Source organism: Marinibium conchae (assembly GCF_015595035.1).
GTDB lineage: Bacteria > Pseudomonadota > Gammaproteobacteria > Enterobacterales > Alteromonadaceae > Glaciecola.
On the sequence record NZ_JADNRN010000001.1, the window covers coordinates 1441789 to 1499459 of the forward strand.

Here is a 57671-nt window from a genome sequence, read left to right on the forward strand (position 1 = left end):
GTTACGGCACCTACGACATTCAACCCTATCAACATTTCAAAATCTAAGAAAACTTGATGAATACTATGCGCAAACTCAATAATTTAGCTCTTTTCATTGTTACAAGCTTAATGTTAACGGCATGTTCTAAGCATCAAACTTTACCTTCTAGCCTCAACAACTATCACGAGCGAGTTTACTCGGTGATGGACTTACCCTACGAGTCATTGTCTGTAGACGTCGATTTACAAGCGCCGACAAAAAGTGAATTACGCAGATCAATTGCCGATCTTAATATAAATATGCGGGAATTTTACGCCATTGAAGGCTGTAATCTAAAAACCATTATTGCTGAACGAAATACTGCACTGGGCAAAACACAGCTGCCCTCGAGTCGCTTGCTCTATGAGTGGCAAATAATCGAAGCCTTAAAGGCGTGTGAATTAAACGCGAATCAAGCACTACCGCAATATTTGCAACTAAAAGTTACTGAATGGCGAGCATTAAAAGAAAGTAGCTTCGGTGCTAATTGGGCAAATATGCTCACTCAAAGTGATGAAAGTTATCTAGCATTTACACGCTCAGGGGGGTTTATAGACGGAAATAACGATGATAACTTCACGCAAGCAAAGATAGATCTGAACACCTTAGTTTACGCAGAAAGCGACCCCAAAAAATACCTCTCAAATCTAGAGAACACTCTTAAGAGCGCAGAACAACATCGATTTTTTGCTCGTCATTGGCGCTCTCAAATATTGATAACTCAATACATGGAAAAAATGACGGAAGACATAAGTACGTGGAATGATTCATTTATATGCAAAAGTAGAAAGGACAAAAAGAAATTAGAGATCATTAAGAATGTCTTTACTCTTTTCTTCGTGCAAGAGATACAACCCATTGCCTCTCAAATTAACCACTACCAATATCAATTAGATGACTTATTCGCTACTCTAATCAAAAATGACCAACTTCCTGATGTTTTTCAAGAATGGCTGCACAAAAAATCGTCAATAATATTTAGCGATTACAAAAAGGCAACTAGAGAGCATGTTGAGTTGTGGCAAGCCCTTCTTTCGAAATGCAAATAAAAAGTTAAATTTTTTGAGTAAATTACAATCATGTTGTGCTAACGTCATAGAATGAACGGTAGAGATACATCGTTGATGACAACACAGTATTGAAAATGCCTTATCGACAAGGCCTCATTCATGGCACAGCTTGTGTAAAAAAGAGTGGTGCGTCTACCCAGACTCGAACTGGGGACCTCTACCATGTCAAGGTAGCGCTCTAACCAACTGAGCTATAGGCGCATATATCGTACTAGGGTTGAAATTGCGTTGTACAAAACCTTAGCGGGTTTGTTGTCGAGTAGTTAATCGAATATTAATCGAGTGCTTACAACGATAACGCTAGTCGTGTGTCGATTTATGATCAATTAATTATCGCGACATAGTCTGTACAAATCGGCGCGTATGATAACGATGAGCTAAACATAGCGCAAGTGATTTTTAAATTTATGTGAGAAGTAGAACTTGACCACTGCAATTGTCAAACAAGTAAATAAAACTAAGCGGCTCGTAGTTGTTGTATCTACGGTTATTCTATTAGTCTTAGTTGGTTTAGTATTCACCAAAATCGCGTTAGAAAGAATTCAGCAAGGAGTTAGAGCTGAATACGGTGAATCTCTTAATGCCGTTATGGGGACCACCGAAGCGGCCTTGATTTTTTGGACGGAACAGCGAAAATCAGAAGTTCTACGAATCGCTGAAAATGAAGTGGTAAGTTCATTAACCTATGACCTGAACTACAATTATGAATTAAAGGATGCTGGCAGCCTTGCGGCGGTGCGCGAAACTTCACTCTTATACATTAGTACTATTGATAACCTTCAAAGTCATGATGGCTTTCAAATTTTATCTGTAAATGGCAATGTACTCCTATCGTCAAATGGTAGTAACGAACTCAGAGCAAGTGATATTCATAAGAGTTATCCTAAAGCGATAAACAAAGCACTTAACGGGCAAACATTTTTTCTTCCCCCTATTCAAACCTCACTTGACGGCGAGACCACGCGAGCAACGGCATTTTTTCTAGCGCCCATTTACTATGAGAATCGGGTAGTTGGTATCATCGCTTCTGCCCACTACCCCGAAAATGAGCTCTCTCGAATTATGTCTTTAGGGCGCATGGGAAAATCAGGCGAGTCTTATCTGTTGGATAGAAACGCTAATTTAGTGTCGCGTTCTCGATTTTTAGACACCTTAGTCGACATTGGAATAGTTGAGCGAGGAGAGTCAGAAATATTAAAAGTGTCGCTTAGAGTACCTCTTTCGCAAGACGAAAATAATGGTCTTACGCAAATGGCAAGAAGCCTAACTGAATTTGAATCTGCTCAGAACCTCGATGGATATTTCGACTATCGAGGAGTCAGTGTAATTGGTACTTGGAAATGGTTGCCCGAACTCAGTTTGGGTATTGCCACTGAGATCGACCTTGCCGAAGCAAGCCTTCCCTATAATCGAAGCCGTGACACGATAATACTACTGGTTATTTCGAATATTGTTGTCGCAATATTATTGCTTTCTTTACTCCTCTTTATCAGCAATAAAGCACAGTTGAGACTTCGCAAAGCGGCAGCGGATTTAGAAAACAAGGTGAAAGAAAGAACTCAAGAGCTTGAAGCTTCTTCAAAAGTGATAAATAGTGAAAGAAGAATGCTACAAAGCATTTTGGACAATATCCCTGATCCCATATTTTGCAAAGAAAGTGATGGCACCTATATTCGCGTAAATAAATCTTTCGTTGAGCTTACTGGTCGCAGTGCTGTAGAGATAATTGGTAAGAACGACAAAGAGCTTTATGATCAAGAGGATGCCGAATTTTTCATAAAAGACGACGAAAAACTACTACTCACGGGCACAACACATGTTGTGGAGCGACCGACAACAGATGCGTTTGGCAACACCGTACTTTTCGAAACCAGGAAAACTCTTATTGCTTATAAAGACGGGGAACACCCGGGTATTTTGGGAATTAGCCGAGATATTACTGATCGAAAGCGCTTTGAAGAGGCGATGCTCAATGCAACACGCTCGGCACAAGAAGCCAGCAGTGCGAAAAGTGAGTTTTTAGCGCGGATGTCGCATGAAATTCGGACGCCGATGAACGGTGTGTTAGGAATGATTGACCTAGTTTTAGATTCGCACTTAAATTCTGAGCAAAAACACAAACTTAAAGTAGCCAAAAATAGTGCCGCTAGCCTATTAACCATTATTAACGACATCCTTGATTTTTCTAGAGTAGAAGCAGGAAAGTTAGCGCTAGAGAGTATCGATTTTAATTTAGGCAATCAAATAGAAACCATCGCGCAGTCGATGGCTTTGCGTTGCGACTCAAAGGGTGTCGAGCTCATTGTCGATATTACTGCAGTTGAACAAAGCATGGTCGTTGGTGACCCTGTGCGCTTGCGCCAAATACTCACAAATCTCATCAACAATGCAATAAAGTTCACCGACAAAGGGCAAATAGTGGTTAGGGCCAAGGCAGTTAATGACAATGGCGAAACCAAAGTTGAGTGTAGTATAGAGGACACTGGTATTGGAATTCCACAGGAAAAGCTTCACTCTCTGTTCGACTCATTTACACAAGTAGACAGCTCAACAACTCGCTTATATGGCGGTTCAGGTCTGGGGCTTGCTATTTGCGAGCGACTCGTCGATTTGATGGGAGGAGAAATACAAGTTGAATCTAGGGAAGGAAATGGAAGTAAATTTACCTTCACGCTTACCTTCGTTACCAGCTCCCTTGAAGAAAAACCCATGCCGCAATCGAATATCTCTGATTGGAAAGTGCTCGTCGTAGACGATAATGAAACCAACCTTGAGATTTTAGAGAACCAATTGAGAAGTTGGAAGCTTACTCCTATCATAGCCAACAGCGCTTCGACCGCTCTAGAAATACTCTTTAACGAGATGCCGGAACTCGACCTTGTTATCACCGACATGAATATGCCTCACAAAGATGGCCTAACTCTTGTAAGTGACATCAAGCTGTTAGACAAATACAAAGACACTAAAATAATGATGTTGAGTTCAATGTCATTTCAAATGAGTAGTGACGAGTTCAAATCGTTGGGGCTCGACGCTTGCCTGATGAAACCGGTTGGCACCTCTGAATTATTTAATTCACTGTCGCTCCTATCACGCGATGAAGAATTCATATCTGAGAGCACGCTCCTGTCGTACACAAATAATGAATCTTTAACTCCTGTCGTCTGGCCTAAGTATCACAAAGTGCTAATTGTTGAGGATAATCCCGTTAATCAGCTCGTTGCCGAAGGATTAATGAATAAATTCGGCTTGCAATATGGGGTTGCAGTGGATGGAAAAGTAGCTATTTCGACGCTCTCTGAAAGTGAAGCAGATCAACCTTTCACACTGATTTTAATGGACTGTCAAATGCCTATTATGGATGGATATCGAGCGTCTGAGATTATTCGTTCAGGTGGAGCAGGAGAACGCTACATTGATATTCCGATTATTGCAATGACAGCAAACGCAATGAAAGGCGATCGTGAGAAATGCCTTAAGCATGGTATGAATGATCACGTTGCCAAACCTATCGATACCCTATTGCTACAAAAGGCCTTACTTGATGGCTTTGCATTAACTCCTGATAAGCTAACAGGCTTCGAGCTGCGATCAAACGAAGATATAAGCAATAGTAATGCAAGCAAACTATCAGGCCAGTTAATCATTCCTGAAGGTTTATCGACTATGGATTGGTCTATTATTTCGCCTTCTCTTGTTAATCAACCGACGATCTATATCAAAAGTTTAAAACTTTTCATAAAGCACTACACCGACATGCAATTTGCCTTTCCAAATAACAGGGAGAGTATGGATAAGCTGAAACATCAACTTCATTCAATCAAAGGCAGTTCAGGTAATATTGGGCTCACTAGCCTCTACAAAAAAGCGCTTGAGCTAGAAGAACGCATCACTTCGAACCAGCTCGTATCTAACGACGTTTTGCGCTTCAATGAGGTCTTGACAAGTTCCTTAGCGGAACTGTCTGAGCTCATCAGAGTAAATAGTAAAACAACAGAGAATAATAATTCGACGCGCAGTATTCTAGAAGTACTTCAAGAAATCAGTCCCTTAGTAAATAAAAGTGAGTTAGTACCTTTTGAGCTTGTGGAGGAATTAGCACGCTTGAGCGAAGAACACCTTGATGATAAAGACCTTCATGCTATAGTTGAAGCGTTAGAAGATTTTGATTACGACAAATCAAAGCGGTTGATCGAAGGGAAGTTATGATTAATAAGAGCGCAAATTACAGCATACTCGCAGTGGATGATGACCCCACGAACATCAATGTAATCGTTAGTCATTTAAAACCACTCAATGCTAAAATGCTTGTTGCCACATCGGGTGCAGCGGCTCTAGAGATCATATCGTCCGCCCCACCCGATTTGATTGTGCTCGACATCAACATGCCAAATATGTCTGGCTTAGAAGTTTGTAGACAGATAAAAGCCAACCCCGCTAATAAACATATTCCCATCCTATTTTTAACTGGTAGTGAGAAAGACATCAGCGAAGCCTTTGCTGTTGGTGGTGTCGACTATATTATTAAGCCGGTCAGGTCCGAGGAACTCATTGCACGGGTCAATACCCATCTTACCTTAAGTACGCTTGTTGATTCGCTCGATAAAGCCAATGTAATGCTCGAAAGTGTAAATGAGAGTCTTGAAATAAAAGTCGCTGAACGAACAAAAGACCTTGTCGCTGCAAATGTAAACTTGAGAAGAGAGATAGACGAGCGCCGAAGACTTCAAGATAAACTCACTTACTTGTCAAATCACGATTTCGTGACTCGCATGTACAACCGAAATTCGATGGAGATTGAAGTACGGCAAGTAATGGAAGCGGCAGAGAGCAACGATGCCAATTACTACTTCTTATTCATCGACCTCGACCAATTTAAAGTAGTAAATGATACTTGTGGACATATCGCCGGCGACGAACTTTTGCGTCAAGTTGCTGACCTACTTCGTAACTTATTTTCCAATGATGATATTATCGGCAGAATGGGCGGAGATGAATTTGCCGTGCTGTTCAAACTCGATTCTCTTGAGCATGCTATCCGCAGAACATCAGCAGTTAAAGACGCTATAGAGGGTTATCGCTTCGAGTGGGGAGATGAGGCTTTCAAACATTCCTTAAGCGCTGCATTGGTTGAATTAGATGAAAGTATTGACTCAGTATCACATTTAATGAGTATTGCCGAAAGAACCTGTTTTGAGAGCAAACGAAAAGGCGGAGGTGAAGTATCTGTCTATAACTATACTCGCCAGCACATCGATAAAACGCATCAACAAATGCGTATAATTCCTCTCATTCACAATGCAATTGAAAACGACCAGTTCACGCTTTACTTTCAAAAAATCACACCTATCGTGCCAGAAGAACGCATTAAGATTGAAGTATTGATTCGCTTAATTGGAAACGATGGAAAAATTAAACCTCCTGGCCAATTTATTCCAATTGCGGAACGTTTTCATATCATCACAGAAATAGATAAGTGGGTGCTCAAAAAAGCCTTTGCAGCACTTGCTGATATGCCTTCAAATGTGCAGTTTTCAATTAACCTGTCGGGGGATTTTATTGCAAAATCGACAGCAGCAGTGACCATCAGAGAGTTGGCTAAGGAACACAATGTGACTCCAAGCCAAGTATGCTTTGAGATAACTGAAACATCAGCTATTTCCAACATTCAAAGTACTCATGAATTACTTGCAACGCTGCAACCTGACGGTTTCAAGTTTGCGCTTGACGACTTTGGAACTGGTACATCTTCGTATGAATATCTTAAAGAACTTTCTGTTGATTACGTAAAAATTGACGGTATGTTTGTTCGCGATATAGACAAGGATGAAATCAGCCAAAAAATGGTAGAGTCAATTGCGGGGATCGCTAAAGCCAAAGGCATTAAAGTCGTTGCTGAATGTATAGAAACTGCAGAATCACTTGATATCCTTCGCCAACTCAATATTGATTATTATCAAGGTTACTATGAGCATGTACCCGAGAGCCTGGTTAATTTTCGCCCTCGATAAGCTTTGTTGAATATTAACGTCTTTGACGAGACTGTTTTCATGCCTGTTGGTTTTGAAGAGCAATGATTGCACTTTGAATTTTCATTCTAGCCATGAAAGTGTGCTTATCAATGGGTTTTGTTATGAACTCAGTTGCACCAACTGCAAAACAATCTATTTCAGTTTGCTTATTTGTGTCTCCGGTCATCACGATAAACAATGGCTCGTCAATAGGAGATGCTGACCTATTGTATTTATCGCATATATCAACACCACTGCCATCTGGCAAATTCAAATCCAACAGCACGATTTGTATTTGTTCTGTATCGAGTATCTCACATGCTCTTGTTTTAGTTCTTGCAATAGATATTTGATAATGCTCTCGCAACAAGCCAGACAAGAGACTGATATTAACAGCGTCGTCCTCTACAATTAATAAACGTTGCTTCATATTGCTCACTACTCCTTCGCTTCTATGTCTACTTTCTATCAAGTATCAACGGACTTATCTGCTCAAGGCCTTGCTCACCAGACACTAACGCTAAGAAAGCCTCGGCGAGTCTATCCGACTCGGATATCACCTTTCTCCAATAGGAAATGCGTTGTTCAGCCGGCATTGTTTCAAAGTCTTTTCTGTCTGGAATTTTCCCATAAGGTAGCTTACTGACAAATTCTGCTGATGGCGAAAGCATGACAACGTTGTCGTAGCTGCTATTGTGGCATCTTCTTTTCTTGAGGTTTTTATCAAACCACCCTGGTATCGGTTTGTTATAAAAGTGAGGATACATCACCAGTTTGTTAGTCGATATTTGTAGATCAAAATGGTAATCGATAATACCACCATCTCTATACATCCCTGACTTGGCGCCGGGAATATCTTTTATTCCTTCTAACACGACGGGAATAGAGCCTGAGGCCATCAGAGCAGGAACATAATTTTGATGAGTCAATTCATAAAAGTCGGTTGGAAAGTCTTCAGGATCGCTAAATAGCTGTGTGTTCGGCCTGACTGAAAAAACGGCACGGGTAAAGTGCTTTGCAATTCCTCTGCGATTTAATGCGTTTTTGGCTGCTGCTACAGATAGGCCTGCCATTTGCGCGAGTTTATTTTCAGAAGCCACCAAACCGTGGCAATGTTGCACAAAGAAGTGGGTATTTTTATATTGCTGTGACAAGCTTTCTTCGATGCCCCGCGGCCCCAACATTTTTCCCAATAGTTCGTAACCCTTAGCGGTAATTTCCTGAGCTCCTGGCTTTTCAGAATAAACCGTTGTTGAATAATGAGTCGCGAGACGTTCTATCGCAGCCGCACTGTCTGTTTGAGAAAAACAAGCAGCTCTGAATGCACCAGCTGAACTGCCCATAACATCAATTGGGCTTGACCGCTTATCGAGAAACTCACTAAACATAACCTTATCGAGGCCAGCTAACACGAACCATTTAGGGCCGCCGGAGGCGCCAAGAAAGGCCCCGAATAAATCAGAGGACCAACCTTCTTTTTTGATAGTATCAAGCGCCTTTTTACCAGCTGATATTTGAAGTACCGACATGCTTCCCTTCGACTCTATTGCAAACTCTCAACAAATTGACGACTTGCTATTTTACTAAAAGCTCATCTGCCAACACTTTGGGGTATATTGTGCGTTATTTTGGAAGAAAAAGACACGAAATGTTAGTTATTTATAAGCCGATATACTCCCAATGGACGCTTTATAATCAATAGTTATTTACTATTAAAAACATAGTGTTATAGACTTAATAGACTCTCGCTCACATAGTTATCCACAAAAAGCGTGGATAAAATAGGATTTCCCTTGGCTAAACAAACACTGTCAGTTCTTGATGATACTTTTGCAATTCATTCGCTGAGCGAAGATCAAGCAATCCCAGCACCTGTGCTCAGCAGCGATATTTACTTTATTGGAAAAACTCACGACGAGTTATCATTAGTAGTGAAACAATCACTGCCTATAGAGGCTATCGAATCAGACTATGACTGGCGAGTGTTAGAAGTCCTTGGCCCATTAAACCTTTCAATGGTTGGGATCATGGCCGACATTGGAGCCGTTCTTGCTTCAGCAAAAGTGAGTATATTTGTTGTATCGACATTTGAAACAGACTATTTTCTGGTGAAGAACGACACACTTGCGACCGCTATAAGCGCTCTAGAAAAAGCAAAGTACGAAGTAATACAAGACTAGTAAAGGATAAATGATGACAATAATGTTCGGTATTCCAAACTGCGATACCATAAAGAAAGCAAAAATGTGGTTAGAAAGTCACAATGTAGAGTACCAGTTTCATAACTACCGTAAAGATGGCTTAGAAACACAGTGGCTCGCAGAAGCTGAGAGCGCAATAGGCTGGGAGAAGTTGCTCAACAAACGAGGAACGACCTTCAGAGCCCTGTCTCAAGAGCAAAAAGACAACTTAAATCGTGAATCAGCCCTAGCGCTTTTAGAAGCCTTTCCGGCGATGATAAAAAGACCGATTATTTTTACCAACGACCAATACTATGTCGGCTTTTCTGCCGAAGAATACGCAAGGATATTTGCTTAAATGCGCGATGTTATACAGACAACTATCGACTTGGTTACTAAGCCATCAGTCACTCCAGAAGACGAAGGTTGCCAGCAATATATGGGTGACATACTATCCGCATTGGGTTTTGACAACGAGAGCATGATATTTGAAGACACGACCAATATGTGGTCGAGAAAAGGCTCTCAATCGCCCGTGTTTTGCTTTGCTGGGCATACCGACGTAGTGCCAACGGGCCCAGAAGAAAAATGGTTATTCCCGCCCTTCCAACCAACGATAAAAGACGGTTTTTTGTATGGAAGAGGCAGCGCAGACATGAAGGGTAGCCTAGCGGCAATGCTTTGCGCCACTGAACGCTTTGTTCAAGACTACCCCGAGCACAAGGGTTCTATTGCCTATCTCATTACCAGCGATGAAGAAGGCCCTTTTATCAACGGCACAACCCGCGTTATCGACACGTTGGAAGCGCGCAATGAAAAAATAGACTTTTGTATCGTGGGTGAGCCTTCAAGTACAAGCCAAACTGGTGATGTGATTAAAAATGGTAGACGTGGCTCATTAACTGGTGATTTGACGGTTAAGGGGATACAAGGCCATGTCGCCTACCCTCACCTTGTAAAGAACCCAATTCATGCAGTGGCACCGGCCTTGGCTGAGCTCGCGAGTACAACATGGGATCAAGGAAACAGCTATTTTCCACCAACGAGTTTTCAGGTATCGAATATTCATGCAGGCACCGGCGCTGGCAACGTAGTACCCGGCACAATTAATATTTGCTTCAACTTTCGTTTTTCCACAGAAAGCACTGATCAAGAGTTAATTACTAAAGTAAATAACATTCTGGAAAAGCATGATGTAGATTATGACATAAACTGGACCTTTAATGGTCAGCCCTTTTTGACAGAAGCTGGGACACTTGTAGATGCCGCAGTTAAAAGTATAAAAGAAGTTACGGGGCTTGATACCGAACTATCCACTGCTGGGGGTACTTCCGACGGTCGCTTTATTGCCCCTACAGGTGCGCAAGTTGTTGAGCTCGGTCCGGAAAATGCCACAATCCATCAAATAAATGAAAGAGTAAATATTGACAATCTAAAGAGTCTTGAGCACATTTATTATCATACGCTGGTCCATTGCCTCACATGATAACCGCTGAGCAATATCTAGGTTTAGACTCAAGTCATCTGGTAAGTATTGACGAAAAACATGCCCTTATTTCAGAGGTGAAAACTGTGTTTTGTAGTATGCAAGATGCAGCAAGCGCTGAGGGTATCGACTTGCAATTGGTCAGCAGTTATCGGAGCTTTTCCAAACAATGCCAGATTTGGAATAAAAAATGGCAAGGTTTACTGCCTCTGAATACCCTAGATGGTAACGTTTTGGACACCTCTTCATTAGACGAAATAACGAAGCTTCACGCGATATTACTTTGGTCAGCTCTTCCAGGCGCCTCTCGTCATCACTGGGGAACCGACATAGACGTTTATGATCGCAATAGCGTTGAAACATGGCAAAAGTCGACAGGTCAAAAGTTCAATTTGCTTCCTTCAGAATATGAGCAAGGTGGTCCGTGTGCAAGGCTCTCTGACTGGCTTCAGTCACATATGGCAGAATATGGCTTCTTTCGTCCTTATCATGTGTACCGTGGAGGGGTAGCCTCTGAGCCATGGCATTTATCTTATCAACCACTAGCAGATGAGATCATAGAGGGCTATGACCTCAGTCAACTAGAATCCGCGCTCGCAAAGCATCGTATTGATGGCATTGACGTTATATTTGATCACCTACAAGACATTTTCACTCGTTACACCTTGAATGCAGGTCGTTAATTGCGCGCAGACAAGGAGCAAGATGACAAGCCATTATTAATAAAAAAGTGCAGCTCTAACCTGCAGAATTATGGCTTGTTTTTCGTCGTCATTATAGGGCCTCATTGCTTGCTTACCCCACACTGGTGAAGGCCAAGCAACATCGTGCTCGTATCTGCAAATATGATGAAGATGCAGCTGAGCGACGACATTGCCGATAGCTGCTATGTTCAGCTTGTGCGGCTGATAAAGATCTTGCAATACTTTGCTTAGCTTCGCTGATTCTTGTAGCAAGTCAATTTGCTCAACTTCCGTCAAGTCTATGATTTCACGAAGTCCATTTTTACGAGGGACTAAAATAAACCATTTAAACTGGCTATCATTAATAATGCGAAGCTGGCTCAAGGCTAAGTCGCATACCCAAGTACTATCATTTTCGAGACGTGGATCTAAGACAAAACCCTGACTATTCAACATTACAAGGCACCACAGTCAATATAGCTCGTTGTCCGATTTCGACTTTAGCGTTTGGAAAAACGATGGCTTCGCCATGTTGTGTGGCTTTGTAGTTGATATCTCCATCTGACGCGATAAGCTCACCCTCTTCAAAAGCGCTAAAGTTAGGTAAGTCATCAGCAAAATTGAGCGCAAAAGCATGCGTTTTTTTGTTAATCACCTGTTTCACTTCAAAAACTTCTATTGGGCAGTCGGACCACGAGGGTAAATCCATAGTGTTATGTTCAACTAAGGCCCGCAATGCCCTATCAGCAGCACTAAACTTAGACATTTGGTTTTCTCCAAAAGGCATAACTTTGCCTAATTCAACCGTAAAACTATGGGCGTTGTAGTAACGAGATGTGTAATAGCTAAATGTGGTCGTTGGCGATTGTGAAAGTAGAATAGTGTTGACGTCACACAATGATAGAAAGCGTAATTGCTCCGTGTTTATCGCTTCGCCATGTAAAAACGGATAAACCGCAAACTTTTCATTCTTAGATTCTCTGATTGCAGTGTGTAAATCATAGTGAAAACGCTGGGAATTATCATGATTTGTTGGTTTATTTTCGTCCACAGCAAAAAACTCATCGACACAACGCTTAATGGCTTGAGCTCGATGTTGTTCTATATTCTCGCATTCATCAGCTGTCTTTATCCCAGCATCAAAAAGCCTATTTAGATTTTCTTCAACAAATCGTTCAGCAATATCCATGGCTTCAAGATTACCAAATATCACCATGAGTCGATGTGAGGTTTGAATTTTTGCATTGATTAAATCATCAACGAGTGCGTCGCATATCTCAATAGGTGCAGTCTCGTTACCATGCAGGCCACAGGATAGGAGTATAGATTTGACCTTTTTGTTAGCATCAAGTCCGAGAGGCTCAAAACTGATGATGCCTCTGCACCAAATTTTGACTCGAGTGTGACTGTTGATAGTAAATTCAGTCTCATTCGAAAATTGTCCTGCTCTATCACGGGAAAGAGAAAGAAAATTGTCTTTCTTAAAATTCATAGTAGAGTACGTCGTTAATTAAACACGCGCGTAGTCTATCATTAACTTGCCTGATCTGCCGAATCGCCAGCATCTATTATTCTATGACTAAAGTCTCCTACTCGACACTGTTTGATAAACTCATCGAAAGACACTGCGGGAGAAAATAAAAAGCCTTGTCCACACGGAATACCGATTTTCTGAAGTATTGCCATTTGATTTAAGTTTTCAACACCCTCTGCAATTACCTTACAATTTTTTGCGTCACAGATCAGTTTAGTCGCCTGTACAATAGCAATGTTTACGGGGCTTTCTTCTAAATCAAGTACAAAGGTTTTGTCTATCTTAATGGCGTTGAGGTTTAAATCCCGAATGAATGATAGGTTAGAATACCCTTTGCCAAAATCATCCATTGATATTTGTACCCCTTTTGAACGAATATCATCCAACTGCCGCTTTACCATTAAGGAATTTGACAGTGCAACATCTTCAGTCAATTCTAACTCTATCATTGACGCTTGCACGTCGTGGCTTGTGATCAACTCGCTTAAAATATTCACAAGATTGGTATCGTAAAGTTGACTTGGTGAAAGATTAATGGATATAGGTAGATTTATGCCTTGCTGATTTAGCTTTTGTAACATAGAGATAGCACGTGCCATCGTCCACTCGCCTAACACATTCATCATATTGTATGACTCAGCAGCTTCAATCAAGGTACCGGGGAATAGCATGCCATCTAAAGGATGATTCCATCGCAATAGACATTCAGCACCAACAATCTTCAAGCTTGTAAAGTCAACTTTCGGTTGAAAGTATAATTCTAATTCGTGATTTTCCATCGCTCTTGTTAGGTCTGCCTTGAGAGCCAAGCCGCGCCCAGATACTGAATTTTGATTGTCACTGACAAAACTAAAGTTTTGATGCTGATTATTTTTCGCTTGTTTCAGTGCTGCTTCGGCAAGCGATACCAGTCTAGTGACCGATACGGTATAGTCTCGATGACTAGCAACACCCACATTAAAATCAGCAATAAATGCAGTATCATTGGTATACAAGGGTGTTTTGAAATGTTCGATTAAATGTTGATAGCGGCTATACATTTGTGCTTCGTTGTAACGACCAACAAAAATCAAACCAAATATATCGCCACTTACTCTGCCGACGAGTAGCTTCTCATCAAATATACTTAATACTCTATTGGCAATCTGAAGCAGTATTTCATCACCTGCTCGATAATCAAAAGCAGAAGACACATCGGAGAAACGCATCACATCGATAAGCATTAGAGAGAAGTGTCTACTGTCTTTCGATAATTTTTCAATAATATCTATGAAAGCATACCTATTGGGCAGTGTTGATAAACTTTGGTGCTTTTTGATCATAAGGAGGCGGACACCGGAAAATGAGAATGGCTAAAAAACAAAGCCGAGGAATATAGTAAGTATCGTCCGAATATGCGATAACTTTAGAAAAAAGGCCAGCAAATTGCTGGCCTTAAAATGTAAATAAATGTGTGAACGCTTGGAGTGCTCTTACGCCCTACTTTGTTAAGAAACTTTGCAAGGCGTCAGTTTCCAAATTCTCTCAACATAGTCAGCAATCGAACGATCTGAGGTGAATTTCCCCATTCTCGCAGTATTCATTATCGCCATTTTAGCCCAACGCGATTTATCTCTGTAAGCAAGATCAAGGGCTTTATTTGCGTCGCTATATGACTCAAAATCAGCAAGCACCATATAAGGGTCACCACCGCTTAACATCGAGTTCTTAAGTGAAGATAAGGCACCGGGTTGCCCAGGCGTGAAATAGTCACCATCAAGCCAATCTAATACTGACTTAAGCTCTTTGTTTTGATAGTAAATATCAAAAGGATTGTAACCCTTCTCACCTAATGCGGTGACCTCTTTCACATCCATACCGAATATAAATATGTTGTCATCACCAACTTCTTCGGCAATCTCAATATTAGCGCCATCCAAAGTACCAATGGTGATCGCGCCATTTAATGCCAATTTCATATTGCCAGTGCCCGACGCTTCTTTACCCGCCGTTGAAATCTGTTGTGACACGTCGGCTGCAGGTATCATTTTTTCAGCAGAAGACACACGATAATTAGGTAGAAAAACAACTTTTATCTTTTGATTTGCCCTTGGATCATTATTGATTTTCTCGGCAACCTTGTTAATCGCAAAAATAATATCTTTGGCTAGCGCGTATCCAGGGGCTGCTTTTGCGCCAAAAATGAATACTCGCGGATGCATGTCGTAGTTTGGATCTTCAAGCACACGTCGATAAAGAGCCATGATATGAATCAAGTTGAGGTGCTGACGCTTATATTCATGTAGACGTTTGATTTGAATATCAAATATTGCTTTAGTATCGACACTAATACCGGTTTGAAGCTTAATTTCAGCAGCCAAGGCTTCTTTATTTTTTTGCTTTACCTTCATGAATTGGTTCTGGAAGGTTTTATTGTCAGCAAAGTCAGCAAGTTTATTAAGGCGATTTAGGTCTGATGGCCAGTCATTCCCTATCTTTTTGCCAATTAAGTCAGAAAGTAGAGGATTACAGGCTTTCAACCATCGTCTTGGTGTAATGCCATTGGTTACGTTAGTCAGTTTCCCTGGCCACAAGGCTTCAAACTCAGGAAACAAGTTCTCTTTAACCAATTGCGAATGTATTTCAGCAACGCCATTCACAGCAAATGAACCAATAACCGATAAGTTGCCCATACGCACCATCTTTTCATTACTTTCTTCAATAATTGACAGTTTGGACTTAATTGCATTGTTGCCCGGCCACTTCTTCTCAACCAATGACAAGAAGCGATGATTGATTTCATAAATAATTTCAATGTGACGTGGGAGGATTTTTTCTATCATCCGCACAGGCCACTTTTCCAACGCTTCTGGCAGCAAAGTATGATTTGTGTAGGCGAAAGTCTTTGTACAAATTCCCCAGGCTGTGTCCCAATCTAACTCAGCTCTATCGACCAAAATTCGCATTAATTCAGGGATCGCAATTGCGGGGTGAGTATCGTTTAACTGAATAACAACTTGGTCAGAAAAACGCGACCAATCATCACCATGAGCGCGCTTGTAACGACGAATAATATCTTTTAGAGAACATGCACAGAAAAAATACTGCTGAATAAGCCTAAGCTCTTTACCCGCTTCGGTTTCATCATTAGGGTACAATACTTTTGAAATGGTCTCTGCTTGAACGTTTTCTCTTTGAGCATCTACGTATCCGCCTGCATTAAACACGTCCCAGTTAAAGTAATCTGACGACTCGCTTTGCCATAGACGCAATACATTCACAGTCTTAGCACCGTAACCGACTACCGGCACGTCCCAAGGCACACCTTTTACGATAGATCCGGGGTGCCACTCTTTCTGCACGCGGCCATCATCGCCATATTTGGTTTCAACATAGCCGTATAAAGATACTTCTTGAATAGACTCAGGACGACATATTTCCCACGGGTTGCCGTAATCGCGCCAACTGTCAGGGCGTTCTATTTGCGCCCCATTTTTAATTTCTTGCCTAAAAAGACCGTGTTCATAATGAATACCATATCCAATAGCAGGAAGCTCCATGGTTGCCAATGAATCAATAAAACAGGCAGCCAAGCGCCCTAAGCCACCGTTTCCAAGGGCCATATCTGGCTCTTCTTCCAAAACATCGCTTAAGTTTACACCAAGTTCTTTAAGTGCTGCGTCGGTGCTTTCGAACAAGTTGAAGTTGTGCATATTGTTTGAAAGTAAACGTCCCATTAAAAACTCAGCTGAGAAATAATGAACGGCCCGCGTATCGTGAATGTAATGTGTCTTTTGAGTTGTTCGCAGTCGTTCAAGGACAAGCTCTTGCATGGCGGCGCTTGTCGCTTTCCACCACGCATGATTATTTGCTTTGTTTTCGTCGGTACCCAAGGTGCTATGTAAATGCTTAATGATGGATTGCTTTATCTCACTCTTTGACAATGGGGATATAGCGTTTGAAGAAGCAAGTGTTTTACTTTTAGCGCGCGAGGAAGATTTAGCGCCTTTTGCTTTCACTGTTGTCATTTTAATGATTCTCTTGTTAGTAAACTGCTTGTAATATTATTACAGGCAGTTTAATAAAACTACGCCAAGACTTGAATAAAGCATTGAAAACGTATGCAAGATGTTAAATATATGTAAATTAAACAGGAGGCATTACGAAAAAACCAACAATACCGTTATTAATTTACATATTTAAAACCAAATATTAACACATTATTAACAATCACCGTTTAAAACAGAATTGACTAGCTCCTTTGCTTCCAAAACGAGAGCACTTAAATGTTCTTGCCCTAAAAAACTTTCTGCATAAATTTTATATACGTTTTCAGTACCTGATGGTCTAGCAGCGAACCAACCATTCTTGGTCGATACTTTTACACCACCTATTGCGGCATTGTTGCCAGATGCATGGGTTTGTATTGTCAGTATCTCCTCGCCCGCAAGCTCCGTTGCTGTCACCGTCGATTTATCCATACTAGCAAGCTGAGTTTTTTGCGCTAAACTCGCAGCAACATCTATTCTCGTATAATGCGGTACGCCAAATTCATTCTCTAATTCAGCATAGAGTTCAGAAGGCGACTTTCCGATCACAGCTGTCATCTCAGCAGCAAGTAAACACATGATAAAGCCATCCTTGTCCGTCGCCCATGGGCTGCCATCTTTACGCAAAAAGATACCGCCCGCCGATTCTTCTCCTGCGAAGCCTATTTGCTTGGCATTGAGACCTTCAACAAACCATTTAAAGCCAACAGGCATTTCTTTTAGATTGCGGTTTAGTTTTTTGCAAACTCGGTCAATCATGGAACTCGACACTAGTGTTTTGCCCACCGACATATCTGCATGCCATAAAGGACGATGCTGATAAAGGTAGTTGATCGCAACTGCAAGGTAATGATTAGGATTCATTAGCCCTGCGGTAGGCGTTACTATGCCATGGCGGTCAAAGTCAGGATCGTTCCCAAATGCTAAATCATATTTATCTTTCAGTTTTATGAGCCCAGCCATCGCACTCGCTGAGGAACAATCCATTCGAATTTTGCCATCCTTGTCGCAATGCATAAATCCAAATTGTTGATCGATACTGTCGTTTACCACATCGATATTTAGCTTGTATCGCTTTGCTATTTTATTCCAATAATGGATCCCTGAGCCGCCTAAGGGGTCTGTGCCAAGCTTTAAGCCTGCTCTTGCGATCGCATCCATATCAATCACGTTGTTTAAGTCGTTAATGTAGTCTTCGGCAAAATCGAGTTCTTTGAAGAGTTGGCTTTTTTTCGCTTCATCGATAGTCACCCTTCTCACGTCGACATTCTTGTTAGCAATTAGCTCGTTTGCTCGATTTTGAATAATAGTTGTGACATCAGAGCCTGCCGGGCCGCCATGAGGAGGATTATATTTGAAGCCACCGTCGCTAGGAGGATTATGTGAAGGTGTAATAACAATGCCATCAGCTAAATCCACCTCAATATCTTTATTATAGCTAAGTATTTTGTGAGAAATTACTGGGGTGGGTGTAAATCCCCCATCTTCTTGAATGACAACTTCGACATTATTAGCTATAAGTACTTCAATCGTTGTCGTAATTGCCGCTTCAGAAAGTGCATGAGTATCCATTCCAATAAAGATGGGACCAGTGATATGATTGTCAATTCGATATTCAGCCAAGGCTTGCGATATAGCGGCTATATGCATATCGTTGAAACTTGTTAAACTTGAGCACCCTCGATGACCAGATGTTCCAAATGTCACTCGCTGCTCTGCAATATCGGCTGATGGTACTTTCGCATAGTAGTCTGAAATGAGACGGGCAACGTTCACGAGCTGATCGTTGCTGGCTGGCAATCCTGCCATAGGGTGTAAACTCATGTTTATCCTTGGGTATTTAAAGTATTCTTAGCGAGATAATAGCGCTTATTTTGAAAAAATTATACATACCTAGGTATTAAAAGCGTTGCGGTAGTTTTTCGCGTCTTAAATTACACTTGAGCTAACAATAGGAGAAATTCTAATAATGCAGGAAAAAATCCAACAGTGTATTCATGCTATAGGGCAGCAAATAAAGGGCAAAGACGCACAAATCGAGCTCGCTTTGATATGTCTATTATCTAAAGGCCACTTGCTATTAGAAGATTTACCTGGAATGGGTAAAACCACCCTCAGTCAGTGTCTTTCTGCTGTTTTAAACATGCAATACGCAAGAATGCAGTTCACGTCAGATCTGCTTCCGGCCGACATGTTAGGTGTTAACATATACGAGCCTGACACTCACAAGTTTAATTTTCATGCTGGCCCGATATTCAACCAAGTATTACTTGCCGACGAAATAAATAGGGCGAGCCCTAAAACCCAAAGCGCTCTGTTAGAGGCTATGGCTGAAAGCCGAGTGAGTATTGACGGTAAGAGTTACGATTTACCCGAGCCTTTTTTCGTTATTGCCACTCAGAATCCCTTGTTTCAGTCTGGTACCTACCCCTTACCAGAATCACAGATAGACCGCTTTACCATGAAACTTTCGCTTGGTTTCCCGAGTAAAGAAGCCGAACGTGCAATGTTACTCTCTGAGAGTCAAAGCCATGAAGTGACTGAAGTACTCACTGCTAGCGAACTGATAGAATTACAAGAATCAGTGTCGCAGGTGGTAGTGAGTGAGCCAGTTGTTGATTATATTTTGTCTCTTGTGAATGCGAGTAGAGACAGTCAAGAATATCCGAATGCGCTCTCGCCACGCGCGACCAAAGCAATTTATCATTGTGCACAAGCCTGCGCGTTTGTAAATGACAGGAATTTTGTCATCCCTGAAGATGTACAGTTTATTTTTTCAGCTGTCACTGAGCATAGGTTACGAGGGCAGGATCAATTTGCGGCAAGCACAACCTTATTAAGTCAGTCTTTGTTAGATAAAGTAAATCCTATGGCGGCATAACAGCATGGCGACTTGGAAGGAGAAGCGCATTGACCAATGGCTCACAAAGCGTATACCACCAAACGACCAGTATCAGCTCAATGTTAAAAACACCTTTATCCTTCCGACTCGCTTCGGCTGGGCTATGCTTGGCCTGATTACTTGCTTATTTGTACTCGGTACCAACTATCAAAATAACGTTATTTTAATGTTCTGTTATTTCGTCTTTGCCATACAGTTATTATCTCTATTCCACTGCTACACCAGTTTTGTTCAATATCATGTTAGTTTTCGAGAATTTGAAAACTATTACGCTAACGAAAATACCTATTTAAGGGTGAGTCTACACTATAATCCAAACCGTTCCCCCCTTCATGCACTGTCTAACATTGCTATCTACTACAAGGACCATAAACGTTATTCATATCTTGCCGATGGACACAACAACATTGACTTAGGCAAGTTCAAGAGAGGTAGCCACTCTATAGGCCGCGTTTCTATTGAAAGTATTTTCCCCTTTGGTCTATTCAAATGCTGGACCCATTTATCTGTACCTTTTGTACTGTTAGTCTATCCTACCCCTCTGCCATCACCACTCAAATTGCGAGAAATGAATCAAAAAGGAGACGATGGTAATAAGGTAGGCGTGAACACTAGCAGTGAAGATTTACAAGGGCTGCGCACATACCGAGAAACTGACCCTATCCACCATGTTTCGTGGAAGCACTTTGCCAAAGGGCAAGGTTTACTTACTCGTGACTTTAGTGAGCGTGCTGCTGTTAGTGGTTGGCTCGACTTAGCTGACTATATTCATTCTGATTTAGAAACCGCGCTTAGCGAGCTAACGTACCAAGTCAACGCACTCAGTCAGCAAGGCAGTTTGTTTGGATTGAGTCTCGGCAAGCACCAGATCCTTCCTAACCATGGTGTTGATCACCAGTCACAATGCTTAAAGGCCTTAGCTAACTATCAACTGAAAGCGGTAGGTTAACATTGAATAGAATTAAAGTTCACAATAGAAAAATCGCTGCTTTCTGTACACTGGGCACATTCACCTGTTTGATATTATCCTTGCTTGAGCCACCGATGGGTTGGGTGTTAGTGTTGTGCGTTTGTTCTTTTGTCATCACCGGCTATAAAGCACAGAAAAATAGTCCCCCCCTTAAAAACAGTGTGCTTAATCTTCTCGCGATTCTGTGCATCTCGATCATTATTTGGCTTGCTAGTGATTATGGTTTGTTAAAGAGCATGATCAACTTACTTGTCGTATCGTGCTGCTTGAAGATCCTCAACCTTCATCACACTGGTGATTATCAAATGGTAGCGTCAATTCAATTGTTCTTGATTGGCTGCGGCCTCATTTTTCACCAAAGCTTGGGCTATAGCATATTTTACTGTTGCTTAATCGTGATGCTATTTTGTGCCTTACACGCAATTAAAGTTCGCGAGACCAATTATAAGAATTACAGTAAACAAACTCTTCTACTGGTTCTACAAGCAGTACCTATTGCTTTAGTTTTGTTTTTTGTCACTCCCAAACTCAATCCTCTCTGGAAAATGCCCGTAGCAAAAGGGAGTCAGACCGGCTTATCAGAAAAAATGACGCCTGGAGACATCGCTAACTTAGCGAAGTCAGATGAACTTGTTTTTAGAGCCGAGTTTGCAGGTGATTTGCCCAAACCACAAGAGCGATATTGGCGAGCCATTGTACTCGACGAATTTGACGGAAAAACATGGTCTATTTCTGAGCGTGCCAAAAACTTTCCCCTTCCATCTGAAGTTCAATTTCAAGGTAAGTCGCTTGACTATAGCGTCATTGCTGAGCCAACTTCAACCAATTGGCTGTATTCCTTAGATATTCCAATTTTAATCCAAGGATTGTCAACACAGCGCATTATTTCTACCCAGCAATTTCAATTACAAAGCAGGACGCCGCTTCACAGCAAAGGATTATACGTGGTGAAGTCTTTCATTGAGCAACCACTGAACATTTATAATGGCTTTGAGAATACTAGTTTTTACTTACAAACACCGACTACCGGAAACCCAAAAACCGTTGAGTACGTGCTAAATAATATATCACCGAGTATGAGCACTCGACAAAAAATAGACCAGCTAAATGCGCTTTTTGCAGACGATGACTTCAAATATTCTCTGACTCCGCCCTTGATGCAAACGAATCCGATTGACCAATTTCTATTTGATAAAAAAACAGGCTTTTGTTCTCACTATGCCTCGGCAATGGCCTACATGCTCCGCATTGCAAATGTTCCGGCCAGAATCGTTACAGGCTACCAAGGCGGTGAGTTACAATCTAACAATGTTATTAGTGTTCACCAGTTTGATGCGCACGCTTGGGTAGAGGCATGGGACAAAGACTTAGGCTGGATTAGAACCGATCCAACAGCGATAGTTGCACCAAATCGAGTATTGGCTGGCTTATTGAGTTCCTTAGAAAACAGAGCTGAATTTAGAAACGAATCGCCGTTTTCTCTATCCTTGTTACAAGACTATGCTTTACTGAACAATCTGCGCTTACTTTTGGCTGAAATAGACCACACTTGGAGCCAGTCGATATTGCGCTACAATCAAGAGTCTCAAAAGTCGCTTTTGAAAAAGATATTTGGTGATATGAGCCCACGAAGTTTTAGCTATGCAATAATTGGTAGCTTCGTTGTTATTGGTATATTCATCGCACTACTGTTTATTCCAAGACAGCGAGAGAATAAAAAAGAAGAACAAAAATGGCTAGAGACTGTGTTTTCACTTCTCGAAAAGCAAGGTCACAGAAAGGAAAATAGTGAAACCTTGCAGCAATTCTCTCAACGAATATCACCCTCTCTAAACTCTACTGCGAGCAAATCTCTTCGATATATAACCAAGGTTTATTACCAATGGCACTATAGCCAAAAGACACACAGCGAACCCTTTGCTGCGGTAAAAGACAAAATGAAAAAGCAGCTAAGCACTTTAAAAGCTGCTATTAAAAAATAACTGAGCTGTAATAAGTGAGCTGTGTAGGACGTAGACAAGGTAACACTCAGCTATTGGTCGACGTAAACATTTTGCCATTGATAAGGCATAAAAAAACCCAGCAAAAGCTGGGTTTTCATTAAAGTACAGCATATGTCTAGCTAATTATTTAGCAGCCTTTCTTGCTTTTACTTCTTCAATTACCGCCTCAGCAACATTTGCTGGGCATGGGTTGTAGTGTGAGAACTCCATAGAGAACTGACCACGACCCGAGGTCATTGTACGAAGTGAACCGATATAACCAAACATTTCTGATAGTGGAACGTCGGCCTTGATACGAACACCAGTAACGCCCGCTTCTTGGTCTTTGATCATACCACGACGACGGTTTAAGTCACCGATAACATCACCAACATGATCATCTGGCGTGAAAACGTCAACTTTCATGATTGGCTCAATTAGTTGTGGACCAGCCTTTGGAATCGATTGACGGAATGCGCCCTTAGCTGCAATCTCAAAAGCAACTGCTGATGAATCAACCGCGTGGAAACCACCATCGTATAATTCAACTTCAACGTCAAGTACTGGGAACCCAGCCATAACGCCTTCATTCATCATACCTTTAAAGCCTTTCTCGATTGCTGGGAAGAATTCCTTAGGAACGTTACCACCAACAACAACAGACTTAAACGTAAAGCCAGAGTTTGGCTCACCTGGACGAATTTTATAGTCAATTTTACCAAACTGACCAGAACCACCAGATTGTTTCTTGTGCGTGTAAGAGTCATCAATCTCTTGCGTGATGGTTTCACGATAAGCAACTTGAGGTTTACCAACTGTTAGGTCAACACCGTAAGTACGCTTCAAAATATCAACTTTGATATCAAGGTGAAGTTCACCCATTCCGCGCAGGATAGTTTCGCCTGAATCTTCGTCTGTTTCGACTTGGAAAGTAGGATCTTCAGCAACCATTTTACCGATAGCAATACCCATTTTCTCAGTTGACCCTTTATCAGCAGGAGCAACGGCGATTGATATTACTGGCTCAGGGAAAACCATTGGCTCGAGTGTACAAGGATGTTTAGGATCGCAAAGAGTGTGACCAGTTTGTACATTTTTCATACCAACAATAGCGATGATGTCGCCTGCCTTAGCACTACTTAGTTCAGTACGGTCATCGGCATGCATTTCAACCATTCGACCAACACGCTCTGATTTTCCGGTGAAGGAGTTAAGGATGGTATCGCCTTTATTCAAGGTACCTGAGTAGATACGGATAAATGTCAGGGCACCGAAACGGTCATCCATGATTTTGAATGCTAGTGCACGGAATGGTTCGTCAGCAGATACAATCGCTTTTTCGCCATTAGGCTCGCCGAATTCATCGGTTAAGTCTTGTGGGTCAACTTCAGTTGGTGCTGGCAAATAATCAACAACAGCGTCAAGTACGTTTTGAACACCTTTGTTTTTAAATGCAGAACCACAATATGTCGGGAAGAAGTCAAGCTTACGAGTACCTTCACGGATGCAACGTTTGATATCTGCAATAGATACTTCTTCGCCGTCCATGTAAGCCATCATAAGGTCGTCGTCTTGCTCTACAGCTGTCTCAACAAGTTGCTCATGATATTCATTTACTTTATCAACCATGTCGGCAGGCACGTCTTCGACCACATAGTTTTCAGGAAGACCAGTGTCATCCCAAACGTATGCTTTCTTTTCTAGTACGTCAACAATACCAACGAAGTCGTCTTCGATACCAATTGGCAAAGCCATAACAAGTGGGTTAGCACCAAGCACGTCTTTAACTTGCTTAACTACTCGATAGAAATCGGCACCCATGCGGTCGAGCTTGTTTACAAAGATGATACGAGCAACTTCTGATTCGTTCGCATAACGCCAGTTTGTTTCTGACTGAGGCTCAACACCACCAGAACCACAGAAAACACCAACACCACCGTCAAGTACTTTCAAAGAACGATAAACTTCTACTGTGAAGTCAACGTGCCCTGGAGTATCGATGATGTTCATACGATGGTCTTTCCAGAAACATGTGGTTGCAGCAGACTGGATAGTAATCCCGCGCTCTGCTTCTTGTTCCATGAAGTCTGTAGTTGATTCGCCATCATGTACTTCACCGGTCTTGTGTATTTTACCAGTGAGTTTCAAAATTCGTTCTGTTGTGGTTGTTTTACCCGCGTCAACGTGAGCAAAAATACCTATATTTCTGTAGTGTGCTAAATCTGACATGTTTCCACTTATTAGGTTCTAAAAAATCGGGGCGGATTATATAGATTTTTGAAGGGAAATTACACACTTTTCACTACATTCTTCAAAAAGAATTCTAAAAGTATGTATAGTTTCAGCTGTTTGGGCAATGTATCTGACTACAAAAAATACTGCAAACCCATGATTTTAATCAAATTAAGTGCATACCGCTGCGGATAATGACAGTTATTTCATCCCTATCATGATACAAATGCTTGGCGGCAATTTTGTGGTTTATTTGATGCTTTTCGAGTTTCTCTGATATTTCTGCTAAGAGCTTTTCGACCACATGAAAACGTCGCTTCATCGGTAGTTTTAGATTGAAAATACTACTCGTACATTTTCTATCAACCAACCATGATGCGATGAGTTCTGCCACCCTCTCCGGTTTCTCAATCATATCGCAAACAAGCCAATCAACATGACCGTCTTGGGGGGCATAAGTAAAACCATCAGCGGGGTGATATTCAACTAGTCCTGTCTGCATGAGCGTTTCAGACATTTTACCGTTATCAATCGCTTCAACGCGCAAACCTCTACTAACTAATTGATAAGTCCACCCCCCAGGGCAGGCCCCCAAATCAACAGCCGTCATCCCCTTTTGGAAACAAGTGTTTTGCTCGTTTGGAAGCAAAAATGTTTTTATTGCTTCTTCTAACTTCAATGTTGAGCGACTTGGTGCATCCGCAGGCATCTTCAAACGGGTAATTCCCATTGGTTCAGCGTGACGATTATTAGGTAGCGAAACACACACCATACTTTCATTGCTCTCGCTAAAATACAGATGAAGATAGGGAAGAGCATGGTTTGGTTTCGCGCTTAACAGCTTACTTTTGCGCATCGCCTGACGCAAAGGCACCACAAATTTCTTACAAAATTTAGCGATTTGCTTTCCACTTTCATTGTCGGCGTGCTCGGCAATAACATCACCGAATAACAAAGAGGAGTTGAGATCTTGCTTCAAAAAATCAATGACGGAGCCGACCCGATCGGTGGGTTTATCGAAGATTAAAGAACCGACACTTAATAATCTTTGACGCGCAAAAATAAGTTCGTCAATATGAAAAGCATTTTCTTGCTGATGCAATGAAAGTGCTTCATAACAATTGAACTCAACTAAGGTGCTACCGAGCTTACATTGACTATAGCCAAAAAGTTCTAGCTTGGCTGATACAGTATCGAGTTCGGCGGCAAGGTCGGCCTCGTATCCCTCTCTACAATAAAATACGACTTTTTTTGTAGCGAGGCTTTTGTCAATTTGTGTATTACTTTTTATCACGATCACGCCCTTTAAGGATGCACTGACTAATTATATTGAAAAACACTTTATGCACTTTCATCTTCAACCTGCGCCAACATCCATTCTCTGAAAACCTGAATTTTGCTCACTTCTGATTGTCCTTGATGACAAACTAAGTAAAACGCATCTTTGCTTTCTATACTTTCCTCAAATGGACAAATAAGCCTTCCAGCTTCAATTTCAGGCCTTGCTAGCACTGTATTTGAGAGCGCTATACCCTGCCCTAATGCGGCAGCTTGCAGCACCAACATTGTATGACTGAACATTGGCCCTTGATTTACATTAACGCCTCTTATATCAAAGGCACGCAACCAGTTTTTCCATGCTGCACGAGAGCTGTCGTGCAATAACAGATGGTGTTTTAAGTCTGCGAGTGTCTCCAAAGGCAACCCCTTTTGAAAGAGCATTGGAGAACACATTGGCGTCAGATATTCGGCATGCAACTTAGTGGAATGGACTCTTCCCCAATTTCCCTTGCCATAATATATGGCAATATCTATCGTTTCATCGAGAAACCCGTCATCTAAGTCAACCGCCTTAATTCGTACGTCTATGTCTGGGTGTAAGCTAGAAAATTGGCTTATTTTAGAAACTAACCACTGACTAGCAAAACTCGGAGGCGCTGCCACAGTAATAGCCCCCTTACTTCCTCGCGCTAAGAGTCTGTCAGTGGCATCTTGTAAATGGTTGAATATATCTCGAAGCTCGACAAAATAGCCTTGACCCTCCTCGGTCAATAGTAGCGTTCTGTTTCGTCGCAAAAATAACTTTGTTGATAAATGGCTTTCTAATGACTTAATTTGATGACTGACTGCCGCTTGCGTCACAAAAAGCTCTTCCGCTGCTTTCGTAAAACTCAAATGCCTCGCCGCAGTTTCAAATGCTTTCAACGCATTTAGAGGAGGTAATCGTTTTGCCATAGCTCAATCTCATAAAAATTTGATGGCACATTATACATTAGTTTTTCTAATTAATATAAATAATTTAAATCACTATTTTTAGTGCAATTTTTAGCCTAACATCTCGGTCTGTTAGATAGGTAATACTATGTATTTTAAAGGAATAATGTTGTAACAAAGTATTGATAAATATTTAACAAAAAAGCGGCAATTAAAATCAACTATATTAAGGCAAAAAGAAAAATGAAAGTAACAATTATGGCAGTGACCGTACTCGCATCAATCGTATTTACAGGGATGGTAAATGCACAACAGTCGAACAACAAGGAACTTGTTAAAGACAAAGAAACTGTAAAACAAATGATCAACGAATCATTTGTTAACGAAGCAAACGTTTTTATTGATTCGGACCTCAACCAAACGCTAGATATCGTAGTAAACAAGCCAGAGTTTAAAGCACCACGTCGCTTGTTATCTCGCAATGAGACACTAGCGCCAAGTAAAGTAAAAACTCAAGCCGAAGATTAAATAGCAACCCCATATCGCTCGAGCTGGTCAACATGTTAGTTTCTAACACAGCACCATGTCTCGAGCAAAGCCCTTTTCCTCCTTACAATTCAGCAAGTATTTCAATTGGGTGTTTAGGCCTAAAAGACTCAAAGCGTTTCACTTGGCTTCTGCAACTATAACCAGTAGCTAATATATCTGCGCCCTCAGCCTCCGCGCTCTTTATTTCAGCAGCCCAACTTAAATCATAGATACCTTTGGAATTAGCTAGCTGCTCAACCTCATGACCATAAGTCCCAGCCATTCCGCAGCAGCCTACCGGCACGATATTAAGTCTCAAATCAAGGCTTTGAAATACAGCTTGCCATTGTTGCTCTGTTTTGGGGAGAGCAGTCTTTTCGGTACAGTGGGCTAACAAACGGTAGTTTACAGTAGCAACTTGCGTTTGCTCTCTGTTAACGCGAAGCTTACTGATACGCTCTTGAGGCAAAGCACTTAACCACTCGGTAACTGTTTGTACAGAAAAACTTCCTCTTCTTGAACCCAATATTTTCGCATATTCATCGCGATAGCAGAGCACTAAAGATGCATCGGCGCCAATCATTGGCAAGCCTAAATCGTGCACTTTGTTGAGCAATGAAGCGGTGGTGTCGGCGGTCTTCTCAAAACGATCTAAAAAGCCTTTCACATGTTGCGCCTTGCCATTGGGTGAGAAAGGTAAAAGCACTGGAAATAAACCTAGCTTTTGGATAACAATTAACAGCTTTTCGACACTCTGCGCATCATAAAAGCTCGTGAAAGGGTCTTGAACAACCACTACGTAATTCTGCCTATCTTTAGTGCTAAGGCTCTCAAGTGATTGCAAACTTCGCTCACAATCAAGTCGAGCAACCCGTTGGCGGAGATTCGGCACAGACAGCAAAGGTGCATCAACATAACCGATCGCTTTCTTTATCGCTAGTTTCACAATACTTGCGTCTAAAAAGAAGTTGAAAAAGCGCGGGAATTTCGCCATTGCAGGCGCTAGGGTCTCAACATTAGCAACAAAATAATCCTTCAGGGGGCGAGAATAGCGCTGATAATAGATAGCGAGGAAACGCGCTCTAAAATCAGGGACATCGACACCTACCGGACACTGACTTGAACAAGACTTGCAAGCTAAACATCCGTTCATTGCGTCAAAAACTTCATGAGAAAAGTCATCTTTATTTTGCTTTTTCCAGCTAGAGCGCGATTGAATGAAGCGAGCTAAAAATGAACTAGAAAACTGTTTATGTGACAAATTATCAGTTGCTACGTTCGCCTGTCCTAACAAGCGCAGCCATTCACGAATGAGTCCTGCTCGGCCTTTAGGGCTGTGTCGGCGGTCCTGCGTTATTTTGCTCGACGGACACATTGGTGACGTCGTATCATAGTTAAAACAAAGACCATTGCCATTACAACTCATTGCTGGGGCGAACGCCTCTTTGAAGGCGATGGGAATTGTTCGGTCGAAAGTGGCTCTTTTTATGTCTGCGACTTTTACCATTTTTGCAGTTGAATCAACAGGAGTGCATATTTTACCTGGATTCATTTTATTCATTGGATCAAAAGCGGTTTTCACCTTACGCAGTTCGGTATAAAGCTCATCACCAAAAAATGCTGGTGCATACTCACTACGATAACCTTTGCCATGCTCACCCCACATTAACCCGCCATACTTGGCAACTAAGGCAACCACTTGGTCTGATATAGTGTTAACTAACTTTTCTTGCTCCATATCACACAAGTCTAATGCTGGTCTTACGTGTAACACCCCCGCATCGACATGCCCAAACATACCGTACTTGAGGCCATGACTGTCAAGAAGGTCGCGGAACTCCATAATAAAATCAGCCAAATTTTCAGGTGGCACTGCAGTGTCTTCCGCAAAAGCAATTGGTTTTTTTACGCCCTTTGTCTTGCCTAATAGCCCGACAGACTTTTTACGCATAGCGTAGATTTTGTTTATTTCACTGCGTTCATAGGTGACTTGGAAACCGATGACGCCATCCCTCCCTTCTTCTGCAGCACGGGTAAGTTCATCAGATAGAAGGGCGATCTTGTTTTCTATTTCCTGTTTATCATCGCTATTATACTCAACCATGTTGAGGCCCAGCATGGTTTTATTTTCCACATCCGTGATTAAATCGGCGACGCTATGCCAAATGATATCTGCGCGAGCCATATTAAGCACCGTGCTATCAACCGTCTCAACCGAAGTGGCTTTTGCCGCAATCATGCTTGGAGCGTGTCGCAAAGCGGATTCAAACAAGTCGTATTTAACGTTAACCAAAGCAGTATATTTGGGTATCTTTGTAATGTTCAGTTTTGCTTCTGCAACGAAGGCCAATGAACCTTCGGCACCAGTGATTAACCTACTGATATCAATTTCTTGTTTTTTGTCGTCATAAGCATGTTCAAGGTCATAGCCTGTCAAAAAGCGATTTAAGCGGGGGAATTTCTCTATAATCTGCTCGCGCTTATTAACGGATGTTGCTATGACTTGTTTTACAACACGACTGAGCGCGCTATTACCACGTGCGAGCTCTTGAGCTTCATCTAAGGGCATAGGAGAGGTCGTTATGATTTCTCCATTAGCAAGCACCGAAGTTAAAGACAGTACATGATCGCTTGTTTTACCGTATACCAAACTGCCTTGGCCAGACGCATCAGTACTGATCATACCGCCGACGGTGGCGCGATTACTGGTAGAAAGATCGGGAGAAAAAAAGTAGCCAAAGGGCCGCAGATAGTCGTTTAAGGCGTCTTTGACAACGCCACTTTGAACAGTAACCCAGCCCTCTTCGATATTATGCTCTACAATTTGGTTCATGTAGCGAGAGGTATCCACTATGATACCAGGTGTTAACGACTGTCCATTGGTGCCTGTCCCTCCTCCTCGCGCACTGAAACTCACTGAGGGCATATCTGCCGCGACTTTAGCGATAAGACTCAAGTCTTGAGTATTACGTGGATGAAGTACTGCCTGGGGTAATTGCTGATATATACTATTGTCGGTTGCTACGGCCAATCGACTACCATAGCTAATTTCAATATCACCGGCATACGCCGTGCACTCTAATGCATCTAAATAAACTCGTGTATCTTGGTTTAAGCTCTCGTTAGGCGAGAGTATCGGTAATGCAGTCAAGTATCGTCTCCTTCATGAACTTCAGCAGTATATCTTTTACGTAAAAAATGCACTAGCTGATTTATAAGCCCATTTGTTTTCTCTTATTATGGAAAAGCATACCTAAATAGCGTATATTTAGTGTTGTGGGTAGTTTAAACAAGAGAGGATAAATTCGTGAGGGGCCTCACTATTTCACTATTGTGCCCTTCAACCATATGAAATTGGAGTAAACAATGAAAAAATTTTTAAAGAAAGTATTCAAGAAACGTCATCCATATGCGCCTGTCGCATTCCTAGGTAGAAAAGCCGTTGAAGGTTCAATGGGCTGCAAAGTAGTTAAAACTAAAAAGTTATATAAAATCATACAGCAGGAACAAGCACGTTAAAACGGCTTGTTACGATTGCACACATATCTTCAGTACTTCTGCTTGCCGGACTCATGCTGTTGAGCATTAGTACCCGCCAGCGAAACACCTACTGAGAAAAACACGCCGCTGCTTGTAAATTGGAGCCAGAAAGCTGGACGCTTTTTTCTATCGCAGAAAGTTCTAGCAAACTGCAGCTGGTAAGGTGATCTCAAATAAAAAGGGCTGATTATGATACATAACCAGCCCTTAAGCCCTCTGTCATTAGGCTTTGAAAATCTAGCCGTGCTTCTCAGCAAGATATAACCAAGTTTCTACGACGGTATCAGGGTTTAACGATACTGAATCGATGCCCTGCTCAACCAACCAAGCGGCAAAATCTTCGTGATCCGAAGGCCCTTGCCCACAGATACCAACGTACTTACCTCTTGCTTTGGCAGCTTTTATCGCCATAGCCAACAGTGCTTTTACAGCATCATTTCTCTCGTCGAACAAATGCGCAATTAAACCTGAATCACGGTCAAGACCGAGTGTTAGCTGAGTTAAATCATTCGAACCAATTGAGAATCCGTCAAAGATATCTAGGAACTGATCGGCCAGTAAAGCGTTCGAGGGAAGTTCACACATCATAATAACGCGCAAGCCATTCTCACCTTTTACCAAGCCTTGCTCCGCAAGTAGCTCAATGACTCTTTGACCTTCTTCTAAAGTACGAACGAATGGGATCATAATTTCGACATTAGTTAAGCCCATATCATTACGAACACGTTTTATAGCTTCGCACTCTAGCGCAAAACAATCCCTAAAATCTTCAGAGATATAACGACTAGCACCACGGAAACCAAGCATCGGATTTTCTTCATCTGGCTCATATTGATACCCGCCTACCAAGTTAAAGTATTCGTTGGACTTGAAGTCAGACATGCGAACGATGACTTTTTTCGGAGAGAAAGCTGCACCAATAGTAGAGATACCTTCAACCAGTTTTTCAATGTAAAACTCAGTTGGTGAGGCATACCCGGCGATCATCTCAGAAATTTCTTCCTTTAACTCGCCAGGCTGGTCGTCGAAATTCAACAGTGCTTTAGGATGCACGCCAATCATCCGATTAATAATAAATTCTAGGCGAGCAAGACCAACACCTTCGTGTGGCAATCTAGCAAAATCGAAAGCTCTGTCTGGATTACCTACGTTCATCATAATGTCGAGCGGTAAATCGGGCATAGAATCGATACGCGAGGTAATAACCTCAAAATCAAGCTCTTGGCTGTAAATGTACCCGGTATCTCCCTCTGCACAGCTTACGGTGATTGAGTCACCCGCTTGGATGCTATCAGTTGCGTTACCACACCCTACAACCGCTGGTATGCCCATTTCACGTGCAATAATCGCTGCATGGCATGTTCTTCCGCCTCGATTGGTGACAATCGCAGACGCTTTTTTCATAATTGGTTCCCAGTCTGGGTCCGTCATGTCTGTTACCAAGACATCACCCACTTCAATCATGTCCATCTCAGCAATAGAGCCAAGCACTTTAGCCTTGCCTGCACCAATCTTGTGGCCTATCGCGCGCCCTTCACAAACGACTTTCGTAGCGTCACCTTTCAGTTGGAAGCGCTCAATTACTTGCATATCTTCACGACTGCGAACTGTTTCAGGGCGAGCTTGAACGATATAAAGTTTACCGTCAGCACCGTCTTTTGCCCATTCAATATCCATTGGACGCTTGTAGTGTTGCTCAATGATCTGCGCTTGTTTTGCTAGCTCCATCACTTCATCGTCAGTTAACGAGAAGCGCATACTGTCAGTTTTTTCGATGTCGACAATATCAACCTGCTTGCCATGGGCGAGGTCGTCGGAATAAATCATCTTAACCAGCTTACTGCCGAGGTTTCGTCTTACAATCGCAGGTTTGCCCGCTGCAAGAGTTGGTTTATGTACGTAAAATTCATCTGGATTAACTGCGCCTTGAACAACCATTTCGCCTAAACCGAAAGAACTTGTTACAAACACCACGTCTTCGAATCCCGACTCTGTATCGATGGTAAACATCACGCCAGAAGATGCGATATCACTTCTCACCATGCGCTGAATACCGGCAGATAAAGCAACGCCTTTATGGTCATAACCTTGGTGAACGCGATAAGAAATAGCTCTATCGTTAAACAATGACGCGTAAACGTGTTTTATCGCGACAAGGACTGATTCATAACCCTTTACATTCAGGAATGTTTCTTGCTGACCAGCAAAACTAGCATCCGGCATATCTTCAGCAGTTGCAGATGACCTGACAGCAAAAGACGCTTGCTCACCTGCATCACCTTGCAGTGTTGTAAAAGCAGATTTTATTTCGTCTTCCAAGGTTTTTTGAAATGGCGTATCGAGTATCCATTGACGAATGTTCTTGCCGGCCTCGGCCAGAGCGTTAACATCGTCTACGTCGAGAGCGTCCAATACTTCATGTATTTTGGCTTCTACTCCACTTTGTTCTAAGAATTGATTAAATGCATATGATGTTGTCGCAAATCCACCTGGAACTTGTACTCCTGCATTTGACAGGTTAGATATCATTTCCCCTAACGATGCGTTTTTACCACCCACACGGTTTACATCATCCATGCCCAACTCTTGATACCATAGTACGTATTCTTGCACTGCTAAAGCCTCCAGCTCATTTATTTGCCGATAAGATTTGTCACTTTGTGTTGTAACAAGGTATGTTAATTTTCAAGCCAAGCTTCAAAACCTTAAATAACAGTTTACTTTGCTCAGGCGAGATTCTAAATTGAGCGCTACATGAAAGTAAAATTTTATTTTTTTTCGTAAGAAACTTACAACAATGTTAAGGAGATGTTGTGCGCGCTGCTTTTTATATTTCTGATGGTACAGCCATTACCGCTGAAGTTTTTGGACATGCTTTGCTTTCATTATTCCCCGTAGAATTCCAACATATTACGATTCCTTTTGTTGAAACCGAACAACATGCACAAGAAGTGTTGGATCAGATAAAGCAGCATTTTGATGAAACGAATGAACGACCTTTGGTTTTTTATACCATGGTTAACAGCGAAATTCGAAATCTGATGAGTCATTCTGTTGGTATAAATTATAATTTTTTAGATCAATTTGTGGCACCGCTCGAAAAGATCATTGGGGTACCGTCGAAACCGGAGAAACATCGAACCCATAGTATCCATGAGAAGACGTATGACATTCGGATTGAAGCCGTAAACTATGCTTTAGCAAATGATGACGGCAGCAACCTAAAAGACTATCACGAAGCCGATATAATTCTTGTAGGCGTCTCGCGTTCTGGAAAAACACCCACTAGCTTATATCTGGCATTACAATACGGTATAAAAGCAGCGAACTACCCTTTTACAGAAGATGATATGGGAGACATTCTAAAACTTCCATCAACACTCAAGCGTTTTAAGAAGAAGCTTTTTGGTCTTACTATTGAGGCTAATCGTTTGCATCAAATTCGTTCAGAACGCAAAGCCAACAGTCGTTATGCATCAATGCAGCAATGTCGAATGGAGCTACGTGAAGTCGAAAACCTATATAGAAAGGAAAAAATCCCCTTTCTCAATAGCACTAAATTTTCAATAGAGGAGATATCTGCGAAAATACTAGCTACCACTGGATTGCAACGCAGAAAATACTAGTTTTTGGAAGTGTCGTTGATGCTCGCTTTTTTGGGTCTAGTTGATTTTGCGTTAGAGGGCCTTCCGCCTGTTACTTTATCGGCACGCCCCTCTTCTTTGGCCTTTTCAGCACGCCGTTTCCTAACCTCTTTCGGGTCTGCAATTAATGGGCGATATATTTCTATTCTATCCCCATCTGAAAGCACTTGTGACAGTTTACAGCTACGGTTCCACACTCCTACTTTACTTTTTTCAATATCAATAGAGTAGATTGATAATATCCCGGATTGCTGTATCGCTTTCTCAACGGTGGTGCCCTCGTCGACGGAGAGAGACAATAGCGTTTGTTTCTCTGGTAGCCCATAAACTACTTCAATATCAATAACTGTAGACACTATCCGTAAACCTCTTTGGCACGCTGACTAAATGCATTTACCATGTTGTTTGCTAAGGCGTTAAAAATTTTGCCAAAGGCTAACTCCATTAACTTATTGGAAAACACAAAATTGAGCTTTAATTCTATCTTGCAGGCATCGTCTGACAAGGGGGTGAATGTCCAACCGCCAGTTAGCGATTTAAAAGGACCGTCGGATAAGTCCATGACTATTTTTGCATTTTTAATCAGGGTATTCTTGGTTGTCAGTGTTTGACGAACACCCGCTTTCGACAAGACCATAGACGCAAGCATATGTTCGTCGCTTTGCTCTAATACCGTGCTTTTTTCACAACCAGGAAGAAAGTCTTCATAGGCGTTAACGTCGTTAACTAAAGCAAACATTTGTTCTGTGCTATAGGCAACTAATGCATTTCTTTCAATACTGGGCATTGTTTACTAAACCGGCTAATAAATTGTCCATAGTTTATCATTGAAAACAAAGAAATACAGAAGGAAAATGTAAGTTGTTCAAGACAAATTCAAATGGCCTGATATAATGGCAACATGAAAAAATCTCAAAATAACAATAATACAATCGCGTTGAACAAACGTGCAAAGCATGAATTTCATTTTATCGATAAATTTGAAGCTGGCCTTCAGCTTCAAGGTTGGGAAGTAAAAAGTATTCGTGCCGGTAAAGCTAACATCACCGACAGTTATGTTTTTATCAAAGACGGCGAAGCTTATGTGAGTAACATTAACATAATGCCATTAAATCAAGCGTCAACTCATGTTATCAGTGATCCTACCCGTGTACGTAAGCTGCTTCTGAAAAAGCGAGAAATAGAGGAACTAATGGGTGGTCTTGACAGAAAAGGGCTTACCATAGTGGCAACAGCCATGTACTGGAAGGCCTGTTGGGTAAAACTTGAAATTCAGCTTGCTAAAGGTAAGCAGGAACATGACAAACGTGACGCCGTGAAAGACAGAGACTGGGCTCGCACCAAAGAGCGCATGATGAAGCACAGCGCTTAAACAGCCAACAGCTTATGTTGGCTCAACGTTTATTAATACGGTTATTGCCCTAATCATCAAAAGGATTTATTAAACCGTAAACCAAGATTGTGGTCGCGTGTGCCGTTGCTGACACCTGCTAAATACCTAAACTCATACTTCATGCCACCTATTGTGCCGCCTATCATAGGCCCAATTTGATGGCTTTGACTATTGAATGAACCAAACTCACCAATGGTGCCGTAGTCGTTAAACATTTCCATACCGATTGTTAAGCCATTTCCGATTTTTTTACTTACACCAAAACGCGTTTCTAATGCCGTGCCATCATCTGCATTGTCGCTGCCAAACTGCCACGCGCTGATAATGATTCCACGTAGCCGAATTCCATTCGAAAGATCCCATTGATTCGTCCAGTTTACAGCAAACTCTTCGGGGCTATCGCTGCGCCTTGCCCTAATATCGAAGCGTAAACCACTCGACCACATGCCATCTACTTCTTTCTTTTTAAAGTTGTAGAGCATTTCAGCACGAATGTATTCAAATTGAAGGTCACCGCGGTCGCGATATTGAAGTATAACTCGGCCACGAAACTCATCATTAAACGCATGTTGATAATGAGCTCGATATGCCCAATTATCCACTTGCCCGTCTTCGTCACTAGGCGAGAGTGCAATTCTTAGTTGGCTACTCTTTTCACCCGCTTTCACACTAGGACCATGCACACCTGAGGTATTTGATGCCATACTCCCTGCAGATAGACCAAGTAGCAGCACGCCTAATACATATGTCGAAAACCTTTGCAATTGAATACCCTCTTTTAAATAAACAATGTAAAGCTACCTAACCCACAGTGTAGACTGAATGCTTGGCTCTGCAGCTATAATTCGCAATGGTATAATATGCTTACCAGCACCATATAGATTACTTTAATTATCAATATATTGTTTTCTATAACGTTTTGTTAAGGATGCTTTTCTCAATTGGTCTAACAGTAAACTCACAAATGCAAACGATCCTCTAGACGTTTTTAAGCCATTACCTAAACGCCTTAATTGTCGCTTAACTAAAGCCATATTTGCCAATCCCGCTAGCGTTTTGTCTTTCCACTGCGTCGCCGGAATAAATCCTTCGTAGTGTTCATCTACTTGCCATTTGTTTACCAAAGCAGGGTCGTAGGCAAGTGCGGAAGCAATTCCTACAAGTTCCATACCACTACTTACTACTTCATTAGCAACCGACAAACGTTTTATGCCCCCAGTAGTCATTATTGGTCTTGTTGAGAATTGCGCAATTTGCTTTGCAAAGGCTAAAAAATATGCCTCTCGAGCAAGTGTTCTCTCGTCTCCACTTTTACCCTGCATTGCAGGTGCTTCGTACGAGCCACCTGATAGTTCAATAAAATCAACGTTTGTTTCATTAAGTCTCTTTACAACCTCAATTGCATCATCAACATCAAAGCCGCCCCGTTGAAAATCAGCCGAGTTGAGCTTGATGCCAACAATGAAATCATCACCACATGCTTTTCTCACGCCATAAAACACGTCGAACAATAGTTTAGAGCGACCAGCAATATCACCGCCCCACTCGTCTGTGCGTTTGTTAGTATTTGGAGATAAAAATTGACTAATTAAATAACCGTGGGCAGCATGAATTTGAACACCATCGAAGCCTGCCTTTTTTGCATTAAGTGCCGTGTCGCAAAAACGTTGTACGAGGTCACATATTTCATCTGTAGCCATGGCTCGAGGCGCTTCGAATAAAGCATTGTGTTTCCCCATATTAAGCGCAACATTTGATGGGGCGAGTACTTTCCCACCCATGCTTTTAAAGACCTGACGGCCAGGGTGATTTATTTGCATAATAACGTTAGTGTCGTTTTGTTTTGCGCACGTTGCCCACTCAGAAAAAGAGCTCAAGTCTGTGTTTTTTTCAAGCACAACACCACCAGGACCGGTCATAGCCAATCTATCAACCATAACATTGCCGGTTATAATCAAGCCAACGCCTCCACTCGCCCAACTCGCATACAGATTCTTTAATGCGGTGCCCGGTAATTGATTTGGCTCGGCCATGTTTTCTTCCATGGCTGCTTTTACAAAACGGTTTTTTAATAGAGCGCCGTTCGGCAGTGTGCAAGGCGTAAATACTCTCATCATTACTACTTTAAATTCATTAATATCATTACTCTCTCATATTATGCAGTTTATTCAAGTTGCCCCTATTTATCGATACCTATAAGCAAAGGTTCATGAATCTCTCCGTCCTTAATTTTCTGGTAAAACTCGATGTTTATTTACTTTGAATATGCTATATTTGACGCTTATCTCGGGGCTGCTCTGGATTCGACAGGATTCAATGATGCTTGAGGTGCATGCAGAGGTGCGGTTGGCCTCTTTAAAAAGCCGCAAAAAAATAGTCGCAAACGACGAAAACTACGCACTAGCAGCTTAATAACCTGTATAGGCCCTTCCACTCAAGCTTTGGTCACTAGCTGAGGTTCGGAAGGTCATACTAATGACCTAGCGAGGGATGCTTGTCTAAGGCTGAACCGCGAAATAGTATTAGGCCAGTCCGAAGGAACCCTGTTTGTCGGGGTCTGTAGGATTAAATAAATGACAAACTAAGCATGTAGTACCAATGGTTGACGCTTTCTGGACGCGGGTTCAATTCCCGCCAGCTCCACCAATTAAACAAAAAAGACGCTATCGCGTCTTTTTTTGTGTGTAAAACTTATTGATGTTTACCGCAGGGACTTTTTGCTTCTACTATAGCTGGCTTAGCTACGATCTGAATCTCAAAAACACAATCACAAATCGTTCAACTGAAACCAAAGCTGAGGGTCTTTGTACTCTATTTCATCAGGAAAGTCGGGGTTCTCAAGCTCGAAGATCGCTTTGTCTTTCATGTTGGCTTGCTCAATATAATGTGCATAGTAGGAATAAAATAGCTCATTGAACTGACCATTAACAATAATCGCGTTCATCCCCTTGCGTATTCGTGCAAATAGTTCTTTATTGTTCGGAGCCAAATAGAATAAATCGACAGCCTTATAGCGAAGCATAAGATGTCCTAAGGCACTGAAATCATAACCATCTGCCTTGTGGTATTCAATTTCATCTGCGACTTCATGCAGTCCTCGAGAGAAAAAATCGAAGCGGCCGTGATGTAGCATTTTAAATAATTGCTCGTAGTCAGACCCTAAAACCATAGCGTCAAAATTAGACTTCATCACTGCTAAGTCTTGCCAATCGGCACCAAAGGCTGTTCTGAATTTTTGTAAGTCCTGAAGACTTTCCACACTTTCAAAACGAGCGACGTCAGCTGTATTCACCATTAGGAGCCTCCAGCCCAAGAGGCCTTTGCGCAATGGCACTTTAATCGCCAGAAATCTATCATTATTACTTGCAGTGGCAGGTAACCAGGCTATATCAACTTGTCGATTCAATAAAGCTTGCTTGGTTCGTTTCTGATTAAAAGGGCCAACGGCTTTTAGAGCGCATTGACCGAAGTCTGCTTCAGTTGCTTTGAGAATTGCTTGTAGCAACTCCAAGGGATAATCGTTCCTCGTATCGATCTCTGACTGCTTAGCAGGATAGCTTATTTCGCAACTAGTATTTGCTCTACCTTGTGCTGATGCTAGTAAAACAAAAAGAGTCAACACCAAGGCAAGTAGCTTATTCATGCTCATTATCACTCTCAAAGTTTTGACACGTCCTGCAACATGGGTGGCTCAAAATATTTTTTAATAAAAACCTCTGGTGTTATTGGTCTACTGAAATAGTAGCCCTGCAACAAATCGTTACCATTTGCTCTTAACCATTCGACTTGTTGTTCTGTTTCTACACCTTCAGCAACAGTCACAAGGCCTAAATTTTTTGCTAATTGAATGATAGACAGTACCAAGTTTTCATCTTGTTTGTCGACGGTGATGTCATTTACAAAAGACCGATCAATTTTGAGCTTATCAACAGGCAAGTCTTTTAAGTGACTCAACGAACTGTAACCTGTACCAAAATCATCAAGAGAAAAGCTAATCCCGAGCTTTTTCAGCTCTAGGATTTTCGCGATAGTATCCTCCATGTTGTCCAACGCTACACTCTCAGTGATCTCGAACTCAAGAAAGCAGCCCTTTACACCGTGTTTCTTCAGTACTTCAGTCACTTTGGCAATAAAGCTATTATCAGCGAGCTGCTTGCCACTAATATTCACGGCGATCCTAAAATTGCTATGAAGATTTCCGGTCAGTTTCAGCGATGCGATTAACTCACAGACCTTATTTAGCATGCGCTCGCCCACATCTATAATCAACGCACTTTCTTCGAGAAAGGGAATAAATTGGTCTGGAGCGATAATGCTGTCGCCTCGATTCCAGCGGATAAGAGCTTCAGCACTAACAAGCTTCTTACTATTCGAATCAACAAGCGGTTGCAATACGAAAAAGAATTCGTCATTAAACATCGCATTGGAAATATCTCTTTCTAGCTTCAACAACTCTGCCGCTTCAGTCGCCATTTGATCTTGGAACAGTGTTGCGCAGTTTCGGCCACTCTTTTTCGATTCGTACATCGCTGTATCAGCGTATTGTAAGATTTCATCGGCAGTTTCAAAACCAGGTTTAAATACGACAACTCCCAAACTCGCAGACAGGTTGTATCGATGTAGCCCTATATCTATTTCTTTGTTGATACACTGACGAAGCTTTTCAGCCAATTCTAATGCTGTTTTATTGGCAATCGCTCTATTGTTGGAAAGTTGCTGGCTATAGCAGAGGAATTCATCCGCACCTAATCGTGCTATCAGCCCGATGTCTTGAAATTCTAGTGTCAATCGCTCGGCTAATTTCACAATTAATTGATCACCAACACTGTGACTTAAGGTGTCATTTATCCGCTTAAATTGATCAAGATCAGCCAAAATAGCAACATTAAATTGAGTACCGCTGTTGCTAATATTTTGAACATTTAGAATTTCATACACTCTATTGCGGTTAGGTAAATTCGTTAATGAATCATAATATGCTAGGTTCTCGATTCTTTCTTCGGCATCAACACGTTTAGTAACGTCATTTGCAATGATCAAAATACTTTGACCATCGTAGGTATGAAACTTAACCATCGACATTTCCATCACGCATTTCATTTTATGCGAGTCGAAAGCTTCAATAATTGATACTTCCTTCCTATTATTGTCATTAGTAAACTGATTTATCTTTCTAACCAAGCCAGGATCAATTGGCTCAATAACCTCGGCAGCGCCTTTCCCTTTTAAATCGAAAATACTGTGCCCATAAAATGAAGCTGTCGCTTTATTCGCAAAAACAAATTTTCCTTTGGCGTCAATTGAAAATATGATCGCTGGTGCGGTGTCTAATATTAAGCGGAAACGTTGACTGCGCTGGGTGAGTAGAATTTGCCCAGTTGCAATTCTGTCAAGTAGATCATTCGCAGAATCAATAATTTTACCGAACTCATTTTTCTCATGTCCTTTTAACTGACTAATTGACTGATCGGCAATTGAGGAAGTATTTACACGTTCAAACCTATTTGCCAATCTTACCAATGGTGCGGCAAGCATAAAATGGTAGAGTAGTACTAAGGAGAATGAAATAAGCACATAGCCTGTTAACGAGATTGCAAACGTACGAACGGCTCTGTCGTACACATCATAATGAGCGATGTGATTGTTAACCCTAACAATGAGCTTTCCGTAATTTTTGGCGATGTCGACGGAGGCATTGGGTATTAGCTCGTCGTAATATAGAAGCACTGTTGAATCATAAAACTCTTCGTCTAAAAAAAACGATAATAAGGGATAGTGTCTTGTGGGTTGCACATTTTCGGCTTCAGCAAGAATATTACCCGAATCGTCTTCTATCGCGACATAAACAAAATAATCAAAATAAGTGAGACCCTTAATCACTATTTCTGCAAGTTCATCGTCTATTTTCCATACAGCATTACTTGCTTGATCTTTAATTGAACCAATAGTTGACTCTAGTGACGCATTTACCGCTTTTGAACGTGCTTTGAAATCGACATAAGTCTGAAAGAAAGACATAGCAAACCCGAGCGTTAACACCAATACTAAAGTGCGAGCTCCAAGCTTAAAGGAGATTTTGTCAAATAGTTTCATTTATTCGATGCATATCAAAAGTTGAAGGTCAATATATTGCATAAAAGTATAGCTGTCTATACCTTGCTTCCTGCAATGAGCATTAATAAGTATACCTAACTAGCGACATAGGCGCCGTTTAGAGACTATATATTAAGCAAAATTAGGCATGAATATTTGACAGATTTGCTTTAAGATTAACGGTAACTCGAATAATAGAAATATCTACAATTATGTCTGACAAAGAACGTGATTTCGCCCCCATTAACATAGATGTTGACGAACGTCGGCCAATTGGATCTCGACAAAATTCTCCTGTCGCATCTACCGCATCACAAAGTGGCTCAAACATTTTTACATCAATAGTATTAGTTATAGCTATCGCCGCCTGTGCGGGTGCAGGCTATCTATATACTCAACTTGAACAAGCAAAGACAGAAGCGCTTCGCACTGACTCTCGTTTACAGTCTTTAGAGCAAAAGTTATCTGCGACAGGTGAAGAAATGGGTAACTCTACCGTTGCTCTGCAAGTTAGAGTAAACGAACTCGCTGGTAAAACAGAAGAGTTGTGGGAACAAATGGACCAGTTGTGGGCGTCAGCATGGCGCAGAAACCAGGAGGAAATCAAAAGCCTCGATAAAAATGTAGCAAGTCTGAAATCGGGCAGTGAGAGTAGTCTAGCGACTATCCGTAAAGACCTAGAGTCAGCATCAACAGATGTTCAGCAAATGCTTAATCGCATCAACGGGCTCAACGAAAAACTTTCAGCCCAGGCAAATGACATCCTTGCCGCGAGTGTCAATGCCGAGCAAGCTGACAGTAAAGTGCAAGCTCAAACAAGGGAGCTGAAAAAGTTAGATGATAAAATCAAACTACTAGAATCGAGAAACACCTCACTTCTGAACAAAATATCAGACCTTGAGGCTTTACTTCAAGAGATTGCAAAGAAAACAGTCTAAGGAGTAAAGGTCGTAATATCGCAGTTGCTCGTATGGAGCATGACTCATTAATAGAGTAGCTGCCTTATTGTTGCTAGCCTAACGACATACAACTTACAGACACAAAAAAAGCACCCTTCGGTGCTTTTTTTGTGTTTCAGAACCTGTCTTAACGACGAAGTCCTAAACGCTTAATGAGGTCTTGATAACGCTCAACATTCTTACCTTTCAAGTAATCAAGAAGCTTTCTACGCTGGCTTACCATACGTAACAAACCACGGCGTGAATGGTGGTCTTTCTTATGATCTTTGAAGTGACCCTGAAGCTTGTTTATGTTGTTTGTTAATAGAGCAACTTGTACTTCAGGTGAACCTGTATCACCTTCTTTGATGCCGAATTCAGCAATGATAGTTGCTATTTCTGTTGTAGTTAGTGACATAATTTTCTCCAATAATAATAGAGTTTAAAAAACAGTGCGCCGATCACTAATTCAGCAGCACTAACTTGAGAGCGCGTATTATACTGAGAGCTAGATTTTTAACAAGCTCTTTAGCTAGATTTAACCAAAATAGTCTTCTTTATAAACCACCGAGCGTTTGGGCCAATATTCATTTTCTCTGTCGACGCTAGCGATACCGAAGAATTTTAAGTCCGATTTCCTGTAGATCCTTGCCAAGGAACCTAGCGCCAGCTCACTTTGATGGGTAATAGGCTGGCCATGAAGAAAATCATCGATGCTTTGGTCACTGGCTTGCAATTCAGGTAAAGACAGCACCGCCGTGTCCATCGGCATAAGCAAAGCATCCAATTTATCGAAATTACGCATTGAGCGATCGATAGTGAGATCTTCCGATAAGGAATTCAAAGCTTCAATCGTCATCATATTTTCTGCAGGATAATCAGCCACAGCCGTTCTTCTCAACATTGTGACATGCGCACCACACTTCAAGTCTTGGCCAATATCATCAACTAGTGAACGAATATAGGTGCCTTTTGAACAGCGAACCTCCATATCAATTTCGTTTTTATCAAAACGTAAGAGTTTCAAAGAGTAAATGTTGATATCGCGAGCTTCTCTGGGTACGACTATTCCCTGACGGGCGTAGGAATAAAGTGGCTTACCTTGATACTTAAGTGCGGAAAACATCGAAGGCACTTGCTTGATGCGGCCTCTGTAATTTTCTAAGACGGTATCGAGCTGCGCTTGCTCAATATTCACCTCTTTCGTTTCAATAATCTCGCCATCGGAATCTGAGGTGTCAGTTCTCTCTCCCAATTTCGCAGTAACAATATAGGTTTTATCTGCATCAAGAAGAAATTGAGAAAATTTTGTCGCTTCACCTAAACAAATAGGCAACATACCTGTTGCTAGAGGGTCTAATGCTCCGGTATGCCCCGCTTTTGCGGCACCATACAAACGTTTTACTTGCTGTAATATAAAGTTTGAAGACTCACCCGTGTACTTATCAACCAAAATTACACCGTTGATTGCTCTACCTTTCTTGCGTCTTGCCATATATCGTTGTTACTCACTTCACTTATTTTTTAAAGAAAAAGACGCGAAAAATAGACACTACTACTCTTCCTCATCCTTTCCTGCTTTTTCATTATCTTTTGCTCTAGCTTCATTCACTAAAGTAGAAATACGGATACCTTCTGTGAGTGACTCATCTCTGAAAAAGTGCACCGCTGGAACGGCTCGCATTCGTATGCGTCTTGCTAAAATGCTACGAATAAAGCCCTTAGCCTCTTGTAATCGCACAAGGTCTTCTTTAATTTTATCTTCGTCTGAACCATAAAAAGTGACATAAATTTTAGCGTGCGCCAAGTCGCGTGATACGTCCACAGAGGAAATGGTGATCATGCCCACTGTGGGCTCACGATGTTTAAATTCGTTTTGCAAGATACTCGCTATTTCTTTATGAACCTGCTGACTAACGCGGTCCGTTCGAGAAAATTCTCTAGCCATTATTATCTCCAATTAAAAACAAAGCTATCGACTAGCTTTGCCTATATGAAAAAAACGGAGGCCTAAAGCCCCCGTTTCGTTTATAAATCAACGTTAATCAGCAGTGCTGAAGTTTAGATTTCTCTTTTAACCTCAACGATTTCAAATACTTCTATTTGATCGCCTACCTTAACATCGTTGTAGTTCTTAACGCCGATACCACATTCGATACCTTTCTTAACGTCTTGAACATCATCTTTAAAGCGGCGCAATGACTCGAGTTCGCCTTCATAGATAACGACGTTATCACGAAGAACGCGGATCGGATTGCTACGCTTAATAGTACCTTCGGTTACCATACAGCCGGCAATAGCACCAATCTTCGGCGACTTAAATACGTCACGAACTTCTGCAAGACCCATGATTTCTTGTTTGAATTCAGGTGCGAGCATTCCGCTCATTGCTTGCTTCACTTCATCAATAAGTTCATAGATGATGCTGTAATAGCGAAGGTCAATTTCTTCAGCTTCTATCATACGGCGAGCAGTTGCATCGGCACGTACATTAAAACCAACAACGATGGCACTTGAAGCCGCTGCTAAACTCGCATCAGTTTCAGTAATACCACCCACACCACTACCAACGATGTTCACTTTAACTTCATCTGTAGACAGCTTTATCAGACTTTCTGATATTGCTTCAATCGAACCTTGAACGTCGGCTTTAAGAACGATATTCAACTCACTTACGTCACCCGACTCCATGTTGGCAAACATGTTTTCAAGTTTCGCTTTCTGTTGTTTCGCTAGCTTCAATTCACGCTGTTTGGTATGACGCTTCGAAGCAACTTCTCGAGCTTTACGCTCGTCGTTCACGACTAAAGCATCTTCACCAGCAATTGGTACACCCGACAAACCTAACACTTCGACTGGTGTAGAAGGGCCGGCAAGCTTGATTTCTTTACCATTTTCATCGCGCATTGCACGAACACGGCCGTATTCTTCACCACAAAGCAGGATGTCACCGGCTTTTAATTCACCTTCTTGAACTAAGACAGAAGCCACAGGGCCACGGCCTTTATCAAGACGCGATTCAATTACTATCCCTCTAGCGGGGCCTGAGGCAACCGCTTTAAGGTCAAGTAATTCGGCTTGGAGAGCAATCGCTTCTAATAGTTCGTCAATACCCATACCTGTTTTAGCAGATACAGCAACAAACTGATGCTCACCACCCCATTCTTCAGAGATAACTTCCAACTGCGATAATTCAGTCTTCACTCTGTCGGGGTCTGCAGCTTCTTTATCCATCTTGTTAACAGCAACAATTAATGGCACACCAGCAGCACGACTATGTTGAACAGCCTCTTTCGTTTGCGGCATAACACCATCGTCGGCAGCAACAACAAGAATAACAATATCAGTTGCTGTTGCACCACGAGCACGCATGGCGGTAAACGCGGCGTGCCCCGGAGTATCTAGGAAAGCAATTCGTGCATTTTCAGTTTCAACACTGTAAGCACCAATATGCTGAGTAATACCGCCCGCCTCGCCATCTGCAACCTTTGCACGACGAATATAGTCAAGTAGTGAGGTTTTACCATGGTCAACGTGACCCATGATTGTCACAACAGGTGCACGGGTAACTTTATCGCCTTGCGATGTATTAGCAATCAAATCATCTTCAAGCGCATTGTCGTTAACGAGTTCGTATTTTTGACCCATTTCTTCAATCACTAGCACCGCAGTGTCTTGGTCTAATACTTGGTTAATCGTCGCCATCTCACCCATTTTCATCATGGTTTTGATAACTTCCGTACCTTTCTTAGCCATTCTGCTCGCTAATTCGCCGACTGTGATAGTGGCACCTATTTTAACGATACGCTCAACAGGTTGGGCCGGCTTGTTGAAACCATGCTTAAGGTCTTCACCAGCATTACGTTTCGACTTTTTACGACGACGCGAAGAACGCTCAACTTGCATATCTTGCTCATCTTCGGCTTCTTGTGCGTATCTGTTAGAGTGTAAGTGTACGTCTTCAGCTTCCTGCTTCTTACGACGTTCTTCTTCCTCTTTCCAACGTTTATCATTTTCTTCAGCAAGTTTGCGTGCTTCCTCAGCTGCTTTCTTAGCATCTTCTTCAAGCTTACGCTGTGTCTCTTCTTCTTGCTGCTTCTTGATACGCTCAGCTTCTGCACGCGCTGCTTCCTGAGCTTGTTTCTCTTCGTCAGACAAAGTTGGCTCGTTCTTTTTACGCTCTTCGGCTTCTTTCTTCGCTTTCTCTGCACGCGCAGCACGTTCAGCTTCTTGTGCTTTTCTCGCTTCTGCAGCTTTTTTCGCTTTTTCTTCCGCCGCCGCTTTTGCTGCCTCAGCAGCTTTTTGCTCAGCTTCTAATTTAGCTTTTGCTTCAGCCGCTACTCTAGCAGCTTCTTCTTCAGCTAAGCGCTGTTCTTCAACATCAGTTCGCTTAACGTAGGTACGCTTTTTACGAACTTCAACTTTTACAGCTTTAGATTTACCTAAACTTATAGTGCTGGTAGTTTTGCGTTGAAGCGTCATTTTCTTTGGCGCTTCAGAACCACTACCACCATGCGATTTACTCAAATGATCGAGTAATGTCTTTTTCTCTTCCTCAGTAACGTTATCGCCTGCGGCTTTTGTTACACCAGAATCTTTGAACTGCTGAACCAATCGATCAACGGTTGTACCAATGTCTGCGGCGAGTTTTTCTATGGATACTTCTGCCATATTTTTTACTATCCCCCTGTTGACCTATGCTTCACTTTCTTCACTGAACCAAACGATGTTACGCGCAGCCATAATAAGCTTACCAGCGGTTTCTTCGTCTAATTCTTCAATATCACTTATTTCGTCGGTACCTTGCTCAGCAAGGCCTTCCAAATCAGTTATTCCTCTACTTGCCAGTACGAAAGCAACGTGCTTATCCATACCGTCAAGGTCTAACAGCTCTTGGGTCGGTTCTGACCCTTCAAGTGATTCTTCATTTGCTAGCGCACGAGTTGTTAACCATGCTTTAGCTCTGCTTCTTAATTCTTCAACGGTATCTTCGTCTAAGCCATCAATCGCTAGAAGCTCGCCTACAGGAACATAAGCAATTTCTTCTAATGACGTGAAACCTTCATCGACCAATACAGAGGCGAAATCTTCATCAATATCCAAGCCTGTGGTAAACACGTCTAATACTTTCGCATTTTCTTCTTCGTGTTTGCTGTTAAGGTCTTCAACTGTCATCACGTTCAATTCCCAACCAGTCAACTGACTCGCTAAGCGCACGTTTTGGCCACTTCTACCAATTGCTTGGGCTAAGTTATCCGACTCAACTGCAACATCCATGGTGTGAGAATCTTCATCAACAACAATCGACGCTACTTCGGCTGGTGCCATGGCATTAACAACGAAAGAAGCTGGATTCTCATCCCACAATACAATATCGACACGCTCACCGCCTAATTCACCAGAAACGGCCTGAACACGAGATCCGCGCATGCCTACACAAGCGCCGACAGGATCAAGACGTTTATCATTGGTTTTCACTGCAATTTTCGCTCTTGCGCCTGGATCACGCGCAGCAGACTTGATTTCCAAAGTTTCTTCAGCAATCTCAGGTACTTCAAGTCTGAACAGCTCGACCAACATATCTGGATGAGTACGACTAATAAATAACTGCGCACCACGAGCCTCAGGGCGAATAACATACAGCAAACCACGCACTCTATCGCCTGGACGAAAGGTTTCACGAGGAAGCATGTCGTCGCGGTAGATAACACCTTCAGCATTGTTACCCAAATCGATAATAATGTTGTCGCGATTCACCTTCTTAACCGTTCCAGTAACCAACTCACCAACACGATCTTCGTACTCAGCAATCATTTGAGCGCGCTCAGCTTCACGAACCTTTTGAACAATAACTTGTTTAGCGGTTTGTGTCGTTATGCGGTCGAATGCCACTGACTCTATTTGATCTTCAACATAATCACCAAGTTGAATGTCAGGCTCGTCTATTTGTGCAGCTGACAATGTCATTTCTGCATAAGGGTTTTCTTGTTCTTGGTCGTCGGCTATGACTAACCAACGACGGAAAGTATCGAAATCACCAGTTTCACGATCAATCTCAACACGTACTTCTATTTCGCCTTCATTTTTTTTCTTAGTGGCACTCGCTAGAGCAAACTCCAACGCTTCAAAAATCTTCTCTCTTGGCACTTGCTTTTCATTAGATACGGCTTCAGCCACCAATAAAATTTCTTTACTCATCTTATAAGCCTCACAGCATGTTTCACTTGGAAACAAACACTCCTACTAGTTAATCGAAATTCGGAACCAAATTGCCTTTCTCTATATTAGCAATGGCCAAAGAAAATTCGTCGTTATCCACTTTTATTAAAATACTGTCATTGTCGCATTTTAATAAAAGACCTTTGAAGTTTCGTCTACCGTCTTGCGGCAACGATAACTTCACAGAAACCGTTTCACCTAACACTGCTTCATAATGAGCAGCCTTAAATAACGGTCGATCCATTCCTGGAGATGAAACCTCCAAGTTATATTCAGTATTGATTGGGTCTTCTACATCTAAGACCGCACTCACTTGATGACTCACATCTGCGCAATCATCAACATCAATGCCATTTTCATGGTCGATGTACACTCTCAAAATTGAATGTTTGCCAGCACGCACAAACTCAACACCCACCAGTTCAAAACCCAAGGCCTCCACTGGCGCCGTTAACATGTCAGTTAATTTTCGCTCTAACTGCGACAAATCTACACTCCAAAAACAAAAAAAGGGCATTTCGCCCATACTTCAAGTAATCAAACACTGCTTATTAACGCTCGGCTAACAAACAGAAGACACAAAAAAGCTCCGGTCAAGCGGAGCTCACAATTACTACTTGTATTGCTCGACAGCCTAAAGCTCGTCGAACGCTTGACCTGAACGCTACTGTGTTGGCATAGATAACACCGTAGCAATATGCTTGGTATCAACTACATTAACAGGGAGCCCGTTCCTAAACTTGCGACAAGTATAGCGTTGATGAAAAGCATTTACAAATTTAACTGCCTTACTACGACGATATTAGTAATCAGGTATATTCTCCAGCACAAAAAACTGTAAACGCTGTCTTACTCAATTGCACCGTCAAATTACTTCATCACTTAGCTATTTCTAGCATTCCCACAAGAGCTTACTATAATTCCGTAAAATATACGCATACGCAATCTATCTATGCGAAGAATGTTATCAAAGTACAATACGAATAAAATAAGGAAAGGATATGCCAGAGAAATACAGCCCAGAACAAATTGAGGAAGCGTTGGCAGAATTAAATGCTAACTTGGCAAGTGAAGAACGATGGACAATTACAAACGCTAAACTGTGTAAAACATTCAGGTTTAAAAGCTTCATCAGAGCATTTGGCTGGATGACGCAAATTGCGATATGGGCTGAAAAGTTAAAACATCATCCGGAATGGTTTAATGTCTATAATAAAGTAGAGGTTGAACTCACTACTCACGACGCCGACGGTATAAGTGAGCTTGATTTTAAACTTGCCTCAAAAATGGAGTTGCTAAAATAGGTGATTTATTCAGCCTGAGGGCAAGCTAAGAACAGTTAAATGATTATAAAACATACAGTTTTTGCTTTTTTTAATCTTTTTTCAATTCTACGGTTGCCAAGTCATTTTTGCTATGTATAATACGCACCACTTGAGACGGCCAAGTCGTCACAAACCAGAACAATCGCGGGATGGAGCAGTCTGGTAGCTCGTCGGGCTCATAACCCGAAGGTCGTAGGTTCAAATCCTGCTCCCGCAACCACATTAAAGCCTCAGCATATGCTGGGGCTTTTTTATTTCTCTTTATTCTCGCTCTCTTAATTCTCGCACTCTTAATTCTCGCACTCTTAATTCACGCACAGTCTATGCAACCAGTCTTATTGACTACAGCTCTATAGCAATTGGCGAGCGTCTTCACACTGCACACTTTATTCTTTACTCTCCATACCAAGCTAGGAATAAAAATACCTTTAATAATTTACTACGAATTATAATATTGCTCATAAGCAATCTGACACTATCTACGTTTTGAATAGCTTGTCTATGTCGCACAAGTCGCAGTATTAAACTGATAAAGGAGCTCAATGTTAAACAGCAAGGGATTCACCCTAATAGAATTAATTATTGTCATTGTTATACTCAGCTTATTGGCCCTTGTCGCACTTCCGCGTTTTTTGTCTTTTGGTAGCGATGCTAGAATAAGTTCTCTTAACGGTATTGCCGCTCAATTGCGAGCCACAACCCAGCTTGTGCAAGCTAAGGCCAGAGTGCAAGGCCTGAGAGCATCGACTGTTAACCCCGGTGGCTTACAAGACAATTTTCTCGTAGATTTCGGCTACGCCAGTGCTGAGGTGATGTTTAGTAACCTTTGCCCTGAAAGCATTGCCGAAAATGGCGACCGTCTACGACTTCTCGATTTCGTCAACACCTCCTTTACCGATGACATCAGCACACGGGTCGATAATCGCTACACGCTAATTGGCTATGATGTTCCCAGTACTGGCGTCCCACTTAATCAGGGTTGTTATATATTATACGACTCCTTTGCAACGCCAAATTGCACAATAGAGCTTGTGACCGACGACTGCTGAGATTTCTTGCACTCCTTAAATTACAACTACTCGCCAATAAAAAAACCCAGCGAGCGCTGGGTTTTTGGTGCTAAGTTCAAACATTAACGCATGCTAAAACTGCATGGCTAAACGCGCATAAATTTGACGACCACGAGGGTCATGTACCTTTGAATCAAATCCGCTGTTTGTAAATACTTGAGGCGGGTTTTCATCAGTTAAGTTTATGCCACCTATAGTCAATACATAATCAGCTTCAGTTTCCATTAGGCTACCTAAGTCAACATTAAATTGAGCGTCGAAAGTGGTATGGCTATCAATTTCAAGAAAAGCACCACTTGCATCTACATTTTGATCATCATCATAAGCGCTAATATGGCGAGCAAAAATATTTGCAGAATATGCTTCATTCTTCCAATTCAAACCCACATTGAACCGAAGTTCGGGGCTGGAAGTTCCGATGTTATTGAAGTTTCTCGACCCTGCACCTTCAATTGCCCCTGCTTGCGGGTCAACAAGATCATACTTAGTAATGAAAGTGGCGGTCACGTTTGGTGTAAAGGTACCCACATCACTTTCTAATTTATAACTAGTGACCAAATCAAAACCGGAAGTTTTCAGCTCACTGGCGTTTACGTAGGTTGTATTAACTTGCAACAGCGGTCCGTTAAGAGGGTCTCCAGCACGGATGACTCGGTTCGTGTCCTGTGGATTAGCATTTAATATTGCCTGAAAACTCTCTTGTATGATCAAATTTTCAAAATCAAAGCTCCAATAATCAAGCTCTACCGACAAATCATCGATGGGCTCAAAAGAGAAACCAATGTTGTATGCCGTAGACTCTTCAGGAACGAGTTCTTCGTTACCCGTTGCTCTGGCGGCAGCGAAAGCCGCTGCTCCGGTTAGCGGATCTACCATTTGATTCAGTGAGGTCGCACCACCATCTCGTTGAAAGATAGAAGGCGCTCTGAACGAAGTTGAAATAGAAGCACGCAAGGATAAATCATCCGAAACACGATAGGTAGCAGCTAGTTTAGGGTCAATAGTATCGCCGGTTGTGCCGCCGTAATCCTCATAGCGAAGGGCAACTTGCACGTCTAAATCATCAGTAACTGGCAAGGCTAATTCACCAAAAAGTGCAACAACATCTTGCTTACCGAATATATCGGCATTACCAATAACGAAAGCAAAACGGTCTTGATTCGACAAGTCATCGTAGTCTTGCGTTAAGTCCTGATAGCGATATTGTGCGCCAACTGCCAAGCCAGCGGCTCCGCCATCCATATCGAATAACTCAGTTGATACGAAGGCTTCGACTACTTCTAAGTTTGCTTCTGAATCAATTTCTTGGCGAGCCGTAAACGAATCGATAACAGACTGAGTGTTGGGTGTTATAAACGACGAGGAAAATGGATTAAAATACTCACATCCGCCCTGCCCTGGCGTGCCTGTAACAGGATCACAATTCACGCCACCAAAACCACGTAAAGCATTCTGAAATTGCTGCGCTAGGGTATCGCGAACTGTAAAGTAAAAGTCGTTTCTAGCTGCCGTGTAACTGACTTCCCAGAAACCGGAATCAAGTTCACCCTGCACCATAGTGCTGAACCTAAAAGTATCTGATTCTGTGCGCGCGGGATCACCAGGCTGCCCATTGCCTAACTCCCGACCAAAAAAGGATACTGGGAAACCAAAGAAGTTATTCGGATGGTCAGCAGGTACCGTTGGCAAAGTTAGAATTGGGAAACTAGGTGAGCCACCACGCTCAGCTCTGTTTCTTGCGTAACTCACCTCAGTGATCCACTCTATCTCGTCGCTTACGTCATAAGTACCTCGAAAATAAGCATTAACACGGGTTTCATCAGGTACAAATGAGTAGGTTGAACCAAAGTCAAAGCCACAGAAACCAACATCCGTACCACCTGGACCCACGCCAGCCGGAGCCAATAGAATTGGCGAACCACCAAAGGTAGAGCAACCCGGATCGATTATCGGTGTAGGCGCAGCCGTTATTGGCGGTAATATGAAGAATGCACCAGGATTACCCAAAGAACTTGTATCGTCTTGTGGTCTAGCGAGTCTTCTGTCTGAGGTAAACAATGGCGAACGATTGGTGTAACTCACTGCAGCCATTACACTGCTATTATCGCCCACCGCGCCCCAAAGACCTTGAATAACATACTCTTTATTATCGCCGTGAGCACCATCTTGATAATCCAGAGACACAGAGGCGCCTTCATAGTCTTTTTTGGTAATGAAGTTAACAACACCAGCGACAGCGTCAGAACCATATAAGGCTGAGGCACCATCTTTAACAACTTCCATACGACCAATGGCAATCATTGGCACTAGTGAACTTGTGTCGACGAAATTAACACCACCATTATTGGGCTGAGAATTAACTACTTGCCGTTTGTTATTGAGAAGAATGAGGGTAGATGCCACCCCTAAACCTCGAAGGTTGATATTCGAGGTTCCGGCTGTTGCATTTTGCGTAAATGCGTCTGGTGTGTTCTCCGCCCCCGTATTAATAGTTAGCGTTTGTGTGATGTCACCGATGTTTTTTGCACCGATTGCGTCAATCGCTACGCTATCAACAATGGCAAGTGGCGATGGTGAATCGAAGTTCTCACTTCGCCTCACAAAACTGCCTGTTACTAGAATGAGTTCAACTTCCTTGGCTTCTTCGTTTTCTGTTTCTTGAGAAAGCGCAATCGTTGGATATGCGAATAACTGTGAAGCAACAAAAGCAGCGATAGCTGTTTTTTTAGCGGTAAATTTCATATTGTTCCCCAAATTCCGTCATTCTTTGAATCCAGCCAAAACACGGAAATTATCATTATTAATATGTTGTGGGCGACGAAAAACACGCCACTCAACACTGATAGTAGAAGGAGAGCTTCAATTTGTAAATAAAATGTTACTGATATGTAAGTATTAGCATATCGCATGGTCTGACCAGACTTGACAGGCCATAAAATAATATGACGCTATTTACTGATTAATAGCATCAGAAAGCTACCTATTAACGCAGGCTTAGCTCTGTTTTTGATATCGACTTGCACAGCCACCTTGTATAAAAGCCCCGTCGCTTTTTGTTCAATACTTGTCACTTCAAAACCGTAACGTAGCTCATCATTGACTCTGACCGGTTCAAGAAAGCGCAGATTATCGATGCCATAATTCAGCATGGTATGGGTGCGAGGATCGACCGTCACAACTTGATCTAACATTTTTGGCATTAAGGATGCCGACAGAAAGCCATGAGCTATAGTTGTTTTGAATGGACTCTCTCTCGCACAACGCTCAGCATCAATATGTATCCATTGATGATCCTGTGTTGCATCGGCGAACTCGTTGATGTTGTCTTGGCTAACTGAAAACCACGGAGTACTTGGTAACTTATCACCTGTTTTTAATTGCGAAAATTCCATATTAGTCCTATTTTTATTATTCAGTTTAATTGAATTCGATTTATACTATCATTTATATTAATGTTTATTTGAAACAACTTGTCGAATTAAAAATAACAATATCGGATTATAGGGAGCAATTATAAAGTGAATTTAAACCGAATCGACCTTAACTTATTTGCGGTGTTTGATGCTATATATACCGCAGGCAGTTTAACCAAAGCCGCAGACGTCTTATGCATTACGCAGCCTGCAGTGAGCAACTCTCTGGCTCGGCTTCGCGAAATGTTGAACGATCCACTTTTTGTTCGCACTGGACACAGCATGACTCCCACGCCCGTTGCGCAGAATATAATCGGTCCGGCTAGGGATGCGCTTGGTCTGTTACGAAAAAGTGTCCAAGAGTCTCACGTATTCGACCCAAGCACAGCGCAAAAAGCATTCAATTTCGCCAGTCGCGACTTATTAGAAGTTAGCATTATGCCCCGTTTGATGGCACGGCTACAGAATTGTGCTCCCAACGTCACGCTGACAAATTATGAAATAGCGCGCACGAATGTCGTGTCAGCGATGGCGAGTGGCAGCTTAGACTTTTTCGCCGATGCATCAACCTTTACTGACCCTCACTTATTGAAACAGAAAATAGCCTCAGATCGCTTTGTAGTGCTAGCAAGAAAAAACCATCCCGAACTCAAAAATGGCCTAACACTAGAGACTTTCTTGAAGCTTGGTCACATTAATGTTTCACATCGCAAGAAAGGCGCTGGCCCAATCGACATTGAGCTAGATAAAATGGGGAAAAAACGAAAAGAAGTTATGCGTGGCCAACACTTTTTAACGGTGCCCAGTGCCATTGTGAAGACTGACCTCATTGCCTGCCTCCCATATCACTTGGCGAAACACTACGATTTGGCTATTTATGAATTGCCATTTGAATGTTCGGAAATTGAATATTACTTGTACTGGCATGTTAGCGCCGACCATGATTACGCGCACATGTGGATGCGAGAACAAATTCAAGAAGTGGCCAAAACCTATAACCATTGATTAGGCCACTATTTGTGATTGTACTATTTAGTGAACATTCCAATCTTGAATGCTAAAGAACAAGTGTTTATTCAAACAAAACATTGGTAGCGATTTCTTCAGGGGCTAGTTTCACTAGCTCTAGCTTTCGCTCGTGTAACCAGTCTAAAAATATGGACACTTTTGTTTGGTCAATATAGCCCCAACGACCTTGATCAGTAAAAGCATCAATAGACATTTTCAGCGCTGCCAGCAAGTCTATTTCACTGTCGGTGCTTGGCACGTACTGACGAAACATCTTCGCTGCACTTTCAGGGTTTTCACAAGCATACAAGTAGGCTTTTTGTGTTGCCTGAATGAAGGCTTTATATTCTGATTTTTTAGTCTTTAACATCGCTTCATTTGCAGCAATAACCGGCGAATAACTATAGGGCACATTGAATTCTGCAAGAGAGAAATAATTCATCTTGTAATCGCTTTGTTCAACATGCACGCCTTCCCAATTGAGGAATATCCAAGTTGCATCAACTTTATCATTTAATAGCTCATCCCAAATCTCAAGTTTGTTTGGGTAGGAAAGCTTGATATCGCCACTGCCACCGTCGTTACGCACTAACTGTCTGACGATTTCATCCTCATAGCGAGCTTCATAAGATGCGTAAACTTTCCCATCAAGGTCTTTGGGTGAACTTATTCCGCTATCCGCTTTGACCACAATTGCACTTAAGTCTTGTTGTAAAACAGCCGCCACAGCAATTAATTTGAATGGTGAAGATTTAGTCTGATAACTAATGGTGCTCTCGGTCGGACACAAAGCAAAGTCAGCGAGTCCGAGCTCTACTTTTTTAGCAGGGGTAAGCGAATAGTTATCTTCACTTGGGTCAGTAATAGATACTTGTAGACCGTATTCTTTGTAATAACCTAACTCTTGAGCGATGAAAAAACCAATATGGTTGATGTTAGGTGTCCAGTCTAAGGCGAGGGTAATGCTTGCCATAAAATTCTCCATGATTTTATTAAAACGAATGTTTTTGAGCAGTAAAAAAAGTCGATGCCATTCGACAATCTCTATTTTAGTTGCTTTACAAAGAAAATGTATAGGCGCTTTTAATCTATTTTCGTCAGCCTGCAATAAGCATCAGGCCTGAAAACAAAAAAGCGAAGCTCTCGCACAACGGGAGCTTCGCTTTCAATTTGATTTTCTCAATGCT

At 42.0% G+C, this 57671-nt stretch carries 46 protein-coding genes, 2 tRNA genes and 1 other RNA gene (1 of these 49 running past the window's edge); 21 read left to right on the forward strand and 28 right to left on the reverse strand.

Annotation, left to right across the window (positions count from 1 at the left end):
• Together ISG33_RS06130 and ISG33_RS06135 are read left to right on the forward strand one after the other, a co-directional pair.
• On the forward strand, positions 1 to 82 hold the 3' end of the coding sequence (locus ISG33_RS06130; RefSeq protein ID WP_195732610.1) for an SRPBCC family protein. 587 nt of this gene lie to the left of the window's left edge; only the last 82 of its 669 coding nucleotides appear in the window; the start codon falls outside the window, past its left edge; it ends in the stop codon at positions 80 to 82.
• Positions 57 to 1070 (forward strand): DUF3080 family protein, encoded by a 1014-nt coding sequence (locus ISG33_RS06135; RefSeq protein ID WP_195732611.1) that lies wholly within the window; start codon positions 57 to 59, stop codon positions 1068 to 1070. The genes ISG33_RS06130 and ISG33_RS06135 overlap by 26 nt, the downstream gene beginning before the upstream one ends.
• 145 nt (positions 1071 to 1215) lie before the next feature.
• On the opposite strand, the gene ISG33_RS06140 is transcribed toward ISG33_RS06135, so the two are convergent.
• A tRNA-Val gene (locus ISG33_RS06140) sits at positions 1216 to 1292 on the reverse strand.
• 222 nt (positions 1293 to 1514) lie between these two features.
• Here ISG33_RS06140 and ISG33_RS06145 point away from each other — a divergent pair.
• Entirely contained in the window at positions 1515 to 5300 is a 3786-nt protein-coding gene (locus ISG33_RS06145) for a response regulator (protein WP_195732612.1), read from the forward strand.
• Positions 5297 to 7102: a two-component system response regulator gene (locus ISG33_RS06150; RefSeq protein WP_195732613.1), complete on the forward strand. Its 1806-nt coding sequence runs from the start codon at positions 5297 to 5299 to the stop codon at positions 7100 to 7102. The genes ISG33_RS06145 and ISG33_RS06150 overlap by 4 nt, the downstream gene beginning before the upstream one ends.
• 37 nt (positions 7103 to 7139) lie before the next feature.
• Here ISG33_RS06150 and ISG33_RS06155 read toward each other — a convergent pair whose 3' ends face one another.
• Positions 7140 to 7532, reverse strand: a complete 393-nt coding sequence (locus ISG33_RS06155; RefSeq protein WP_195732614.1) for a response regulator — start codon at positions 7530 to 7532, stop codon at positions 7140 to 7142.
• A gap of 28 nt (positions 7533 to 7560) precedes the next feature.
• Positions 7561 to 8631 carry a patatin-like phospholipase family protein gene (locus tag ISG33_RS06160; protein WP_195732615.1) on the reverse strand — a complete coding sequence of 357 codons (1071 nt, stop codon included), beginning with the start codon at positions 8629 to 8631 and terminating at the stop codon, positions 7561 to 7563.
• A gap of 264 nt (positions 8632 to 8895) precedes the next feature.
• On the opposite strand from ISG33_RS06160, the gene ISG33_RS06165 reads away from it, so the two are divergent.
• Genes ISG33_RS06165 through ISG33_RS06180 form a run of 4 tightly spaced genes read left to right on the forward strand, consistent with a single transcriptional unit; the run spans position 8896 to position 11451 of the window.
• The gene (locus ISG33_RS06165) at positions 8896 to 9282 is read left to right on the forward strand and encodes an ACT domain-containing protein (protein WP_195732616.1); all 387 of its coding nucleotides are present in this window, start codon (positions 8896 to 8898) and stop codon (positions 9280 to 9282) included.
• Between the two features lie 13 nt (positions 9283 to 9295).
• Positions 9296 to 9640 carry an ArsC family reductase gene (locus ISG33_RS06170; protein WP_195733064.1) on the forward strand — a complete coding sequence of 115 codons (345 nt, stop codon included), beginning with the start codon at positions 9296 to 9298 and terminating at the stop codon, positions 9638 to 9640.
• Complete coding sequence (gene dapE, locus ISG33_RS06175; protein ID WP_195732617.1) at positions 9641 to 10768, forward strand: succinyl-diaminopimelate desuccinylase; 1128 nt, start codon at positions 9641 to 9643, stop codon at positions 10766 to 10768. It begins immediately after the preceding gene.
• On the forward strand, positions 10765 to 11451 hold the full coding sequence (locus tag ISG33_RS06180; protein WP_195732618.1) for a M15 family metallopeptidase: 687 nt from the start codon (positions 10765 to 10767) through the stop codon (positions 11449 to 11451). The genes dapE and ISG33_RS06180 overlap by 4 nt, the downstream gene beginning before the upstream one ends.
• Before the next feature lie 36 nt (positions 11452 to 11487).
• Here the strand turns inward: ISG33_RS06180 and ISG33_RS06185 are convergent, their stop codons facing one another.
• From ISG33_RS06185 to pgm, 5 genes are all read right to left on the reverse strand, one after another.
• The gene (locus tag ISG33_RS06185) at positions 11488 to 11907 is read right to left on the reverse strand and encodes an HIT domain-containing protein (protein WP_195732619.1); all 420 of its coding nucleotides are present in this window, start codon (positions 11905 to 11907) and stop codon (positions 11488 to 11490) included.
• Complete coding sequence (gene astE / locus ISG33_RS06190; protein WP_195732620.1) at positions 11897 to 12943, reverse strand: succinylglutamate desuccinylase; 1047 nt, start codon at positions 12941 to 12943, stop codon at positions 11897 to 11899. The genes ISG33_RS06185 and astE overlap by 11 nt, the downstream gene beginning before the upstream one ends.
• A gap of 41 nt (positions 12944 to 12984) precedes the next feature.
• Positions 12985 to 14307, reverse strand: coding sequence for a putative bifunctional diguanylate cyclase/phosphodiesterase (locus ISG33_RS06195; RefSeq protein ID WP_195732621.1), 1323 nt, complete (start codon positions 14305 to 14307; stop codon positions 12985 to 12987).
• 165 nt (positions 14308 to 14472) lie between these two features.
• A complete protein-coding gene (locus ISG33_RS06200; protein WP_195732622.1) occupies positions 14473 to 16992 on the reverse strand; it encodes a glycogen/starch/alpha-glucan phosphorylase in 2520 nt (839 codons plus the stop codon).
• 195 nt (positions 16993 to 17187) lie between these two features.
• Entirely contained in the window at positions 17188 to 18837 is a 1650-nt protein-coding gene (gene pgm, locus ISG33_RS06205) for a phosphoglucomutase (alpha-D-glucose-1,6-bisphosphate-dependent) (protein ID WP_195732623.1), read from the reverse strand.
• A gap of 145 nt (positions 18838 to 18982) precedes the next feature.
• Between pgm and ISG33_RS06210 the strand changes: the two genes are divergently transcribed.
• Genes ISG33_RS06210 through ISG33_RS06220 form a run of 3 tightly spaced genes read left to right on the forward strand, consistent with a single transcriptional unit; the run spans position 18983 to position 22867 of the window.
• Positions 18983 to 19894, forward strand: coding sequence for an AAA family ATPase (locus ISG33_RS06210; protein WP_195732624.1), 912 nt, complete (start codon positions 18983 to 18985; stop codon positions 19892 to 19894).
• A gap of 4 nt (positions 19895 to 19898) precedes the next feature.
• Positions 19899 to 20864: a DUF58 domain-containing protein gene (locus tag ISG33_RS06215; protein ID WP_195732625.1), complete on the forward strand. Its 966-nt coding sequence runs from the start codon at positions 19899 to 19901 to the stop codon at positions 20862 to 20864.
• Positions 20865 to 20866: 2 nt separating this feature from the next.
• Entirely contained in the window at positions 20867 to 22867 is a 2001-nt protein-coding gene (locus ISG33_RS06220; protein ID WP_195732626.1) for a transglutaminase TgpA family protein, read from the forward strand.
• 144 nt (positions 22868 to 23011) lie between these two features.
• Here ISG33_RS06220 and fusA read toward each other — a convergent pair whose 3' ends face one another.
• The 3 genes from fusA to ISG33_RS06235 form a co-directional block, all read right to left on the reverse strand.
• Positions 23012 to 25096, reverse strand: coding sequence for an elongation factor G (fusA, locus tag ISG33_RS06225; protein WP_195732627.1), 2085 nt, complete (start codon positions 25094 to 25096; stop codon positions 23012 to 23014).
• Between the two features lie 169 nt (positions 25097 to 25265).
• On the reverse strand, positions 25266 to 26393 hold the full coding sequence (rlmM, locus tag ISG33_RS06230; RefSeq protein WP_195732628.1) for a 23S rRNA (cytidine(2498)-2'-O)-methyltransferase RlmM: 1128 nt from the start codon (positions 26391 to 26393) through the stop codon (positions 25266 to 25268).
• Positions 26394 to 26440: 47 nt separating this feature from the next.
• Positions 26441 to 27334, reverse strand: a complete 894-nt coding sequence (locus ISG33_RS06235; protein ID WP_195732629.1) for a transcriptional regulator GcvA — start codon at positions 27332 to 27334, stop codon at positions 26441 to 26443.
• Positions 27335 to 27556: 222 nt separating this feature from the next.
• Between ISG33_RS06235 and ISG33_RS06240 the strand changes: the two genes are divergently transcribed.
• Positions 27557 to 27841 carry a hypothetical protein gene (locus tag ISG33_RS06240; protein WP_195732630.1) on the forward strand — a complete coding sequence of 95 codons (285 nt, stop codon included), beginning with the start codon at positions 27557 to 27559 and terminating at the stop codon, positions 27839 to 27841.
• 82 nt (positions 27842 to 27923) lie between these two features.
• On the opposite strand, the gene ydiJ is transcribed toward ISG33_RS06240, so the two are convergent.
• The gene (ydiJ, locus tag ISG33_RS06245) at positions 27924 to 30992 is read right to left on the reverse strand and encodes a D-2-hydroxyglutarate dehydrogenase YdiJ (RefSeq protein WP_195732631.1); all 3069 of its coding nucleotides are present in this window, start codon (positions 30990 to 30992) and stop codon (positions 27924 to 27926) included.
• A gap of 215 nt (positions 30993 to 31207) precedes the next feature.
• On the opposite strand from ydiJ, the gene ISG33_RS06250 reads away from it, so the two are divergent.
• Positions 31208 to 31360, forward strand: a complete 153-nt coding sequence (locus ISG33_RS06250; protein WP_195732632.1) for a hypothetical protein — start codon at positions 31208 to 31210, stop codon at positions 31358 to 31360.
• A gap of 258 nt (positions 31361 to 31618) precedes the next feature.
• On the opposite strand, the gene ppsA is transcribed toward ISG33_RS06250, so the two are convergent.
• Positions 31619 to 33994 (reverse strand): phosphoenolpyruvate synthase, encoded by a 2376-nt coding sequence (gene ppsA, locus ISG33_RS06255; protein ID WP_195732633.1) that lies wholly within the window; start codon positions 33992 to 33994, stop codon positions 31619 to 31621.
• Between the two features lie 200 nt (positions 33995 to 34194).
• On the opposite strand from ppsA, the gene ppsR reads away from it, so the two are divergent.
• Entirely contained in the window at positions 34195 to 35007 is an 813-nt protein-coding gene (gene ppsR / locus ISG33_RS06260; RefSeq protein ID WP_195732634.1) for a posphoenolpyruvate synthetase regulatory kinase/phosphorylase PpsR, read from the forward strand.
• Here ppsR and ISG33_RS06265 read toward each other — a convergent pair.
• Both ISG33_RS06265 and ISG33_RS06270 read right to left on the reverse strand, forming a co-directional pair.
• The gene (locus ISG33_RS06265; RefSeq protein ID WP_195732635.1) at positions 35004 to 35381 is read right to left on the reverse strand and encodes an RnfH family protein; all 378 of its coding nucleotides are present in this window, start codon (positions 35379 to 35381) and stop codon (positions 35004 to 35006) included. The genes ppsR and ISG33_RS06265 overlap by 4 nt on opposite strands.
• The gene (locus ISG33_RS06270; RefSeq protein WP_195732636.1) at positions 35381 to 35812 is read right to left on the reverse strand and encodes a type II toxin-antitoxin system RatA family toxin; all 432 of its coding nucleotides are present in this window, start codon (positions 35810 to 35812) and stop codon (positions 35381 to 35383) included. Before ISG33_RS06270 ends, ISG33_RS06265 begins: the two co-directional genes overlap by 1 nt.
• Before the next feature lie 114 nt (positions 35813 to 35926).
• Here ISG33_RS06270 and smpB point away from each other — a divergent pair, with 114 nt between their 5' ends.
• Complete coding sequence (gene smpB, locus ISG33_RS06275; RefSeq protein ID WP_195732637.1) at positions 35927 to 36397, forward strand: SsrA-binding protein SmpB; 471 nt, start codon at positions 35927 to 35929, stop codon at positions 36395 to 36397.
• A 56-nt stretch (positions 36398 to 36453) separates the two neighbouring features.
• Here the strand turns inward: smpB and ISG33_RS06280 are convergent, their stop codons facing one another.
• Both ISG33_RS06280 and ISG33_RS06285 read right to left on the reverse strand, forming a co-directional pair.
• Entirely contained in the window at positions 36454 to 37182 is a 729-nt protein-coding gene (locus tag ISG33_RS06280) for a hypothetical protein (RefSeq protein WP_229333468.1), read from the reverse strand.
• A 123-nt stretch (positions 37183 to 37305) separates the two neighbouring features.
• Positions 37306 to 38532 (reverse strand): NADH:flavin oxidoreductase/NADH oxidase family protein, encoded by a 1227-nt coding sequence (locus tag ISG33_RS06285; RefSeq protein ID WP_195733065.1) that lies wholly within the window; start codon positions 38530 to 38532, stop codon positions 37306 to 37308.
• A 174-nt stretch (positions 38533 to 38706) separates the two neighbouring features.
• Between ISG33_RS06285 and ssrA the strand changes: the two genes are divergently transcribed.
• Positions 38707 to 39064, forward strand: a transfer-messenger RNA (tmRNA) gene (gene ssrA, locus ISG33_RS06290).
• A 121-nt stretch (positions 39065 to 39185) separates the two neighbouring features.
• Here the strand turns inward: ssrA and ISG33_RS06295 are convergent.
• Complete coding sequence (locus ISG33_RS06295; protein WP_195732639.1) at positions 39186 to 40067, reverse strand: transporter substrate-binding domain-containing protein; 882 nt, start codon at positions 40065 to 40067, stop codon at positions 39186 to 39188.
• Positions 40068 to 40075: 8 nt separating this feature from the next.
• Complete coding sequence (locus ISG33_RS06300) at positions 40076 to 42511, reverse strand: bifunctional diguanylate cyclase/phosphodiesterase (protein ID WP_195732640.1); 2436 nt, start codon at positions 42509 to 42511, stop codon at positions 40076 to 40078.
• 212 nt (positions 42512 to 42723) lie between these two features.
• On the opposite strand from ISG33_RS06300, the gene ISG33_RS06305 reads away from it, so the two are divergent.
• Positions 42724 to 43449, forward strand: a complete 726-nt coding sequence (locus ISG33_RS06305; protein WP_195732641.1) for a hypothetical protein — start codon at positions 42724 to 42726, stop codon at positions 43447 to 43449.
• A gap of 148 nt (positions 43450 to 43597) precedes the next feature.
• Here the strand turns inward: ISG33_RS06305 and rpsO are convergent, their stop codons facing one another.
• The 6 genes from rpsO to rimP all read right to left on the reverse strand — a co-directional run bounded on the left by rpsO (position 43598) and on the right by rimP (position 50155).
• A complete protein-coding gene (gene rpsO / locus ISG33_RS06310) occupies positions 43598 to 43867 on the reverse strand; it encodes a 30S ribosomal protein S15 (protein WP_195732642.1) in 270 nt (89 codons plus the stop codon).
• A 120-nt stretch (positions 43868 to 43987) separates the two neighbouring features.
• On the reverse strand, positions 43988 to 44944 hold the full coding sequence (gene truB / locus ISG33_RS06315) for a tRNA pseudouridine(55) synthase TruB (RefSeq protein WP_195732643.1): 957 nt from the start codon (positions 44942 to 44944) through the stop codon (positions 43988 to 43990).
• Between the two features lie 60 nt (positions 44945 to 45004).
• A complete protein-coding gene (gene rbfA / locus ISG33_RS06320) occupies positions 45005 to 45397 on the reverse strand; it encodes a 30S ribosome-binding factor RbfA (RefSeq protein ID WP_195732644.1) in 393 nt (130 codons plus the stop codon).
• A 113-nt stretch (positions 45398 to 45510) separates the two neighbouring features.
• Positions 45511 to 48120, reverse strand: a complete 2610-nt coding sequence (gene infB / locus ISG33_RS06325) for a translation initiation factor IF-2 (protein WP_195732645.1) — start codon at positions 48118 to 48120, stop codon at positions 45511 to 45513.
• 24 nt (positions 48121 to 48144) lie between these two features.
• Complete coding sequence (gene nusA, locus ISG33_RS06330) at positions 48145 to 49647, reverse strand: transcription termination factor NusA (RefSeq protein ID WP_195732646.1); 1503 nt, start codon at positions 49645 to 49647, stop codon at positions 48145 to 48147.
• Between the two features lie 49 nt (positions 49648 to 49696).
• The gene (gene rimP / locus ISG33_RS06335; RefSeq protein ID WP_195732647.1) at positions 49697 to 50155 is read right to left on the reverse strand and encodes a ribosome maturation factor RimP; all 459 of its coding nucleotides are present in this window, start codon (positions 50153 to 50155) and stop codon (positions 49697 to 49699) included.
• A 514-nt stretch (positions 50156 to 50669) separates the two neighbouring features.
• Between rimP and ISG33_RS06340 the strand changes: the two genes are divergently transcribed.
• The 3 genes from ISG33_RS06340 to ISG33_RS17215 all read left to right on the forward strand — a co-directional run bounded on the left by ISG33_RS06340 (position 50670) and on the right by ISG33_RS17215 (position 52042).
• Entirely contained in the window at positions 50670 to 50972 is a 303-nt protein-coding gene (locus ISG33_RS06340) for a 4a-hydroxytetrahydrobiopterin dehydratase (protein ID WP_195732648.1), read from the forward strand.
• A gap of 164 nt (positions 50973 to 51136) precedes the next feature.
• Positions 51137 to 51213 (forward strand) — tRNA-Met (locus tag ISG33_RS06345).
• Between the two features lie 322 nt (positions 51214 to 51535).
• Complete coding sequence (locus ISG33_RS17215) at positions 51536 to 52042, forward strand: prepilin-type N-terminal cleavage/methylation domain-containing protein (protein ID WP_195732649.1); 507 nt, start codon at positions 51536 to 51538, stop codon at positions 52040 to 52042.
• 93 nt (positions 52043 to 52135) lie between these two features.
• Here the strand turns inward: ISG33_RS17215 and ISG33_RS06355 are convergent, their stop codons facing one another.
• Both ISG33_RS06355 and ISG33_RS06360 read right to left on the reverse strand, forming a co-directional pair.
• Entirely contained in the window at positions 52136 to 54805 is a 2670-nt protein-coding gene (locus ISG33_RS06355) for a TonB-dependent receptor domain-containing protein (RefSeq protein ID WP_195732650.1), read from the reverse strand.
• Between the two features lie 206 nt (positions 54806 to 55011).
• Positions 55012 to 55455: a MaoC family dehydratase gene (locus tag ISG33_RS06360; protein WP_195732651.1), complete on the reverse strand. Its 444-nt coding sequence runs from the start codon at positions 55453 to 55455 to the stop codon at positions 55012 to 55014.
• 126 nt (positions 55456 to 55581) lie between these two features.
• Between ISG33_RS06360 and ISG33_RS06365 the strand changes: the two genes are divergently transcribed.
• Positions 55582 to 56481 carry a LysR family transcriptional regulator gene (locus ISG33_RS06365; protein WP_195732652.1) on the forward strand — a complete coding sequence of 300 codons (900 nt, stop codon included), beginning with the start codon at positions 55582 to 55584 and terminating at the stop codon, positions 56479 to 56481.
• A 67-nt stretch (positions 56482 to 56548) separates the two neighbouring features.
• Here ISG33_RS06365 and ISG33_RS06370 read toward each other — a convergent pair whose 3' ends face one another.
• Complete coding sequence (locus ISG33_RS06370; RefSeq protein ID WP_195732653.1) at positions 56549 to 57457, reverse strand: ABC transporter substrate-binding protein; 909 nt, start codon at positions 57455 to 57457, stop codon at positions 56549 to 56551.
• Positions 57458 to 57671 lie beyond the last annotated feature (214 nt).

What these genes read in the sequence shown, in the direction of transcription:
- ISG33_RS06250 (WP_195732632.1), top strand. Translation starts at nt 31,208, where the DNA reads ATGAAAAAATTTTTAAAGAAAGTATTCAAGAAACGTCATCCATATGCG.
- ISG33_RS06170 (WP_195733064.1), top strand. Translation starts at nt 9,296, where the DNA reads ATGACAATAATGTTCGGTATTCCAAACTGCGATACCATAAAGAAAGCA.
- ISG33_RS06215 (WP_195732625.1), top strand. Translation starts at nt 19,899, where the DNA reads ATGGCGACTTGGAAGGAGAAGCGCATTGACCAATGGCTCACAAAGCGT.
- ISG33_RS06270 (WP_195732636.1), bottom strand. Translation starts at nt 35,812, where the DNA reads ATGCCCAGTATTGAAAGAAATGCATTAGTTGCCTATAGCACAGAACAA.
- ISG33_RS06160 (WP_195732615.1), bottom strand. Translation starts at nt 8,631, where the DNA reads ATGTCGGTACTTCAAATATCAGCTGGTAAAAAGGCGCTTGATACTATC.
- smpB (WP_195732637.1), top strand. Translation starts at nt 35,927, where the DNA reads ATGAAAAAATCTCAAAATAACAATAATACAATCGCGTTGAACAAACGT.
- rpsO (WP_195732642.1), bottom strand. Translation starts at nt 43,867, where the DNA reads ATGTCACTAACTACAACAGAAATAGCAACTATCATTGCTGAATTCGGC.
- nusA (WP_195732646.1), bottom strand. Translation starts at nt 49,647, where the DNA reads ATGAGTAAAGAAATTTTATTGGTGGCTGAAGCCGTATCTAATGAAAAG.
- ISG33_RS06305 (WP_195732641.1), top strand. Translation starts at nt 42,724, where the DNA reads ATGTCTGACAAAGAACGTGATTTCGCCCCCATTAACATAGATGTTGAC.
- ISG33_RS06185 (WP_195732619.1), bottom strand. Translation starts at nt 11,907, where the DNA reads ATGTTGAATAGTCAGGGTTTTGTCTTAGATCCACGTCTCGAAAATGAT.
- ISG33_RS06210 (WP_195732624.1), top strand. Translation starts at nt 18,983, where the DNA reads ATGCAGGAAAAAATCCAACAGTGTATTCATGCTATAGGGCAGCAAATA.
- ISG33_RS06240 (WP_195732630.1), top strand. Translation starts at nt 27,557, where the DNA reads ATGAAAGTAACAATTATGGCAGTGACCGTACTCGCATCAATCGTATTT.
- ISG33_RS06285 (WP_195733065.1), bottom strand. Translation starts at nt 38,532, where the DNA reads ATGAGAGTATTTACGCCTTGCACACTGCCGAACGGCGCTCTATTAAAA.
- fusA (WP_195732627.1), bottom strand. Translation starts at nt 25,096, where the DNA reads ATGTCAGATTTAGCACACTACAGAAATATAGGTATTTTTGCTCACGTT.
- ISG33_RS17215 (WP_195732649.1), top strand. Translation starts at nt 51,536, where the DNA reads ATGTTAAACAGCAAGGGATTCACCCTAATAGAATTAATTATTGTCATT.
- ISG33_RS06180 (WP_195732618.1), top strand. Translation starts at nt 10,765, where the DNA reads ATGATAACCGCTGAGCAATATCTAGGTTTAGACTCAAGTCATCTGGTA.
- rbfA (WP_195732644.1), bottom strand. Translation starts at nt 45,397, where the DNA reads ATGGCTAGAGAATTTTCTCGAACGGACCGCGTTAGTCAGCAGGTTCAT.
- ISG33_RS06155 (WP_195732614.1), bottom strand. Translation starts at nt 7,532, where the DNA reads ATGAAGCAACGTTTATTAATTGTAGAGGACGACGCTGTTAATATCAGT.
- ISG33_RS06295 (WP_195732639.1), bottom strand. Translation starts at nt 40,067, where the DNA reads ATGAGCATGAATAAGCTACTTGCCTTGGTGTTGACTCTTTTTGTTTTA.
- ISG33_RS06355 (WP_195732650.1), bottom strand. Translation starts at nt 54,805, where the DNA reads ATGAAATTTACCGCTAAAAAAACAGCTATCGCTGCTTTTGTTGCTTCA.
- astE (WP_195732620.1), bottom strand. Translation starts at nt 12,943, where the DNA reads ATGAATTTTAAGAAAGACAATTTTCTTTCTCTTTCCCGTGATAGAGCA.
- ISG33_RS06150 (WP_195732613.1), top strand. Translation starts at nt 5,297, where the DNA reads ATGATTAATAAGAGCGCAAATTACAGCATACTCGCAGTGGATGATGAC.
- ISG33_RS06135 (WP_195732611.1), top strand. Translation starts at nt 57, where the DNA reads ATGAATACTATGCGCAAACTCAATAATTTAGCTCTTTTCATTGTTACA.
- truB (WP_195732643.1), bottom strand. Translation starts at nt 44,944, where the DNA reads ATGGCAAGACGCAAGAAAGGTAGAGCAATCAACGGTGTAATTTTGGTT.
- ISG33_RS06195 (WP_195732621.1), bottom strand. Translation starts at nt 14,307, where the DNA reads ATGATCAAAAAGCACCAAAGTTTATCAACACTGCCCAATAGGTATGCT.
- infB (WP_195732645.1), bottom strand. Translation starts at nt 48,120, where the DNA reads ATGGCAGAAGTATCCATAGAAAAACTCGCCGCAGACATTGGTACAACC.
- ISG33_RS06235 (WP_195732629.1), bottom strand. Translation starts at nt 27,334, where the DNA reads ATGGCAAAACGATTACCTCCTCTAAATGCGTTGAAAGCATTTGAAACT.
- ISG33_RS06360 (WP_195732651.1), bottom strand. Translation starts at nt 55,455, where the DNA reads ATGGAATTTTCGCAATTAAAAACAGGTGATAAGTTACCAAGTACTCCG.
- ISG33_RS06300 (WP_195732640.1), bottom strand. Translation starts at nt 42,511, where the DNA reads ATGAAACTATTTGACAAAATCTCCTTTAAGCTTGGAGCTCGCACTTTA.
- ISG33_RS06340 (WP_195732648.1), top strand. Translation starts at nt 50,670, where the DNA reads ATGCCAGAGAAATACAGCCCAGAACAAATTGAGGAAGCGTTGGCAGAA.
- ISG33_RS06370 (WP_195732653.1), bottom strand. Translation starts at nt 57,457, where the DNA reads ATGGCAAGCATTACCCTCGCCTTAGACTGGACACCTAACATCAACCAT.
- dapE (WP_195732617.1), top strand. Translation starts at nt 9,641, where the DNA reads ATGCGCGATGTTATACAGACAACTATCGACTTGGTTACTAAGCCATCA.
- pgm (WP_195732623.1), bottom strand. Translation starts at nt 18,837, where the DNA reads ATGAGTTTACACCCTATGGCAGGATTGCCAGCCAGCAACGATCAGCTC.
- ISG33_RS06200 (WP_195732622.1), bottom strand. Translation starts at nt 16,992, where the DNA reads ATGACAACAGTGAAAGCAAAAGGCGCTAAATCTTCCTCGCGCGCTAAA.